The sequence below is a fragment of the Vibrio sp. ER1A genome, assembly GCF_000733315.1.
GTDB lineage: Bacteria > Pseudomonadota > Gammaproteobacteria > Enterobacterales > Vibrionaceae > Vibrio > Vibrio mediterranei.
The window spans coordinates 145119-202789 of sequence record NZ_JPJA01000084.1; the positions used below are offsets into that span (position 1 = coordinate 145119).

Annotated in this window: 45 protein-coding genes (1 of these 45 only partly in view); 17 read left to right on the forward strand and 28 right to left on the reverse strand. The window is 44.4% G+C overall.

From position 1 onward, the window contains the following. The first annotated feature begins 198 nt into the window (after nucleotides 1-198). Nucleotides 199-1863 (forward strand): asparagine synthase B, encoded by a 1665-nt coding sequence (gene asnB / locus HW45_RS05585; RefSeq protein WP_038225444.1) that lies wholly within the window; start codon nucleotides 199-201, stop codon nucleotides 1861-1863. 72 nt (nucleotides 1864-1935) lie between these two features. Here asnB and HW45_RS05590 read toward each other — a convergent pair whose 3' ends face one another. Beyond that, entirely contained in the window at nucleotides 1936-3120 is a 1185-nt protein-coding gene (locus tag HW45_RS05590) for an NnrS family protein (protein ID WP_038225446.1), read from the reverse strand. 256 nt (nucleotides 3121-3376) lie between these two features. Between HW45_RS05590 and HW45_RS05595 the strand changes: the two genes are divergently transcribed. Both HW45_RS05595 and HW45_RS05600 read left to right on the forward strand, forming a co-directional pair. Continuing rightward, nucleotides 3377-3688: a PTS fructose transporter subunit IIB gene (locus HW45_RS05595; protein ID WP_038225448.1), complete on the forward strand. Its 312-nt coding sequence runs from the start codon at nucleotides 3377-3379 to the stop codon at nucleotides 3686-3688. Between the two features lie 2 nt (nucleotides 3689-3690). Then, nucleotides 3691-4485, forward strand: a complete 795-nt coding sequence (locus HW45_RS05600) for a PTS sugar transporter subunit IIA (RefSeq protein WP_038225450.1) — start codon at nucleotides 3691-3693, stop codon at nucleotides 4483-4485. On the opposite strand, the gene HW45_RS05605 is transcribed toward HW45_RS05600, so the two are convergent. Then, nucleotides 4480-5310 carry a helix-turn-helix transcriptional regulator gene (locus HW45_RS05605; RefSeq protein WP_006071913.1) on the reverse strand — a complete coding sequence of 277 codons (831 nt, stop codon included), beginning with the start codon at nucleotides 5308-5310 and terminating at the stop codon, nucleotides 4480-4482. The genes HW45_RS05600 and HW45_RS05605 overlap by 6 nt on opposite strands. 431 nt (nucleotides 5311-5741) lie before the next feature. Between HW45_RS05605 and HW45_RS05610 the strand changes: the two genes are divergently transcribed. Then, nucleotides 5742-7634, forward strand: a complete 1893-nt coding sequence (locus tag HW45_RS05610; RefSeq protein ID WP_038225452.1) for a PTS fructose transporter subunit IIABC — start codon at nucleotides 5742-5744, stop codon at nucleotides 7632-7634. 229 nt (nucleotides 7635-7863) lie between these two features. Further along, on the forward strand, nucleotides 7864-8865 hold the full coding sequence (locus HW45_RS05615; RefSeq protein ID WP_006071916.1) for a substrate-binding domain-containing protein: 1002 nt from the start codon (nucleotides 7864-7866) through the stop codon (nucleotides 8863-8865). Between the two features lie 65 nt (nucleotides 8866-8930). Here HW45_RS05615 and HW45_RS05620 read toward each other — a convergent pair whose 3' ends face one another. Together HW45_RS05620 and HW45_RS05625 are read right to left on the reverse strand one after the other, a co-directional pair. Continuing rightward, a complete protein-coding gene (locus tag HW45_RS05620; RefSeq protein WP_152559635.1) occupies nucleotides 8931-10316 on the reverse strand; it encodes an MFS transporter in 1386 nt (461 codons plus the stop codon). A gap of 69 nt (nucleotides 10317-10385) precedes the next feature. Continuing rightward, nucleotides 10386-11456 (reverse strand): cellulase family glycosylhydrolase, encoded by a 1071-nt coding sequence (locus HW45_RS05625; protein ID WP_038225455.1) that lies wholly within the window; start codon nucleotides 11454-11456, stop codon nucleotides 10386-10388. A gap of 218 nt (nucleotides 11457-11674) precedes the next feature. Between HW45_RS05625 and HW45_RS05630 the strand changes: the two genes are divergently transcribed. After that, the gene (locus tag HW45_RS05630; RefSeq protein WP_006071920.1) at nucleotides 11675-12691 is read left to right on the forward strand and encodes a LacI family DNA-binding transcriptional regulator; all 1017 of its coding nucleotides are present in this window, start codon (nucleotides 11675-11677) and stop codon (nucleotides 12689-12691) included. A 52-nt stretch (nucleotides 12692-12743) separates the two neighbouring features. On the opposite strand, the gene galM is transcribed toward HW45_RS05630, so the two are convergent. The 7 genes from galM to mglB all read right to left on the reverse strand — a co-directional run bounded on the left by galM (nucleotide 12744) and on the right by mglB (nucleotide 21110). Then, the gene (gene galM / locus HW45_RS05635) at nucleotides 12744-13817 is read right to left on the reverse strand and encodes a galactose-1-epimerase (RefSeq protein WP_038225457.1); all 1074 of its coding nucleotides are present in this window, start codon (nucleotides 13815-13817) and stop codon (nucleotides 12744-12746) included. Continuing rightward, nucleotides 13814-14971: a galactokinase gene (gene galK / locus HW45_RS05640; protein ID WP_006071924.1), complete on the reverse strand. Its 1158-nt coding sequence runs from the start codon at nucleotides 14969-14971 to the stop codon at nucleotides 13814-13816. Before galK ends, galM begins: the two co-directional genes overlap by 4 nt. Before the next feature lie 78 nt (nucleotides 14972-15049). Then, entirely contained in the window at nucleotides 15050-16102 is a 1053-nt protein-coding gene (gene galT, locus HW45_RS05645; protein ID WP_038225459.1) for a galactose-1-phosphate uridylyltransferase, read from the reverse strand. A gap of 52 nt (nucleotides 16103-16154) precedes the next feature. Further along, the gene (galE, locus tag HW45_RS05650; protein WP_006071928.1) at nucleotides 16155-17174 is read right to left on the reverse strand and encodes a UDP-glucose 4-epimerase GalE; all 1020 of its coding nucleotides are present in this window, start codon (nucleotides 17172-17174) and stop codon (nucleotides 16155-16157) included. Nucleotides 17175-17473: 299 nt separating this feature from the next. Continuing rightward, a complete protein-coding gene (gene mglC, locus HW45_RS05655; protein WP_038225460.1) occupies nucleotides 17474-18481 on the reverse strand; it encodes a galactose/methyl galactoside ABC transporter permease MglC in 1008 nt (335 codons plus the stop codon). Between the two features lie 10 nt (nucleotides 18482-18491). After that, a complete protein-coding gene (mglA, locus tag HW45_RS05660; protein ID WP_006071932.1) occupies nucleotides 18492-20000 on the reverse strand; it encodes a galactose/methyl galactoside ABC transporter ATP-binding protein MglA in 1509 nt (502 codons plus the stop codon). A 135-nt stretch (nucleotides 20001-20135) separates the two neighbouring features. After that, complete coding sequence (gene mglB, locus HW45_RS05665; RefSeq protein WP_006071934.1) at nucleotides 20136-21110, reverse strand: galactose/glucose ABC transporter substrate-binding protein MglB; 975 nt, start codon at nucleotides 21108-21110, stop codon at nucleotides 20136-20138. Nucleotides 21111-21552: 442 nt separating this feature from the next. On the opposite strand from mglB, the gene HW45_RS05670 reads away from it, so the two are divergent. Then, on the forward strand, nucleotides 21553-22896 hold the full coding sequence (locus HW45_RS05670) for an MATE family efflux transporter (RefSeq protein WP_038225461.1): 1344 nt from the start codon (nucleotides 21553-21555) through the stop codon (nucleotides 22894-22896). 54 nt (nucleotides 22897-22950) lie between these two features. Here the strand turns inward: HW45_RS05670 and HW45_RS05675 are convergent, their stop codons facing one another. The 6 genes from HW45_RS05675 to HW45_RS05700 all read right to left on the reverse strand — a co-directional run bounded on the left by HW45_RS05675 (nucleotide 22951) and on the right by HW45_RS05700 (nucleotide 31498). Then, the gene (locus tag HW45_RS05675) at nucleotides 22951-24036 is read right to left on the reverse strand and encodes an ABC transporter ATP-binding protein (RefSeq protein WP_006071937.1); all 1086 of its coding nucleotides are present in this window, start codon (nucleotides 24034-24036) and stop codon (nucleotides 22951-22953) included. A gap of 80 nt (nucleotides 24037-24116) precedes the next feature. Beyond that, a complete protein-coding gene (locus HW45_RS05680) occupies nucleotides 24117-27221 on the reverse strand; it encodes a beta-galactosidase (protein WP_038225463.1) in 3105 nt (1034 codons plus the stop codon). A gap of 13 nt (nucleotides 27222-27234) precedes the next feature. Next, on the reverse strand, nucleotides 27235-28050 hold the full coding sequence (locus HW45_RS05685; protein ID WP_006071941.1) for a carbohydrate ABC transporter permease: 816 nt from the start codon (nucleotides 28048-28050) through the stop codon (nucleotides 27235-27237). Beyond that, nucleotides 28050-28967 carry a carbohydrate ABC transporter permease gene (locus tag HW45_RS05690; RefSeq protein ID WP_006071943.1) on the reverse strand — a complete coding sequence of 306 codons (918 nt, stop codon included), beginning with the start codon at nucleotides 28965-28967 and terminating at the stop codon, nucleotides 28050-28052. The genes HW45_RS05685 and HW45_RS05690 overlap by 1 nt, the downstream gene beginning before the upstream one ends. A 72-nt stretch (nucleotides 28968-29039) precedes the next feature. Next, nucleotides 29040-30299, reverse strand: a complete 1260-nt coding sequence (locus HW45_RS05695; RefSeq protein WP_038225465.1) for an ABC transporter substrate-binding protein — start codon at nucleotides 30297-30299, stop codon at nucleotides 29040-29042. A gap of 254 nt (nucleotides 30300-30553) precedes the next feature. Next, complete coding sequence (locus HW45_RS05700) at nucleotides 30554-31498, reverse strand: LysR family transcriptional regulator (protein ID WP_038225577.1); 945 nt, start codon at nucleotides 31496-31498, stop codon at nucleotides 30554-30556. Nucleotides 31499-31646: 148 nt separating this feature from the next. Here HW45_RS05700 and chrA point away from each other — a divergent pair, with 148 nt between their 5' ends. From chrA to HW45_RS05715, 3 genes are all read left to right on the forward strand, one after another. Continuing rightward, nucleotides 31647-32804 (forward strand): chromate efflux transporter, encoded by a 1158-nt coding sequence (gene chrA, locus HW45_RS05705; protein WP_038225579.1) that lies wholly within the window; start codon nucleotides 31647-31649, stop codon nucleotides 32802-32804. A gap of 170 nt (nucleotides 32805-32974) precedes the next feature. After that, entirely contained in the window at nucleotides 32975-34108 is a 1134-nt protein-coding gene (locus tag HW45_RS05710; RefSeq protein ID WP_038225466.1) for an HD domain-containing phosphohydrolase, read from the forward strand. 203 nt (nucleotides 34109-34311) lie between these two features. Beyond that, nucleotides 34312-35997, forward strand: coding sequence for an AMP-binding protein (locus tag HW45_RS05715; protein WP_038225467.1), 1686 nt, complete (start codon nucleotides 34312-34314; stop codon nucleotides 35995-35997). 41 nt (nucleotides 35998-36038) lie between these two features. On the opposite strand, the gene HW45_RS05720 is transcribed toward HW45_RS05715, so the two are convergent. After that, nucleotides 36039-36254 (reverse strand): DUF1127 domain-containing protein, encoded by a 216-nt coding sequence (locus HW45_RS05720; protein ID WP_006071961.1) that lies wholly within the window; start codon nucleotides 36252-36254, stop codon nucleotides 36039-36041. Nucleotides 36255-36345: 91 nt separating this feature from the next. Here HW45_RS05720 and HW45_RS05725 point away from each other — a divergent pair, with 91 nt between their 5' ends. After that, nucleotides 36346-37287, forward strand: coding sequence for a LysR substrate-binding domain-containing protein (locus HW45_RS05725; protein WP_006071963.1), 942 nt, complete (start codon nucleotides 36346-36348; stop codon nucleotides 37285-37287). A 54-nt stretch (nucleotides 37288-37341) separates the two neighbouring features. Here HW45_RS05725 and fusA read toward each other — a convergent pair whose 3' ends face one another. Both fusA and radA read right to left on the reverse strand, forming a co-directional pair. Next, on the reverse strand, nucleotides 37342-39423 hold the full coding sequence (gene fusA / locus HW45_RS05730; RefSeq protein ID WP_038225468.1) for an elongation factor G: 2082 nt from the start codon (nucleotides 39421-39423) through the stop codon (nucleotides 37342-37344). 293 nt (nucleotides 39424-39716) lie between these two features. After that, on the reverse strand, nucleotides 39717-41096 hold the full coding sequence (radA, locus tag HW45_RS05740) for a DNA repair protein RadA (RefSeq protein ID WP_006071967.1): 1380 nt from the start codon (nucleotides 41094-41096) through the stop codon (nucleotides 39717-39719). 262 nt (nucleotides 41097-41358) lie between these two features. On the opposite strand from radA, the gene HW45_RS05745 reads away from it, so the two are divergent. Next, nucleotides 41359-43704 (forward strand): PilZ domain-containing protein, encoded by a 2346-nt coding sequence (locus HW45_RS05745; protein ID WP_038225470.1) that lies wholly within the window; start codon nucleotides 41359-41361, stop codon nucleotides 43702-43704. A 51-nt stretch (nucleotides 43705-43755) separates the two neighbouring features. Here HW45_RS05745 and serB read toward each other — a convergent pair whose 3' ends face one another. Continuing rightward, complete coding sequence (gene serB / locus HW45_RS05750; RefSeq protein WP_038225471.1) at nucleotides 43756-44724, reverse strand: phosphoserine phosphatase; 969 nt, start codon at nucleotides 44722-44724, stop codon at nucleotides 43756-43758. A gap of 107 nt (nucleotides 44725-44831) precedes the next feature. Here serB and HW45_RS05755 point away from each other — a divergent pair, with 107 nt between their 5' ends. Further along, the gene (locus HW45_RS05755; RefSeq protein ID WP_038225472.1) at nucleotides 44832-45431 is read left to right on the forward strand and encodes a YtjB family periplasmic protein; all 600 of its coding nucleotides are present in this window, start codon (nucleotides 44832-44834) and stop codon (nucleotides 45429-45431) included. Nucleotides 45432-45527: 96 nt separating this feature from the next. Here the strand turns inward: HW45_RS05755 and deoD are convergent, their stop codons facing one another. The 7 genes from deoD to HW45_RS29535 all read right to left on the reverse strand — a co-directional run bounded on the left by deoD (nucleotide 45528) and on the right by HW45_RS29535 (nucleotide 52595). Continuing rightward, nucleotides 45528-46247 carry a purine-nucleoside phosphorylase gene (gene deoD / locus HW45_RS05760; RefSeq protein ID WP_006071974.1) on the reverse strand — a complete coding sequence of 240 codons (720 nt, stop codon included), beginning with the start codon at nucleotides 46245-46247 and terminating at the stop codon, nucleotides 45528-45530. 103 nt (nucleotides 46248-46350) lie between these two features. After that, on the reverse strand, nucleotides 46351-47571 hold the full coding sequence (locus HW45_RS29265) for a phosphopentomutase (protein ID WP_038225473.1): 1221 nt from the start codon (nucleotides 47569-47571) through the stop codon (nucleotides 46351-46353). Nucleotides 47572-47586: 15 nt separating this feature from the next. Beyond that, on the reverse strand, nucleotides 47587-48921 hold the full coding sequence (gene deoA / locus HW45_RS29270) for a thymidine phosphorylase (protein ID WP_038225474.1): 1335 nt from the start codon (nucleotides 48919-48921) through the stop codon (nucleotides 47587-47589). A gap of 85 nt (nucleotides 48922-49006) precedes the next feature. Next, nucleotides 49007-49783, reverse strand: coding sequence for a deoxyribose-phosphate aldolase (deoC, locus tag HW45_RS05775; RefSeq protein WP_038225475.1), 777 nt, complete (start codon nucleotides 49781-49783; stop codon nucleotides 49007-49009). Nucleotides 49784-50232: 449 nt separating this feature from the next. Next, nucleotides 50233-51498 carry a NupC/NupG family nucleoside CNT transporter gene (locus HW45_RS05780; protein ID WP_006071982.1) on the reverse strand — a complete coding sequence of 422 codons (1266 nt, stop codon included), beginning with the start codon at nucleotides 51496-51498 and terminating at the stop codon, nucleotides 50233-50235. A gap of 205 nt (nucleotides 51499-51703) precedes the next feature. Then, nucleotides 51704-52483, reverse strand: a complete 780-nt coding sequence (locus HW45_RS05785; RefSeq protein WP_038225476.1) for a TatD family hydrolase — start codon at nucleotides 52481-52483, stop codon at nucleotides 51704-51706. Continuing rightward, nucleotides 52473-52595, reverse strand: a complete 123-nt coding sequence (locus HW45_RS29535; protein ID WP_006071986.1) for a DUF5363 family protein — start codon at nucleotides 52593-52595, stop codon at nucleotides 52473-52475. The genes HW45_RS05785 and HW45_RS29535 overlap by 11 nt, the downstream gene beginning before the upstream one ends. Nucleotides 52596-52913: 318 nt before the next feature. On the opposite strand from HW45_RS29535, the gene HW45_RS05790 reads away from it, so the two are divergent. From HW45_RS05790 to HW45_RS05805, 4 genes are all read left to right on the forward strand, one after another. After that, nucleotides 52914-53909 carry a BMP family lipoprotein gene (locus HW45_RS05790; protein ID WP_231896575.1) on the forward strand — a complete coding sequence of 332 codons (996 nt, stop codon included), beginning with the start codon at nucleotides 52914-52916 and terminating at the stop codon, nucleotides 53907-53909. Between the two features lie 116 nt (nucleotides 53910-54025). After that, entirely contained in the window at nucleotides 54026-55606 is a 1581-nt protein-coding gene (locus HW45_RS05795) for an ABC transporter ATP-binding protein (protein ID WP_038225477.1), read from the forward strand. Further along, the gene (locus HW45_RS05800; RefSeq protein ID WP_006071990.1) at nucleotides 55603-56733 is read left to right on the forward strand and encodes an ABC transporter permease; all 1131 of its coding nucleotides are present in this window, start codon (nucleotides 55603-55605) and stop codon (nucleotides 56731-56733) included. The genes HW45_RS05795 and HW45_RS05800 overlap by 4 nt, the downstream gene beginning before the upstream one ends. 2 nt (nucleotides 56734-56735) lie before the next feature. Then, a protein-coding gene (locus tag HW45_RS05805; protein WP_038225478.1) for an ABC transporter permease crosses the window boundary here: on the forward strand, nucleotides 56736-57671 show its 5' portion. It continues 30 nt past the right edge of the window; the window shows 936 of its 966 coding nt (coding positions 1-936); the start codon lies at nucleotides 56736-56738; its stop codon lies beyond the right edge, outside the window.

Consider the following 57671-nt stretch of genomic DNA (forward strand, 5'->3'; position numbering starts at 1 on the left):
TCAATCCGGCTTTTTTTGTAGTTAATTGACCATCAAAGCACCAGTATCTAAATGCCATATACCAAAAAAGCAATTTAATTAAAAAATATTTAATCAAACCTCACTTTTATCATCTTTTTCGTTCATCACGGTTGCTTTTTTTTGAGCAGATGGCAAATTGAACTCAACAGCGTTAAATTTCATCTAAAAGGAAGTTGTATGTGTTCAGTATTTGGCATTTTAGACATAAAAAGTGATGCAGCCGCTCTACGTCCAGTCGCGTTAGAGATGTCTAAAAAGCTTCGTCATCGTGGACCAGATTGGTCTGGTATCTATGCTTCAGACAAAGCAATTCTTGCGCATGAGCGCCTAGCTATCGTTGGCCTAAATAGTGGTGCTCAACCACTTTACAGCCAAGATAAAAAACACATCCTTGCTGTTAATGGTGAAATCTACAACCACAAAGAAATTCGTGCACGCTATGAAGGCAAATATGAGTTCCAAACTGACTCAGATTGTGAAGTCATTCTAGCACTATACCAAGACATGGGTGCAGACCTACTAGAAGAGCTAAACGGCATTTTCGCTTTCGTCCTTTATGATGAAGAGAAAGATGAGTATCTTGTTGGCCGTGACCATATTGGTATCATTCCGCTTTACCAAGGCTACGACGAACACGGTAACTACTATGTTGCGTCAGAAATGAAAGCGCTAGTGCCTGTTTGTAAGACTATTAGCGAATTCCCTCCTGGCAGTTACTATGGCTCTAAAGATGCAGAGCCTCAGCGTTACTATATTCGTGACTGGAACGAATACGCTGCAGTGCAAGGCAACAGTACAAGCAAAGAAGAACTGACTGAAGCACTAGAAGCGGCGGTTAAACGTCAGCTAATGACAGATGTACCTTATGGCGTACTACTTTCAGGTGGCCTTGACTCTTCTATCACTTCTGCTGTCGCAAAACGTTTCGCAGCAATGCGTATTGAAGACGATGAAAAGTCAGCGGCATGGTGGCCTCAACTTCACTCATTTGCAGTTGGCCTCGAAGGCGCTCCAGATCTCAAAGCCGCTCGTGAAGTAGCAGACCAAATCGGCACCGTTCACCACGAGATGACCTATACCATTCAAGAAGGTTTGGATGCCATTCGCGATGTTATCTACCACATCGAAACGTATGATGTCACCACAATCCGTGCTTCAACGCCTATGTTCCTAATGGGACGTAAAATCAAAGCAATGGGTATTAAGATGGTTCTTTCTGGTGAAGGGGCAGACGAGATCTTTGGTGGCTACCTGTATTTCCACAAAGCGCCAAACGCAAAAGAGTTCCACGAAGAAACAGTTCGTAAGCTGCTTGCATTGAACATGTTTGACTGCGCACGTGCCAACAAATCACTTGCAGCATGGGGCGTTGAAGGCCGTGTACCTTTCTTAGATAAAGAGTTTATCGATGTAGCAATGCGCTTAAACCCTGAAGACAAAATGTGTGGCAACGGTAAGATGGAAAAACACATCCTGCGTGAGTGTTTTGAACACTACCTTCCAGAGTCAATCGCATGGCGTCAAAAAGAGCAGTTCTCTGACGGTGTTGGCTACAGCTGGATTGATACACTAAAAGAAGTGGCTGAAGCGAAAGTGACTGACCAACAAATGGAAACCGCAGCATTCCGCTTCCCATACAACACGCCAACAACAAAAGAAGGTTACGCATACCGTGAAATCTTCGAAGAGCTGTTCCCACTTGAATCTGCGGCCCAATGTGTTCCAGGTGGCCCGTCGGTAGCGTGCTCTTCTGCAAAAGCACTTGAATGGGATGAGTCTTTCCGGAACTGTGTTGATCCTTCAGGTCGAGCTGTTCAAGCAGTTCACAACGACTCTTACTAAATGTCACAGTCAACCTAAACCAAAAAAAACCAGCCTCACGGCTGGTTTTTTTATTTGAACACTAAATTGATGTTAGCCCGGGTGACCATCCACTCTTGGAGTGACTAACATTTTGCCAAAGTGGTATACATACATACCGAACGCAAAGGCCCAAAGCCCCGCACTAATATCAATCATCAGGAACATGTGCTGTGGCCACACGGCCACACCAATACTACGAATGACTGCTGCAACAATAATAGCGACAAATGCCCATGTCATATTAGGGCCCTTATAGATAGCACGACCAGTATGCCCCATCGTCACGCGACTGATCATAGATAAAACTACGCCACCTAACGCACCGACCGCAAACAAGTGCAGCATAGCGTGTGATGCAAAAGCATCGCTTAGCATTCCTCGGTACAACAGGCTTAATGGCAGACATAAATAAGTCAGCATTAATGACCAAACTAAAGGTTCAGAAAGCGTCAGCCAAGGCTTCCAACGCAACCAACGCACTAATTGAAACAGCCCTGCAATCAACATAAGCGGTTTACCCAGCACAGCAAATGATAACGGGAAGAAACTCAACACGAATAACCCCATCAGAGGCAGCGTCGCTAGCCACTCCAGCCAAATTAATGGCTGGGGTTTATCAAACTGGAATCGGCGCGCAGAGAAAAACGGAATCACTCTACCGCCCATTACTGAGATCAGGATAGTGAACCACCAGATCATCGCGCCCCATACCGCACTTGAACTAAATGGAGGCATTCCTTTAACGGTGGCATAACTGGCAAAGTTGGCAAAAATAGCTAACAAAAACAAAGGCACAAAAAACAAGTTCTTCCAGCCTTTTGACTGGTAAACCCTAAAACCTACTTCGTATGCGGCTAACAAGATGAACAGAGACTCAATAATAGACGTCAACCACAACGGTGCTGGTGTCCAAAACAAAACACGTGTTAGCCCCCACAGTGTAACGAGCAATAATAGGCGATAATGCTTAGTTCCGTTAACTCCGGTCCATGTCTGCACTGCTGTTAGGACAAAACCGACCACGATTGCCATCGCAAAACCGAATATCATTTCATGGGCATGCCACCATAACGCGGGGACTTGCAACGCTTCGGGCTGACCTTTTTGGAACATGATGACCCAGGCCACCACCGCAAAGATGGCATAAACGCTTCCGAGTAAGAAAAAAGGACGAAAACCAAGACGAAGCCAAGCTGGTATCTTCTCTTCAACCTTTTTATCAGTAATATTTAGCATAACGACTCACTTAAAATGACATACATTTGTGTAAGTGCACAAATCATACCAAGTAACAAAGGCCCCATATTTCGGGCACCACGAGTCCAAATTACTTAAAATAAAGTCAAATGGACATAGATAAAATACAAGTCATTATGACTCATATAGGTTCAATTTAAATCATCCAGAATTTGATCTCTTTGCTATACGAATCAATGACAAATTAGTACTCTAACGCTCACTTTATTCTGGTTGATAATATAGAGAATAGACAATGAAAATGGTTGCGGTCACGGCTTGCCCAACTGGTATTGCTCATACATATATGGCAGCTGACGCTATTCGAAAAGCGGCTCAAAAAGAAAATATAGGCATCAAAGTAGAGACTCAAGGTGCAATGGGTATTGAAGGACAACTGAGCACCCAAGATATCGCTAATGCCGATCTTGTCCTCATTGCTTCCGATATTGAAGTTGAGCACCGAGCTCGATTTACGGGTAGTAAAATACACTGCGTCACAATCGAAGAGGTTCTGACTGATGTTGATTCGGTTATACAGCGTTGCATGGGGCTTGTTAGAGGTTAACCTTGATAGAACGTAGAATCACCTTTGTCCTACCGGAAGACGGGTTTTCTGGATGGAAAATCAATCGATTAAAAACACTGAGTAACATGTTTCGCTCAGTGGTGATTCTGCGTAATTTAACCTGCTGGGATAGTGCTAATATAGAGCATCCACTGCGTATTCTTTCACTAGCAGGCAAACAAGATGACCTTTGCCAGCTGCACATTGAAGGCTCAGATGCTGAGCTTGCTTGTATGGTCTTGATGGACTTTATTGCTGAACACTTTATGTTGGTGAATACGGCTCATCGCTCCAATAAACACGCCAATCTATCGTTATTGAGAGGATTAAGCACCTTCCGGTTACCATTTGAAATCGACTACCATTTTGCTCGCGACAGCAGCAACGATAAAACCGCCATTCTTGAGCAAGTCGCTAATCTGACAGCCCAAGTTAACTCCGCAGAGATGACACAGAACTTACTGAAACGAGAACAGTATTCGTCAACTGCAACGGGTAAAATGATCGCATTACCACACATACTCACTAGTGACGTAGATAAAGCATCGCTGACCGTCATTAAGTGTGAGAACCCTGTCGATTGGCAAGCACCTAAACTAGGACCCGTTACTCTGGTTATCGCTCTAATACTCCCCTCTCCTCCGGAGCGCTCGCTATTAGTGAGTTTTACTCATCTCACCAAATCGCTATTGGATGAGGAGTTTTGTCACCTGCTGACCACCAGTAGAGAGCCAGAAGCAATAAAAGCGATATTGATTCATCAGCTGGTCAAAGGTCAACGGGCAAATGCCTTATAATACCTGCCGGTACTCGCTTGGCGTTTGCCCTGTTCTTGACTTAAATACTCTAAAAAAGTAATTCACATCTTGATAGCCACAGCGTGTTGCCACTTCCTGCAGCTTAAAGTCGTATTTTTTCAGCATAAACTTCGCGCGTTCCATTCTCACCCACGTGATGTAGTCCGCTAAAGTCATGTGCCCTTGCTGGCGGAACAGTCTCGATAGGTGATTAGGACTAATATGAAATCGCTTAGCAATACTACTGCGAGTAATAGTGCGGTGGAAATTCTCCTGAATGTAAATACAGATACCCTGATACAGGTCGCCACTTCGTAAATTATCTGATGGTTCTGACACCATAGACTGACTATAGGAAAGTAACGCCATGAGCAAGTGCTCATCCATTGGGGACTTTTTCGGCTCTCTTGCTATCGCATTAAGCGCCTCGAGAATATGGTCAATGGCATGACCCGTACGTGTTTGCACACTGTGCTTCTGGATATCGTAAAACCCTGTTTCACCCTGTCTCTTACTCACCAAGCTAAAGCCTAGTTGGCGCTTCCCAAACAGCAAACTTAATACTGAGCAGTCCCCTTGCCAATTTGGTTTGTTCCAACAGTTCGGAGGAATGTACAACGCATCACCCGATAATACCTTGATTGAGGATATACCCTGTTCAGGATCTTCAAGTTCATTCTCATACTCTCCACTAATTACTAACTCAAGCCTTGGAAAATTAACTTGATAGCTAAACGGAGGTGGCGTGAGCTGATCGGCAGCAAACCAAATTCGGTTGAAATGCTCCCTTTCAGCAATTAACGTTTCAATTAAATTGTGGAACATTGGCGAATTTCTCCAGCGACCAAATAGAAATACGAGCTATTTTCGTGAGCTACGTCATGCATTCCTGCGACATTCATGAGGTTACAAAGCTCTAGCCAAGTCTAACATAATGACAATTACGACAATAATAACAACTAGAAACAAATATATAAGCAATTGATAAATAAAAAATTTAACACAGTTCACTTACCAAAAACGGGTTATATAAAATATTGAGCCAGTTCACATTAAAATTCCATAGGTACAATAATCCAGTAAAAGCCTTTATGGTGCTCTAAAATTTCTTGCCAAAGCCACCGATAATTACCCTATCGAATGACTACATCACTTCTCAGCGAATCGGTCACCCCACTACTTGGGATGCCAATATGTTGTAAATGAGAAATCGTGTAGTCCAACCTCCACCTACAATGGTCAATAGGACAATCATTATGATTACGGATCTCATTAATGAAAAACTGATCTGCCTAAATCTAAAAGCAACGAGCAAGGACGAAGTATTCGCAGAAATGGCGCAGTTGCTCCATGCTCAAGGCAGAATTAGCGATAAAGCACAATTCCTAACCGATATCTATGCTCGTGAAGAAATTGGCAATACCGGATTTGAAGATGGTGTTGCGCTACCGCACGCGAAAAGTAAGGCGGTTGTTGAACCAGCCGTTGCGATTGGTGTGAGTCAATCTGGGATCGACTACGGCGCTGAAGATGGTCAACCGTCAAAACTCTTTTTCATGATCGCCTCTCCAGATGGCGGCTCTGATCATCATATTGAAGTGCTTGCTGAATTATCTTCCAAACTGATTGAAGATGGTTTTATTGAGAATTTCCTAAAGGCAGAAACAGAGCAGCAAGCGTTAGAGTTGCTGCTGGCTAAATCTGAAGCACCAGCTAATCAGCTGGAAGCAAACAAAGGCTTTCTTATCGGCGTAACAGGCTGCCCAACGGGCGTAGCACATACTTACCTTGCAGCAGAAGCATTAGAAAAAGGCGCAGCCGAGCTTGGTTATCAAATCAAGGTAGAAACTAATGGCTCAATCGGCGTGAAAAATTCACCAAGTGCTGATGAAATTGCTCGCGCTGATGCCATCATCGTCGCATCAGACAAGCAAGTGGATATGAATCGCTTCGCGGGTAAAAAGCTGATCGAAACTGGCGTTAAAGCCCCTATCAGCGATGCAAAAGCTGTTATCAACCAAGCGCTTGAGGCGCCTGAATTTGTTGCTGATGCCAAAGCAGCCAAATCGGAAGACAATTCTTCGAAGCGTTCTGACTTATACCGTTACTTGATGAACGGCGTATCACACATGATCCCGTTTGTTGTAACTGGTGGTCTCTTGATTGCTTTGGCTCTTGCGGTGGGTGGTCAACCTAGCGAAGCTGGCATGGCTATCCCTGAAGGCAGCATGTGGCAGAAAGTACTTGATGTCGGTGTCGTCGCGTTCACGCTAATGATTCCTGTTCTATCCGGTTATATTGCTTACGCTATTGCCGACCGCCCTGGACTTGCCCCTGGCTTGATTGGTGGCTGGATTGCAAACAACGGTTCATTCTATGGTGCTGAGGCAGGTACAGGCTTTATCGGCGCTATCGTTGCTGGTCTACTTGTCGGTTACTTCGTCAAATGGGTTGTCACTCGTAACTATCACAAGTTTATTCAACCACTTGTGCCGATTATGATTGCACCTATTACTGGCTCTCTCTTCATCTCAGCACTGTTCATCTTCGTAATCGGCGCGCCAATTGCAAGCCTTATGGACAGCTTGAATGCGATGCTTATCAGCATGAGTACAGGTAGCGTTATTCTTCTCGGTATCGTACTGGGTGGCATGGCTGGCTTTGATATGGGTGGTCCATTCAACAAAGTAGCGTTCCTATTCTCTGTTGGCATGATTGCAAGTGGTCAAACTCAATTCATGGGTGCTATGGCATGTGCTATCCCAGTTGCGCCACTCGGTATGGGACTAGCGACTGTGCTAGGCCGTAAGTTCAACCTGTTCGAAGAGTCTGAACTTGAAGCTGGTAAAGCTGCTGGCGCAATGGGTCTAGTTGGTATCTCTGAAGGTGCTATCCCATTTGCTGCACAAGACCCAATGTCAGTAATTCCTGCAAACGTCGTTGGTTCAATGGTTGCGGCAGTCATGGCGTTCTCATTCGGTATCACTAACAGCGTGGCACACGGTGGTCCAGTTGTGGCTCTACTTGGCGCAATGAACAAGCCTCTACTTGCTCTAGTTTGTATGGCAGCAGGTACGGTTGTGACAGCACTAGTTTGTATCAGCTTGAAGAAAATGCGTGCAGCAAAAGCAGAAATGGCTGTTGCATAACCCGAGCTCCTAAAGGTGCCCCCTGCGCCTATCTTTAAAGCCCCGACTCGGGGCTTTTTTTGTTCTAGAACGATATATAACTCCCTCAAAGTGCGAAACGTTTACATTGGCATCAAGTTCAATATCTACAAGGCGTTACACATCACAAAATGTCTAACTTTGTGAAACTTACATTGCGATATTTACACGATAGGAGTCTAATGAAGTCATATCGAATGAGAGGTTTCAAATGGCAACGATTAAAGACGTAGCAAAGGAAGCTGGCGTTTCAGTAGCAACGGTTTCCCGGGTAATCAACAAGTCCCCAAAAGCAAGCGCGGCATCGATAGAGTCCGTCACCAGCGCAATGAAAAAGTTAGGCTACCGCCCAAATGCAAACGCTAGAGCTTTAGTCAGTCAAAGTACCAATACTGTAGGTGTTTTGGTGAGTGATGTGTCTGACCCATTCTTTGGCACCATGGTGAAAGCCGTAGACAAAGTTGCACACCAACATGGAAAACATATCTTAGTGGGTAATGGCTATCACGATGCTGAAGAAGAGCGTAAAGCAATTGAACTGCTCATCAACAGCCGCTGTGATGCCTTGGTGATACATTCCAAAGCCTTGTCTGATGAAGAACTCATTCAATACGCTGAAGAAGTAAAAGGCTTGGTCTACATTAATCGCGACATCCCTCAACTCCCTGGTCGTTGTATCTCGCTAGATAACTATAAAGGAGCCTATATCGCGACCGAGCATCTCATTCGTAACGGACATACCAACATTGCTTGTGTAGCATCTTCACACAATATCGAAGACGTAGACCAGCGACTAGAAGGCTATCGAGATGCCCTTAAGGCCAATAATATAAAGCTGTCCGCCAGCTATATTGAATACGGCTCTCCAGACAGTGATGGCGGCGAAATCGCCATGACCAATCTACTAACGAAATCACTGCCAATTACTGCTGTGGTGGCTTACAACGATAATATGGCAGCGGGTTCTCTATCAGTGCTTGAAGAAAACCAATATGCCTTGCCAAATCAAATGTCCATTATCGGCTTTGATGATGGTTTGATTGCCAAATACCTTCACCCAAAACTCACCACGATCCGCTACCCAATTCAAATGATGGCCGAAAAAGCAGCGCAAATCGCTTTGGCATTATCAAAAAGTGAATCGGTTGAAACCGACCCAATGATTTACTCACCAACATTGGTACAGCGAGCATCTGTAGCTCGTAAGAACTAATTTGATTCCAATGCATAAACGAAAAAACACGGCTTTTGCCGTGTTTTTTATTGCTTATCAACTCGTTAGTTTGTTACTTGCTGTGCGTTAACCGTTTCAACATTAACACCTTCAGCAAACTCACCACGCTGTAATTTTTCACGAAGTATTGCATGCTGATCTTCCGTAAACGTGTATTTCGACATAATAAAGATTCGAATCAGCGCCCCCAGTGCAGGCAATAACGCAATACAGAAGAACATGCCATCAAGCGCTGTCTCAGTCTGCTCTGCATTAGGTACATACCCTATCGAAGCTAAAATAAGGCCTGTTAACCCACCAGCAACCGCTACAGATAATTTGCCAGTAAACGTTTGACCAGAGAAAGTAATCGCCGCTGTACGCTTACCACTGTGATAGTACGAATACTCTACGGTGTCAGCGATCATTGCTGAAATCAGGGGGTTAGTCATCATAAAGATAGCGGTAATCACGGCTAGCCATGACATCACAACCGTCGGGTTATCGTAACCGGTCATGTAGAAACCAACACGTGCAATAATTTCTAATACACATAGCGTGATAAAAATGTCACGTTTCTTAAAGCGCTTCGTTAACACTGGCGTCGCTAAGCAGGCAATCGCACTGACTAAAGTAATCGTACCGATCAGTGAGACTAGTCCAGCATCACCCATGTTGTAAGTGAAGAAGAAAATATACAGACCATTAACTAAGTTAAAGAACACATTCATAAAGAACGCAGCAAGAATAAAAAACAACGGTTTATTCTTGCGCACTGCTTGGAATGTCTGTTTAAGTGTAACCTTCTCACTCGCCGTAGAAATTCGTTCCTTGGTGTTATAGAAGCCATTCCACATGAACAGCAAACCCGCCACCATCAGGACAATAACTGCAGGTAAATAACCTTGGTCCGCGCGGCCGTCAGCAAAGTAAGCGCTCAGTTTAGGAAATAGCACCAGTGTTGCACCAATACCCGCATTAACACCTAGCATTGCGCATGTTGCTGCTTTTGCACGCTCTTGTGGTTCATCTGTCATAACAGAAGACATCGACCAAAATGGAACATCCGAAATAGTGTATAACGTGCCCCAAAGAATATAGGTGATACCGGCGTACATTACTTTTGTAGATGTATCGGCATCTATATTGTAGAACGACGCAATAGTCACCAATACGATAAGTATTGGCGTAAACAACATATAGGGTCTGAATTTACCAAAGCGAGACTCTAAGGTATCCATGTATCCGGCGATGATAGGGTCATTCACCGCATCCCACACTCGAGCAATTAGAAATATGGTACTCGCCGCGATGGGAGAAATGCCCAAAATATCAGTATAAAAGTAGAGGATAAAGGAACCCACGAGACCAAAGCTAAAGCATTGGCCTACGCCATATCCAAAATAGGACATCAGTTCCTTATTCGAGAGTTTGTTTTGTAGGGTATTCATAATGTGTACTCATCCAGAATTATTATAGTAAAGCCAGTTGCTTCTTTAAGCCACTGGCGAACACTAGCCTCAGTCCAATGTTGCTAGCGATTGAATTAGGTGAACTTCCTTTGGGTCATAGGGGGTGCCATCATCATTAAGCAGATCATGGAACCAGCGTTGCGCGTAGTTCTCATCACTACGCTTAATCTCAGGCCATGGTAAGTGTGTTTGCGTTTTGCCCTTAACTAGCCCCCATTGATAGCAACCGATTTGTTCCGCCTGAAACACTGGCAGCTGTTCAAGAAGATGTGACTCAGCGTGACGCGCTAACCATTCGGTACACATCATTGGTCGGTTATGTTGTTTAACGATTTCGACAGCTTGTTTGAACTGTTCAAGAGGCAAATAGGCGTGGAAAGTGATGATGTCAGATAGCTCCATCGCTTTCCGATCTGTTGGGTGCTCATAGAGAGGCAAAGATAGATCAAGAATACTCGGAGCGTGCCAAGCACCAACAGTCAAAGGTTGTACGGGTTGTTCTTCACGCGCCCACTGGAATGCTTTTTCCATCAATTCATGACTATAACGCTCCATCTCTTCATCGAAAGCAAGCTCACCAGAGGTGGTAAAAATCATTCGGTTAGTTGGCTCGTTATATAAATCCCAAATAACGATGCGTTCATCGGTATTGTAAGTTGAGATAATGTCACGAATATACGCTTCAACCTCTCCCCATTGAGACTTGTCCATAACAACATTACGGCCTGGACTTGCTGCTGCTTGGCTATTGTGAAGCTCTGGTACAGGTAACTTCTGCTCTCCAAGATATGGATGGTCACCAGAGAAACCGCAGTCATCCATTGGAGTCATCATTACTTTGATTTTGTTTCGCTCACAAATATCAAGGAAACGGTCAATCCTTTGATGTAAACCTTCACGATCGACTTGCCACACAATAAACGGCAGATTGGTCCTTAGCGTGTTATACCCCACGCTTGCCGCCCACTCGATCTCTTGCTCCATGACCTCAGGGTCAAAAGTGTTTGCCTGCCACATTTCCGTCCAGTTCACAGCCGTACGAGGTAAATAATTAAAGCCACGCAACCAACCATGGGTTTCTTGCCATTGCCACGCTTTCTCTTCAGACCATCTTTGCATCTTACTCACCTTGAATTAATAAGATTAATAACTTAACTAATAATATTAGCTAATATATTTATTAATAATTTCAATTAAAGACTAAAGAAATAAATACGTGTTATGCGTCACATCTACTAAAGGATCATTAAAGCATTCTGTGATCGCGATCTTTCAAAGGTGCATTTAAGTAGGCAATTCGCTAATATATAGCTAATAAAAATATTGGCAGAGACAGAATGACGAAAAGTAAAAAGATCACTATGAGTGACATTGCTGCAGCAGCGGGCGTATCACAACCTACCGTGTCGTTAGTTCTCAATGGCTCTCAAACGGTAAAAATCTCAGAAGCAACGAAGCGCAAAGTTCTCGATACTGCGAAAGAATTGGGCTATCAAAGCAAGAAGGTCGCTCATGCGTTAGGAAGGTCGAAGAAAATTGCTATGGTCGTCAATGGGCTAACCAGTTACGATCCTTTCATAGACGCTGTCAATACGGCGAGAGAAGAAGCGTGGAACAACGACTATCTACTGATTACCTTTAGCTACAATCACGATGAAATACTCGCCAATAAAATAGAAACAGAGATCAATAACGGTGATTATGCGGGGCTTATTTATGCATCGAGCATGACACGTGAGCTTTCAACGCAAAGAGTACAAACTCACCTACCGACGGTTTTACTCAATTGCACCATGAGCGATCAACAAAACACGCCATCCATCCTACCAGCAGATATGATCGGAGCTTATAAAGCCATCAAGCACCTAACGAATCAAGGCTACAGACGAATTGCTATGTTAGCTGGAGAGAGTTGGATGTATGCATCGACACAACGTATTGATGGCTACAGACAAGCGCTTATTGATGCGGATATTATTCCTAACGAGGATTACGTCTTAGAGGCCAACTGGTCCCTCAAAGAAGCTTACGAGCAAACAAATCGTTTACTGGATTTGGCTATTCCGCCCGAAGCTATATTTTGTAGTAGTGATTATATGGCGATGGGCTGTTACCAAGCGATTGCTGAACGTCAATTAAAAATCCCTAAAGACATTGCAGTTGTTGGTTATGACAACCAACAAATTGCCTCAGAGAGCTTCCCAGCACTTTCTTCTATTGAACTGCCTTACGCTGACATGGGTAGGCTGGCTGTAGATAATATCCTTGCACAAATCCAAGAACAGCCGTTACTGTCGCAAATACGAAAAGTCGAAGGCGAACTGATTGTTCGTGCTTCTTCCACCAAGGCATAAAAAAAGTGAGCAGCTGCTCACTTTTTACTAGACGAGTTACTTCACCAATACACTAAAACTTGAAACGGTAAGTGGTTTGATGTTGGTAGTTCTCTCCCGCTTCAAGTACACCATTACTGCTCCCCCATTCTGGGCGATTTGGCCCATCAGGGAAGAACTGGGTCTCGAGAGCTAAACCATCAAGTTTATCGTAAGTGCGGCTTAAGCCAGGTGTGCCATCAAGGAAATTACCCGAATAGAATTGTACTGCAGGCTTGGTGGTCAGGACTTCCATCAAAACATCTTGCTCAGGGGATTCCAATGTCGCCACCACAGCGCAACCATCGGTGAGCTTGGCGTCAAACACAAACGCATGATCGTAACCACCTGCTGTGATTTGATCCTGCTCCGACAGAAAATCTCGACCCACTTGCTTTAGCAGTGTGAAGTCAAAGCTGGTTCCCTCTACCGGTTTTAGCTCACCAAGAGGGATCAAATCCTCTCTAGTAGGTAGATAGGCATCAGCAAACATTTGCAGTTTATGATCCGTGCTCTTCGCCTTACTAGATTCGCCAGCTAGGTTGAAATACGCATGATTGGTCAAGTTCATCGGCGTTGTCTTATCGCAAGACGCCTGATAAGTAATCTTCAACGCATTATCGTCAGTTAGCTGGTATTCAACTTGAACCTTAGCCGTACCAGGGAAACCTTGATCACCATCTTCCGACTGTAACGACATAACAAGAGTTGATTCAGTGTGCGAGTCGATACTCCAACGACGCTTATCAAAACCCTCTACACCCCCATGCAAAGCGTTTTCGCCATTATTACAAGTGACTTGATACGACGTGCCACCTATCTCGAATTGCCCTTTATCAATTCGATTGGCGTATCTCCCCACCACTGAACCAAAATAAGCCCCTTGCCTCATGTGCTCAACCATATTTGGCGAACGCAACAACACTTCACGTTGTTCCCCTGGCAAAGGGAGCGAGCAACTCAGCCACGTTGCTCCGATATCCATAAAAGAAGCCGTCATACCAAGTGCATTTTTAAGGTGGATCACCTTTGCAGGCAGTCCATCAAATGACGCTGATTGGTTCATCGCGTCTTCAATCGTACTAAAATGCTCGCTTGTGGTGATCATTGTGAGACAACTCCTGCGCCATCTTTTGCTTGGCAGACATAAATCGACTCTTTCAAACCTGTAGCCGCTTCATATTGCTCTGCAATAGCCGTCGTAACTGCTTCTACAAGCGTTGGTGGGATAAGAGAAACCACACAACCACCGAAACCACCGCCAGTCATACGCACACCACCTTGGTCGCCGATTACCGCTTTAACAATATCAACAATGGTGTCTATCTCTTTCACTGTGATTTCAAAGTCATCGCGCATCGATGCATGAGACTGTGCCATTAGCTCACCCATACGCTTCATATCACCAGTACTTAGTGCTTTTGCCGCCTCAACCGTACGATCGTTTTCAGTAATAACGTGACGAGCACGTTTAGCCACCATCTCATCCAACTCAGAGACACGATCATTAAATTGCTCAATAGTGACATCACGCAACGCTTTCACACCAAAAATGCGAGCTGCTTCTTCACATTGCTCACGACGAGTGTTGTATTCACTGTCGACTAAGCCACGCTTTTTGTTGGAGTTAATAATCACAACTGCCATATCTTCTGGCATTGAGACTGCTTGAGTCTCTAAGCTACGACAGTCAATCAACAATGCGTGATTTTCTTTACCTTCAGCAGAAATAAGTTGATCCATGATGCCGCAATTACAGCCCACAAATTCATTCTCAGCTTGCTGGCCGTTAAGTGCGACTTCAGCTTGCGTGATCTCTAAGTTATAAAGCGTTTTAAATGTTTGACCGATAACCACTTCTAGTGCCGCAGAAGAGCTCAGACCTGCGCCTTGCGGTACATTGCCAGACACAGAAATGTCCGCGCCACCAATTTGATAACCACGAGCCATTAAGAACTTAACCACACCGCGGATGTAGTTCGCCCACATCTTGTCTTGTTGGAAAGTAATCTCTTGAGTGATATCAAATTCGTCAGTGGCATCCTGGTAATCCACTGACACAACGCGGACGAGATTATCGTCACGCTTAGCGGCCGCTACTACCGTTTGATAGTTAATGGCACACGGTAGGACAAAACCGTCATTATAGTCGGTATGCTCACCAATCAGGTTTACACGACCAGGAGCTTGGATAACGTGTGTCGGCTTGTAGCCAAGTACGTTTTCAAAAGAGTTCGCTACGTTTTGGATTAGGTCTTTCATGTTTTCGTCTCTCAATACCTGATATTGGTTTGCGTACCAACTAAAGCGTTCGGTACGCTGCAACATCAAATTCTTAAATTATTGTTGTTTGTAATGAACGTCGCTCAATGCTCTTAGACGCTCTGCTGCTTGCTCAGCGGTTAAATCACGCTGCGATTCGGCCAGCATTTCATATCCCACCATAAACTTACGAATGGTTGCAGAGCGCAATAATGGTGGATAGAAAATAGCATGCAGCTGCCAATGCTCTGTGCTCTCACCTTCATCAAAGAATGGCGCGTAGTGCCAACCCATGGAATAAGGGAATGAACACTCAAATAAGTTGTCGTAACGAGACGTCAGCTTCTTAATTGCTACCGCTAAATCGTCTTTTTGTTCTTCACTAAGTTCACTCATGCGACGAATGTGTGTCTTAGGAAGCAACATAGTTTCGAATGGCCACGCCGCCCAGTATGGGACCACTGCAAGCCAGTGCTCTGTTTCTACTACCGTACGGGCACCGTCTTGCATCTCCGCAGTGACATAGTCCACCAGCAGGTTTGAGCCTTGTTGCTGATAGTATTCGCGCATTAAGCGATCTTTTCGTTCAATTTCATTAGGAAGAAAACTGTTCGCCCAAATTTGGCCATGAGGGTGCGGCTGTGAGCAGCCCATTGCTTCACCCTTGTTTTCAAATGCTTGAACCCAAAGGTATTCTTTTCCCAATTCTTCAATTTGCTCATTCCAAGTATCAACGACACAACGAAGCTCTTGGGGGCTAAGCTCAGGAAGCGTTTTACTGTGGTCTGGCGAAAAGCAGATAACGCGACTTAAACCGCGTACGCCTTGGGTTTTAAACAACGGATTGTCTGATTCAGGAGCATCCGGAGAATCTGGCATCAAAGCCGCAAAGTCGTTACCGAACACGTAAGTGCCTTGGTAATCTGGGTTTACATCACCAGAAATGCGCTCGTTGGTCGGACACAAAAAGCATTTCTCATCGTAAGTTGGTAATTGAACGTGAGAGACCTCTTCATTCTGACCACTCCAAGGGCGCTTAGCACGGTGTGGCGATACTAGGATCCATTGGCCTGTGAGAGGGTTATAACGGCGATGTGGGTGATCTACTGGGTTAAATTCAATGCTCGACATAATGCTTACTCAATAGTTAAATTCTAAAAATCAATTGGGATAACAAGGCGGTCTATTCGCTGTCATAACCATTAGGATTGTTTGACTGCCAATGCCATGAATCAGCGGTCATGTCTTGCAATGTACGTGTTGCTTTCCAGTTTAAATCGGCTTCTGCCTTGGCCGTACTTGCCCAGCACTCTGCGATATCACCAGGACGGCGAGGCTGCAAATCATAAGGAATTGGCTTACCACAAGCTTTCGCAAAAGCATCCACCATCTCTAGTACACTGCTGCCTTTGCCTGTGCCAAGGTTATAGATATGCAATCCAGACTTAAGACCAACGGCTTTTAACGCAGCGATGTGACCATCCGCTAAATCCATGACATGAATATAATCGCGAACGCCAGTACCGTCTGGTGTTGGGTAATCATTACCAAACACCGCTAACTTTTCACGGCGACCAACAGCTACTTGAGCAATAAATGGCATCAAGTTGTTCGGAATACCTTTTGGATCCTCGCCCATAGTGCCCGACGGATGTGCGCCAACTGGGTTGAAATAGCGCAGTAAGGTAATACTCCACTCTTCATCCGATGTGAATACATCGCTTAAGCAACGCTCAACCATAAACTTGCTGGTACCATACGGATTAGTCGTATTGCCAACAGGAGATGTTTCAGTGATAGGTACTACTTCTGGATCACCATAGACCGTGGCAGAAGAACTGAAGATAATACTCTTCACGCCTGCTTTTCTCATTGAACGTGCAAGTACTAATGTGCCATTCACATTGTTGTCATAGTACTCGATAGGTTTGGCAACAGACTCACCCACAGCCTTGAGACCAGCAAAATGGATCACCGACTGAATTTCATTTTCTTCAAAAATACGGTCAAGTAGTGCTTCATCGCGAATATCACCTTGATAAAATGTCGGTGCTTGACCCGTTAATGCTTCAATGCGTGATAGCACGGCTTGATTCGCATTACACAAGTTATCGATGATGATAGGCTCGATACCACTTTCCAGCATTTGAACGCAGGTATGACTGCCGATATAGCCCATTCCACCCGTCACTAGTACTTTCACATTACACTCCTACGTTAAACTCTGATTATTGAGCGAGTTGTTACGCGAATACGCTCGTTATTTTCAAACTGAGGAAATTGTAGCAATAGCCAGCAAGATCGATCTGTGATCAAGCGCAAAAAGTGTAAACGTTTACACAAATTTCAATAAAAAACAGCTACCGATAGCATAAAAGTGGATATGAACACCTTTAGTCAAGGACCCTAAACCCATAGACCAAAGTTAAACGATTACACAAATTTAACCAATAGCTGTGAAAAGGAAACAAAAAGGCGCCCGAAATGGACGCCTATTGGAAGTTACTTCTTGTTCGCGTACTTCATTGAGTCAAGTGCGACTGCGAAGATAATGATGGAACCTTTAATGATGTACTGCCAGTACGGGCTTACGCCAATATAAGTCATACCATAGTTGATAACGGTGAAGATAAGAACACCGGTAACGACCCCGGCAATACTACCGACACCACCCGCGAAGGACACACCACCCACCACACAGGCCGCAATAGCATCAAGCTCGTAGAGGAAACCTAAGTTGTTGGTGGCACTACCGATACGGCCTGCTTCTAACATACCGCCGAAAGCGTAGAATACACCAGACAACGCGTACACTTTCAACAGTGTCATTGGTACGTTAACGCCCGATACTTTCGCCGCTTCCGGGTTACCACCCACTGCAAAGATGTTTTTACCAAAGACCGTCTTATTCCATAAAATCCACATAAAGATGATGGCGATAATGGCGTAGAAGGTTATGTAGGAAAACCTAAAATCTCCCATCCTTATAAAGCCTTGCGTGAACACAGAAAAGCGCTCATCGAAGCCAGCAATCGGTGATGCACCTACCGAGTCGTAATAAAGAGAGTTGATACCATAAACGATGATCATCGTACCCAGTGTGGCGATAAATGGTGTTACTTTAAGATAAGCAACGATGATACCGTTCACTAAACCGATGATTGCACCGAGAGCACAAACAACAAGGATAACTGCAACAATTGGCACTTCACCAATACTTGGGAAAACCTTATTTACGTTGTCAACGGATTGCAGTAACGTCGCGGAGACCACCGCTGCTAAACCAACCTGACGGCCCGCAGAAAGGTCAGTACCCTGAGTCACAATCAAGCCAGCCACACCCAGAGCGATAATGACACGCACCGAGGACTGAGTCAGGATGTTACTGAAGTTACGTAAACTTAAGAAAGACGGCTCTTGAATCACGATGACCGCTAACAAGATAAAAAGAACCGCATAAATAGCCCCTTCTTTGAGGTGCTTTAGTGCAAATGTTTTTACTGAGTCCATAATATTTTTCCTAGAGGTAACGAGAGGCCAGCTCTAAAATTTCATTCTGAGTAGTATTCTTCGTCTCGACGACACCAGCAGCACGACCATTACTCATCACAAGAATTCGGTCGGTGATACCCAATAGTTCCGGCATTTCTGAAGAGATAATGATGATGCCTTTGTTCTTCTTCGCTAACTCTAAAATAAGTTGATAGATTTCGAACTTCGCACCAACGTCGATACCACGAGTTGGTTCATCAAGCATGAGAATTTCAGGTTGCGTTAACAACCAACGACCAATGATGACCTTTTGTTGGTTACCACCAGACAGTGATCCAATCGCCGTTTCATGACCCGGCGTCTTCACGCTCATTGAATCAATCACCCATTGAGTGTCACTTTTCATTTTCTTATTGCTTAGTAAACCAGACTTGGTTTTGTATTCCTCAACGTTCGCCACTAAGGAGTTAAAGGTAATATCAAGATTGCCGTAGATACCGGTCGAGCGACGCTCTTCGGTAACCAAAGCAAAACCATTGTTGATCGCCTCATGCGCATCTCGATTTCGCATCTCTTTGCCGTTAAGCAAAATGGTGCCTTCGCTGCGCTCTCGAACACCAAAAATGGTTTCTACGATGTCAGTTCGTTTTGAACCCACCAAACCTGCAACCCCTAGGATTTCGCCGGCTTTAAGTTCAAATGAAACATCTTGAATAGAAGGTTGGTTAAGTGCGGTGAGATTTTTGACCTCAAGAATCGTTTCTTTAGGTACATTACTTTTTTCTGGGAAACGCTGCGTCAGTTCACGACCTACCATCATGGCGATAATAGAGTCCATAGTGAGACCTTCAAGAGGGCGCGTATCGACCCATTGACCATCACGGAGAATGGTGATGTCATCACAAATGGCAAAGATCTCTTCCATTTTGTGTGAGATATAAACAACGCCGCACCCTTTATCTTTCAATTTCTTGATGATAGTAAACAGGTGGTTTACCTCTTTCTCAGTCAGAGAGGAGGTTGGCTCGTCCATGATGACGATTTTTGCATCGTAAGAGAACGCTTTAGCGATTTCCAACATCTGCATTTGTGATACCGATAAGGTATTCACTTTCACTTTAGGATCGATATTGATGTCGAGTTCTTTAAAGATCTCTTTGGTATCATGGTACATTTTGTCGTGATCGACAAAGAGGCCTTTCTTTGGATAGCGGCCAAGCCAAATATTATCCATAACGGTACATTGCAGTACCTGGTTCAATTCTTGGTGAACCATTGAAACCCCAGATTCCAATGCTTCTTTTGATGATTGAAAATCGACATGCTTTCCTAGGAAAACAATATCGCCTTCATCTTTTTCGTATATTCCGAATAGGCATTTTAGTAACGTCGACTTACCCGCCCCATTCTCACCCATTAACGCATGAATAGAGTGTGGTCGAACTTTAAGATTTACCTTGTCTAATGCCTTAACCCCTGGGAAAGACTTACTCACCCCTGTCATTTCTAACAGAAATTCATGCTGTTGATTTTCCATGGCATCACTTATTAATTATCTGGTATTAGGTAGAAATCAGACAAAACAATCCCATACCAATAATTTTAATGATTGGTATCGATATGCTTGGTAGGGATTAAGGGAGAAGTTATCACTTCTCCCTTATTTGCGAGATTATTCTAGAGTTGACTTATCAACGCCAACATAAGGAACACGTACAACTTTGTTGTTCAGTTCCCACTGAGTGCCTTCAGTTGCCGCTTTGCCATTTGCTAGGTTACGAGCCAATTCAAATGTTGCTTTTGCTTGAGAGTCTGCATCGTTAAGTACAGTACCCGCCATTTCACCAGACTTGATAAGCGCTAGTGCTTCCGCTAGAGCATCAACACCGAACACAGGGATATCAGCACCCGCACCTTTCAGAGCTTCTACTGCGCCCATTGCCATACCGTCGTTGTTAGCAATAACCACTTCAATCTTGTTACCGTTAGGGCCTGACAACCATGCGTCCATCTTATCTTTCGCCATCGCTGTATCCCACATGCCTGTATCCATGTGTAGCTCTTCAGTCTTGATGCCGTTGTCATTGATAGTTTTTACAGAGTACGTAGTACGTGCTTCTGCATCTGGGTGACCTGGTTCGCCTTTAAGAAGAACATAAGATAGAACGCCGTCGCCGTTCTTATCCCAAGATGGATTCGCTTTCCATTGCTGAGCAATTAAGTCACCTTGGATGATGCCTGACTCTTTAGAGTCAGTACCTACATAGTAAGCCTTATCATAGCTTGCTAGTGCTTTAGCACTTGGTTCTTTGTTATAGAAAACAATTGGCACGTCATCCATTTTCGCTTTCTGGATGATAGTTGGTGCCGCTGCAGGGTCAACTAGGTTGATAGCAAGCGCTTGAACGCCACGAGCAAGCATTACATCAACTTGGTCATTTTGCATAGACTGGCTGTTCTGAGAATCGTTCATCAGGATGCGAGTATCGCTGTCTTGGCCTGCTTCTTTCTCGATAGCTTGGCGAACTACAGACATGAAGTTATCGTCGTACTTGTAGATAGTAAAACCTACTGTTGTGCTTGCAACTGCTTGAGTTCCGAAGCCCATACCAGCACATAGCGCAGCTAGAAGAGTTAACTTTTTCATTGAACAAGTCCTATTTGTTAATTTTATAGTGTTTGTGTAGGGGATAAAAACGTTATTGTTTGACTAAATTGCATTCAAAGTGAAAACGTTTAACCCAGAGTATAGTGATAAAATGAACAATTAATGTGAGGAAGTTAAAAAAATTTACAAACGTAACAACATCTGTAACGAGTTGTTTAATTTGTTTGAAATGGTTAACACATCATGTAAAAACAAGCTCTCTGAACGTTTCATAGTGTAACATCGAGATCTTGGTCTCCTTTTTTACCGAATTTTGCTGCTGTAATTCTTACGCATTCTCGATCTTCTATGAGAACGTTTACAATAGTTCGAAATATGTCAAACTATCCCCTACCTTTACTAGTGGTATTGCGTTTACTCTATTTGAGAGTACACTTGCCGCCCCTTTAATCAGCTCCTCTATTTAATTAGGCGTAATCGAATGTCTGAAAATGCTTCAGCGCTCAGCAAACGAATGAATATCGTAGCGTTGACTTGGCCAATCTTTATTGAAGTTTTGCTAAGAACCGCACTTAATACCACGGATGTGTTTATGCTCAGTGGGTACTCCGACTTAGCGGTATCCGCTGTTGGTGTTATTACCCAAATTACTTTCTTCTTGATTGTTGTTTCCATGATGGTAAGCAGTGGTACAGGAATACTTATCGCTCAATACAACGGCGCATCCAAATTCAGCGAGTCTGCACAAACTGGTGTTGCCAGTATCCTGTTAGCGGTAGTGGTCGGTGGCGTTCTCAGTCTGTCACTGTTTTTAGGGGCGGAACATTTTATCGCGCTATTTGGTCTTGAAGATCAAGTAGCAGCCTTTGGTTACGAATACCTGATCATCAGCGGCTCCATGACGTTCAATGTCACCATAGGCATAGTACTGACTACAATATTGCGTAGTCATGGTTACTCACGATCCCCTATGGTTATCAACCTCATCGCTGGGGTGATTAATATCGCCGGTAACTATGTAGCGCTGTACCAACCATTTGGGTTGCCAGTCTTTGGCGTTAGTGGCGTTGCGACTGCGACAGTAGTCAGCCAAGTGATCGGTACCTTATTAATGATCTGGGTCGTTCGTAAAAAACGCATTGAGCTGCCATTTAACCAATGGCGCGAGATCCCTAAAGCACTGTACAAAAAGATTATGAAGATCGGTGCCATGAACGCCGGAGAAATTCTCTCTTACAACATGGCGCAAATGACCATCGTATATTTCGTGGTGCAGATGGGAACCTCCTCCCTTGCCGCTTACACTTACGCACAGAACATCACTCGCGTGTCGTTTGCTTTTGCATTAGCTCTTGGGCAAGCCGGACAAATTCAGGCCAGCTACTTTATCGGTAAAGGCTGGATCGATGACATCTTAGGCCGAGTTCAAAAATACTATTTAGTGGGTCTAATCGCATCGACTGGTATTGTTGTACTGCTGTTTCTGTTCCGTTATCCATTGATTGATCTGTTCACACAAGATAGCGAAATTGTTGTTTTAGTGGCACTGCTTATTGGCGGATCAATATTTGTCGAGTCTGGACGCGTATCCAACTTAATATTCATCGCCGCACTCAAAGGTGCTGGCGATATCAAGTTCCCTGTAAAAATGGGGATCTTGAGCATGTGGGGTATTGCGGTTCTGTTTGCCTATCTGCTTGGCATTCATTGGGGCTATGGCGTAATAGGCGCTTGGATTGCTATTGGTATGGATGAGTGGGTTCGCGGTATCGTAATGATTCGACGCTGGCGCTCTAAAGTATGGACACGCTTCGCCTTGACGTAGCGGATAAAAAGTAGCGGATAGAAAAATGGGCTAGCGATTGCTAGCCCATTTTAGTTAGATGTTCGAAATACAAAGTGAATCTAAGAAGATATGGCAATCTTCTACATTGAAACTCAGATCCAACTCATCACCACGAACAACTTCAAAGTCACCTGAAACGTGCACTCGATAGTTATCAAAGCCCGCTACCATACCAAACAGGTATGTGCTGTTCCCCAAGCGCTCTACTGCTTGTGTTGAGAAATGAAGCTTCTGCTCGCCAGAGTTATCCAAAGCAATATGCTCAGGACGCAGACCAAAGCTCACCTTATCGCCTTCTTTTACTTTAGACGTATCCACCTTGACCTTAATAGACTGCTCATCTGGTAATGAAATGGTAATGCTATCATCACCAACACTGGTAACGTGTGCAGGTAGCATGTTCATCTTTGGCGAACCGATAAAACCAGCCACAAACTCGTTAGCTGGACTGTTGTAAAGCTCAAGCGGAGAACCCACTTGCTCTACTTGACCATCACGTAATACGACAATCTTATCAGCTAGGGTCATCGCCTCTACCTGATCGTGGGTAACGTAGATCATCGTGGTATCAAGCTCGCGGTGCAAACTGGCAATTTGCAAGCGCATGTCTACACGCAGTTCGGCATCAAGGTTTGATAGAGGCTCGTCAAACAAGAATACTTTTGGATCACGAACAATCGCACGCCCAATCGCCACACGCTGACGCTGACCACCTGACATATCTTTAGGTTTGCGATCCATTAGATGATCAAGTTGTAGGGCTTTTGCTGCGCGGTCTACTCGCGTTTTGATTTCGTCTTTAGGGAAGCCATTCATCTTCATCCCAAAGCCCATGTTCTCCTCAACCGTTAAATGCGGATATAGCGCGTACGATTGGAATACCATCGCAATTCCACGCTCAGCCGGGTCAACATGGTTCACCACTTTGTTATCAATTTCTAAAACACCATCGGTGATCTCTTCTAGACCAGCAATTAGACGTAGTAGCGTTGATTTACCACAGCCCGATGGACCGACAAAAACAACGAATTCGCCTTTTTTGATATCAAGATCTACACCGTGAATAACGGTTGCATCACCATAGCGCTTCACTACATTGGAAAGTTTAATATCTGCCATGTTCTATCCTTTATTCTTTTTGTTCGCTTGCTAAGCGTCTCCTCAGCAAGCGAAGTTCAATCTCTATGAATGATGAAACGCTATGCGTGCGCCGACATACGCAGCGTCAACTGATAGCGATATTGTTCAGCAAGCAACTTGAATTCTTCATGAACGCTTGGTGTCCATGAGTCATCACCGCCCACGCCCATATGGAAGCCATCAACGCGCACAAACAGTTTTCCGCTGTCTACCAATTCATTGGTATGTTTCGCTGCTTTCATCACATCAGTACTATAGCGACTGACGGAGAGGTGGTGCTCACCAGTAATCGATAACGCGCCAATTTGGCTCTGTTTAACATCACTGCGTAGGCCACAATCAGTTGGGAATATATAGGGCGTATGCATCTCTTCAATAGACGCTTGATAACGTCCCATATGCGCCGCCAGTTTTCTATCGCTGTAGTTTTCAAAAGGACCACGTCCATACCAGCTAACTGAATCGATTGTGTTAGCAAGTGCTAACTCCATACCGACTCGAGGCAGTGATGGCAGACCTTTAGCCGCGTTGACCGTTACATCTACGTTGACTTCACCATCATTGAAGACTTGATAAGTCCATAGTGTTTCAAACACTAACCGCCCTTCAAACGTATGAGCGTAGCGAGATTCTACTTGGTGGTATTTGCCACGAGCAAAGTGGTCAAAGCCAATACACTCGGCCGTCAACGATGGCAGACCTGCCGCATCCCAACGAGCTAGCCATGTTGTTGGATCCACTCGGTCAGCTTCACTGGTGCCGATGTCATTATCCAATGGCGCACGGTAGAAGTTATCTTTTGGAGCTTGCAGTAACGACTCTTGTCCTGCCACTAACCAAGACGTTAGATACCCTGTTGTGCTATCAAACGTAATAGATTGCTCACCCGCGGTCAGCGTCAAAGTATCACCTTTCACTACTGCATCAGGCAAACCAGAATCGTTACTTAGTCGCGGTGCTAGACCAAACTTCGCAGGCAGGGTTATTTGCTCAGCTGACACAAGATGACCAGCTTCAGACCATGTGGTTGCTGAGGTTTTTACAATCTCAACATTAAGATGGTAATCACTACCTAACTTAGTTTCTGGTAATGCTTCAGCTAACTGAATATCAAGATGACCTTCTGGAGAGATAATTAACTCCGTAGAGCCTTGAGCAATGGCAAAACCATCTTCTGTAATAGTCCAGTTTAATACCTCATCGCTTGGCGATGTAAATAGGTACTCACTTTCTACTCGAATCACTACAGGCTCAGTAGAGCGAAGAGTAACTTGATGGAATTGCTGCGCCTTTTTCGCTTCAAACAAAGTAGGATGCACGGTGCGGTCAGGGAAAATGAGACCATTGATACAGAACTGTCGGTCATTGATGTCATCACCAAAATCACCGCCATATGCCCAGTACTGAGTACCGTTTTCGTCGGTCTTAGTCAAACCTTGGTCTACCCAGTCCCAAATAAAGCCGCCTTGTAAGCGTGGATACTCACGGAACACATCCCAGTATTTGTCGAAGCTACCTAAACTGTTCCCCATCGCATGTGCGTATTCGCAAAGGATAAGCGGACGCTCTTCGCCCGGCATTCCAAGCCACTTTTTGATGGCAAGTTTTGGAGTGACCGTTGGATCGATATGATGACGCTGATCGCTGTCCACACGAGCATACATCGGCACGATAATATCGGTTGCTGCCGTATTGGAACCGCCACCTTCATATTGTACCGGACGTGATGGATCGCGAAGTTTAGTCCATTGGTACATTGCATGATGGTTGTTACCAATACCTGACTCATTGCCTAAAGACCAAATGATAATGGATGGGTGGTTTTTATCGCGCTCAACCAAACGAGTCATTCTACGCATATACGCGTTCATCCATGTGACATCATCTGACAGACGACACATTGGGAACTGACCGTGCGTTTCGATGTTGGCCTCATCAACTAGGTATAAGCCGTATTCGTCACATAACTCATACCAAAGTGGATCATTCGGATAGTGTGCGGTGCGCACTGCATTGAAGTTGTATTGTTTCAGCAGTTTGATGTCTTCAATCATGCCTTCACGAGTCATAGTGTGACCCATTTCTGGATGATGTTCGTGACGGTTAACCCCGCGTACCAACAGTGCCTTACCGTTCACCTTCAATTGACCGTCAGTGATCTCAACGCTGCGGAAGCCAACGTTGTATGCTTCACAATCCACCAACTGACCATCTTCGTCATTAAGAGAAACCACTAGACGGTAAAGATTCGGCTCTTCAGCACTCCATTTTTTCGGGTTTTCAATAGCAACCTGATGCTCAGCGACTTCTTGCCACGGACCTTTCTCATCGATGATGCGCTGACCACATAGTGCAGACTTGCGCCCAAAGATGCTATTGCCCAATTCATCAAACAGCTCAATATTGACGCTAAATGGTGAGGCTTTCTCAGTAAGCTTAGTGGTGACGTTTAGCACTGCATCGCGGTAGCACGCATCAAGCTCAGTGTTAACCTGTACATCAGCAATGGCTGTTTTTGGCTTAGTGCGCAGAGTAACGTTACGGAAAATTCCACTCAGCCACCACATATCTTGATCTTCGAGATACGAACCGTCAGACCAACGAAGAACCATCACTGATAATTGGTTTTCACCTTCAACGACAAAGTCAGTCAGGTCGAACTCAGCCGCTAGACGACTGTCTTGAGAATAACCAACCCATACTCCATTACACCAGATATGAAATGCCGAGTTCACACCATCGAAAGTCACGGTTTGGCGCTCATCAGCTTTGATGCTGTCGAGTGTGAATGACACACGATACAACCCTGTTGGGTTATCCTGCGGCACGATTGGTGGGGTATCAGCAAACGGATACTTAACATTGGTATAGATAGGTTTATCAAACCCCTGCAGTTGCCAGTTACTTGGCACTTGAATCGCGTCCCATTGACTGTCGTCAAATGCAGTTTCAACACACGATGCTTCAACCTGCTCCGGTTGAGAGAACAACTTAAATTTCCATTCACCGTTTAGCGAGCGTATATTCTCAGACGGTTGGTTCTCTTTTGCAGCAACTTCACTGTGAAACGCATTAAGCGGCGCATGTGCGTCCAGAACGTTATGATGCGTTACATGCTGGTTTTCCCACTCTCTAGCGGAAATTACTTGATCGAAAGTTCTCATTCTAAACATCTCACTATTTCACAGAGCCAGTCATACCGGCCACAAATTGCTTCTGCATCAAAAAGAATACGGCTAGGGTTGGAATGGTTGCCACCACAGTCCCCACCATAATGATGCCAAAATCAGGAAAGTAGGCTGACGACAAAGAGGACAGCACTAAGTTAATTGTTTTTAGTTCGGCAGATTGCAATACAATCAACGGCCATAAAAAGGCATTCCACGACGTCATAAAGACGATAATAAAGGCAGCCGCGTACGTGGTTTTCATCACGGGCATATAGACAAACAGGTAGATTTTCCAATCTTTCACACCATCAACTCGCGCCGCATCAATTAGCTCTGATGGGAACGCTTTAGTACATTGGCGGAAATAGAACACAATGAATACTGAAGCAATGGTCGGCAGCATCACTGCAAGGTGAGTATCCAACAGACCTGCCTTCGCCATTAGCGTGAACAGTGGAATCATCAGCGCGGCAAATGGAATCATCATTGTCAACAGCATGGCACTGTATACACGATCACGCACCTTGCTCTTGTACACTTCAAAACCATAACCAGCCATAGATGAGATAAGCAGCGTAAACAGCGTACTAATAATGGCGATCTTCGAGGTATTGTAGAAAATAAGCCAAAGGTCAATTTGCTCATTCAATTTAGCTAAGTTGATAAGCAATTGGTCACCAAAAGTGAATTTACCCGTATTAACCTGAGTCGTAGTGTTAGTACTGGATACAATCATCCAATAAAATGGAAATAATGATACTAACGAGAATATTGATAGAAATGCGTACATTAATCCACGCATCGCTTTATTTTTATTATTCATTATTTATCCCTCGCAATTCTAAATTGAAGCATTGCTAGAATAGCGGCAAAGAATACGATGACGTACGATACCGTTGCTGCATAACCAAAGTTTGGAACAAACTTAAATGACAAGTCATAGATATACATAGATAACGTCAAGGTTTCATTCGCAGGACCACCAGCGGTAATATTCACCACCTCATCAAATAACTGCAATGTACCAATGGTCGACATCACCGTAGTAAATAGGATAACCGGCTTGAGTAAGGGAACCGTAATAAAGAAGAACTGTTTAATAGGACTCACACCTTCAATACGCGCAGCTTCATAAATTGACTTATCAATGTTCTGCATTGCAGACAAGAAGAAGATCATGTTATAGCCTGTCCAGCGCCACGTAATCGCAATAATGATGGTTACTTTGGCCCAAAATGGGTCAGCCATCCATGGAATTGGGTCGCTTACAATGCCTGTCCACATAAGGAACGAGTTCACAATGCCTTCATACGCAAACATACTCTTAAATAGAATCGAGTAAGCTACCAAGGAAGTAACACATGGTAGGAAAATCGCTAAGCGGAATAAGCTTCTGAACTTAAGATTTGGTGAGTTTAAACAAGACGATAATGCTAACGAAAGCAAGATCATAATAGGCACTTGAATAATCAAGAAAATAAACGTATTCGAGAGCGCTTTTAAAAATACAGGATCGTTAAATAAACGAGTTACGTTGCCAAAACCAACGAACTCCATAATAACACCACGTCCAGAGTGCATAGCCATCCAAAGTGAATTCACTATTGGATAGATCATAAATAAGGACACTAATATGACGGCAGGTAATACGAAACCCCAGCCATTAATATCATAAAAACGCTGAAAGCTATTTTTATTGTTTTTGGAGTTAGACTTAATCGTCTTGACTAATTCACTCATAATGACACCAACAAAGAGAAGAAAAGGCCCCCACCCTGACTCGCAGCAGAGATGGGGGCAAAGGAAAAACGATTATTGAATTTGATATTTCAGTTGTTGCTCAACACTTTCTAAGACTTTATCGATTGGTGCACCTTGCATGATTGAAGGCATCTGCGCTGCAATTGCAGCATCGACTTCATAGGTGTACATGCCATAGTTAACCGCTGGAATTTCAGCAGCCCATTTGTTGAAGTCTGAGTAAATCTTTTGGTTATTGAAGTAGCTATCTTCATATTGGTAGGCTTGTGTGTTACCAGCAGGTAAGTAAGAACCTACGGCACCTTGCTTCTTAAGAATTTCGTTGTAGAACTCTTTGTCAGAGCCAAAAGTTTGATTTAAGAAGTCGATAGCTGTATCTGCTTCTTTCGATGCACTCAATACATACCAGCTTGAACCACCAAGGTTAGAACTATTCACTGCCCCTTCTACATTCAGGCGTGGTGTTGACGCAACCGCCCATTTACCTTCTTGACCTTCGCCTGCTTTAACTGATGCTGTAATCCAAACACCAGTCGTAATAGAAGCAACAGCGCCGCTATTTACCGAACCAACCCACTCAGACCAGCCAATGGTAGGACGCGCAATTTCTGTAGTATGAAGATCACGGAAAATCTTAATGCCTTCTTCAAGCGCTTTGTTGTTAGCAATGTTTAGGCTACCGTCTTGATTGAAGTACCAACTGCCTGCACCTTGAATCATGACGCGCAGTAGACCAAGGTCAGATGGGTTATTACCTAACATGGAAACGCCGGTCTTCTCTTTCACTTGTTTACCAATTTCAATGAAGCGGTCCCAAGTAATATTTTCCATGTCCTTAGCGCTGAAACCTGCTTTTTCAAGAATATCAGTACGGTAGTAAAGGCCTGATACACCCGTATCAAATGGTAGGCCATATACTTCATCGCCGACGGTCATTACATTCACTTTGTACGGAGCAAACTGAGTATAATCAACGGCATTTGTCATAGGAGCAAATGAACCAGGATATGACTGTAAGTATTTCTGAGCATTGTAATCTTCAATCAATACCACATCAGGCAATGCCGACGTGATTCCAGACGCTAGCATAGTGTGTAGCTTCTGTTCGATATCCGCTTTCGCAAAATCAACGACTTTAATGTTTACATCTTCATGCTTCGCTTCGTATTTCTCAGCGGCTTCTTGCATGATGGCCACATTAAAGTTTGGATCCCATGCCCATACCGTGATGTCTTTCGCGAATGCTGTTTGACTGAAACAAGCTAGACCTACTGCAGAGGCCACTAATCCTTTAACCATTTGCTTCTTCATAACTGTTATTCTCATTTTTTGTAGGGGTTTTTGCTTCCATTTGGAAACGTTTACACAGAGAAACTAGCATTTATTTTTTGTAATTAAAGGGGGAGAGATGGGATTTTTGATCTATTACCGCTAGAAATTGCTTAGGTTGTGGGTCTGATCACTTTCTTAACAGAATTATTAGCAGTTAGCCTCCATATGCAACTAACTGCCAAATTTGGATACGTTAACAATTGTTACAGAGCAAATTTGTGTAATCCTTACCACTAAAGTGTGGTTTCATGCAGCGACGATAAAATGGCTTCATATATGGTGTCTTTTAGCCAATGAATTTTATCATTCATGTGCGACTGCTTTTTCCAAATCATCGAGATATCAAAATCAGCCACGGGAACAGGTGGCGGAGCAGATGTAAGGTTAGTTTGAATCAGGTTAATCTTGGCCATTTTTTCAGGCACGATCGCAAACATCTCACGACCAGTAACTAAACGCCCTATCGTCAGAAAATTTCGCGAAACGGCAGTGACCTCACGCGATAATCCAATCGACTCTAGGTGCTTATCGACTTTACTTGTAAAGTTGCCCTCCGGGCTGACTAAGCAATGTGGCAGAGAGGCGAAGGTCTCAGTATCCAATTCTCCAACCTTCACCAAACTACTGTCATAAATACAGACGTGTTTTTCAGTGTAGAGCTTTTGTGCACTAAACTGCTGCTCTAAATCGGGAATACTACCGATGATGATGTCTAAGTTTTCCTGCTCACTGACTGAACGATAATTGTGTCGATTAACATTGATAAAACTGACTTTAGCGCTTGGGGCTTGTGACACTATGGCGTCATAAATAGTTGGAGCAAAGATAAACTCGGCGTAATCAGTTAATCCTATTTTGCAGATTCCGCGATAATTTTTTGCTAAGAATTGTTCTGTGGGTAACACGTTAAATTGCACCAGATTTAATATCTGTTCTACCGTTGGATACAGCTCTGCAGCTCGCTCTGTCGGTACCATTTGATGACCTTTACGTTCAAAAAGTCGGTCCCCACACAAAGTTCGTAACTTAGATAAACTGTGACTCATTGCTGACTGACTGACAAAGCTCTTCTCTGCCGCTACAGACACACTGCGTGTTTGGTAAAGGTGAAAGAATACGACCAACAAATTTAAATCAATACGTTTCCAATCAATCTTCTCTCGTCCAGTTTCACTCATAGTATCTATCAAATCCATTAATTTGAATCATTATAGATGAATCAGTAGCATCGGCGCTAATCGAAATTGTTATTTTCATAAGATAGGTGCGCAGGTGTCTACGTTAAGCAAAGAAACCACAAACAACTACTCAAACAGCAATGAGTCATTGTTTGCTATATTTAAGATCTTTTTCGCTCTAGGGTGGGTCAGCTTTGGTGGTCCCGCAGCTCATATAGGTTATTTCCGCAATACCTTTGTTGAGAAACTCAATTGGCTAAGCGATGAAGAGTACGCTCAAATTGTCGCTTTAAGCCAATTTCTACCAGGCCCAGGTTCAAGCCAAGTCGGTTTTGCTGTCGGTTATCAACGCGCAGGCATTGGCGGCGGTATCATGGCATTTCTTGGCTTCACACTGCCATCGGTAATCCTTATGCTAGCCCTTGCAGCCTTGAGTAGTCAGCTCACTGAATCCAGTTACTTTCAGAGTGTGGTGCACGGCCTAAAACTCCTCGCTGTGTTAGTCGTCGCTGACGCCACGTGGGGTATGTATAAGAATTTCTGCAAGTCTAAACTCACGGTTTCTATTTGTATCGCTACTGCCATTACACTGCTTTTGTTCCAAAGTATTGCTGCGCAAATTCTGGTTTTAGTTGTAGCTGCTCTTTTAGGCGTTCGATATCTCGCAAACACAGAAACCGTAAATACCTCCAGTAAACTGTCTTTCTCCGTATTGCCATTAGCCAGCTTTGTCGTACTTCTTGTTGCTTTACCATTTATCGGTCAATGGTCGTCATCGGTAGCACTTTTCTCCGATTTCTACCAAGCGGGTAGTTTGGTATTTGGTGGCGGTCACGTGGTTCTTCCTCTGCTACAAAATATTGTGGGTGATCAATTAACGCAAGACGCGTTCTTAACCGGTTATGCCGCAGCACAGGCAGTGCCAGGACCAATGTTCACTTTCGCTACTTACATCGGTTATGAGCTAATGCCTTCGGCACCAGTATGGGGCGCAATTGTTGCAACACTTGGTGTCTTTGTTCCTGGCTTTTTACTCCTTGTCGGCGTGTTAAAAAACTGGCAGCAGCTCGCTAAAATACCGACGGTTTCTGGTGCATTGGTGGGTGTAAATGCCGCTGTAGTTGGTTTGTTGTTGTCTGCCCTCTACCAACCAGTCTTTGTTAGCGCGGTCTATGGTGCAATGGATCTTGCTTGGGTGTTTTTAGGTGCACTCCTTATGAAGCAGTTTAAACTGCCTATCGTTTGGATGGTGGTGTTCTTTGCTTTTGCAGGGTTACTATCACCAGCCGTGGTAAGTTTAATCTAAATCAATTATCACTCTGATTTTAGGTAATATTTCTCGTCAGAGTTCCGGCTTAGTCATACACTAATTATTGAGGGGAATTCCCCTCATTGCAGTTTCAATTCAATAAAAGGGTTTTATATCGACAAGCAGTGATTAGGTGCTAAAACGCCTACACAAATAGGGGGTGAGTTATGAGAAAGGACTGCTCTATTGGGAGCCATCATCGGAGTTCGAGCCGAGGCTCTATCCATGATGAATTAAAACGTGCCCATCATGCCATTAGCCTTCATGCTCCCGAGATCGTTAGAATCTCTGTCGCGCTCTTTGATTCTCAGCATGCTAGGTTGAGTACATTTGCACATAGTACATTACAAGGAGAGCCCCTGCTTCGATACAGTGCTCCTATTAGCGCTAACTCCGCGCTTGGGCAACTGGCCTGCAAGCATAAACATCGCGTCATTAATGACCTTTCATTAGCCATTAGCAATTCATCGCAACACTCACGTTGGTTGTTACAGCAGCCTTATGCGGCCTCATTAACCTTACCCGTCCTCAACGATGGTCACTTTACTGGTTTACTATTTTTAGATGCAAATCAACCTCAGTTTTTCGACAATACTACGGTTGAACAATTAACCTCTTGTACCAATGAGCTCGCTAAAGCGGTCAACGAACAGCGCAGCTACGTCAATGCCATGGCTGATATGGGCTATACCGTTCGTAGTACCAATTTCGAACACCTAGATGAAAGCCTCGATCATGCTTACCGAGTCGGTCAGTACGCAAGACTCATTGCGCTGCAAGTGGCTGAGCTGTATCAACTCGATGATGAAACCATCGACTATATAGTGCACTTTGCGGAGTTACACGACTTAGGCAAATACTCTTCATTGAGTTCGACACAGAGTTCTCCATGGCAAGAAATGTGGCATAGCAACATCGTGATGCAAGGACAAATTCAGCAAGGGCTTAACTTAGTAAACCAGCTAGCAAAACAGATTCACAACCGACAGCCAACCAGCATGAAACTGTTAACAGATATCATCCAATATCATCATGAATATTTAGATGGATCAGGCGCGCCAAACGGACTAAGTCATACAGAAATTCCTATTGCCGCTCGTATTGTTACCGTTGCTAACATTTTTGATGCCCTGACCAGTCACCGTCATTACAGTGAATCTTGGTCTTTGATCCATGCATTATTGGAACTGGAAAAGATGGTCGCACTCGGCAAGATCGATAGCAACTGCGTGCACGCATTGCGCTGCCAGCAAGACGCAATCAAGCTTGTGATGTATTCCACCCACATTCCTTGGCATTAAAATCTAATTGGACAATCCAAACCTCATATTCCACTTAACGCACATTATTGGAGCTTTTGCTCCAATAATGTGCTTGAGCCCACAATAATCCGTCATTAGCATCTTGCGGTACTTACCCATTGTGACTAGTATTGTAATGTTAACAACACATTAACATTACAATAACTATAAATTATCGTTCTACACGAAAACGGAGTTCAGGAATGATACTGCCTAATGAAAGCACTCTCTCAAGTTGTACCCTACCGCCGCCCAACGAGATGATCCTAAAGTGGGCGCAAGAAAGACCGAATGAAGTTTACTTAAAACAAATTATCAATCGTGAGTTCGTCGAATTTACTTATGCTGATGTAGCAGATAAAGCATTACGTCTTGTTTCTGCTCTTCGTAGTCTTGGCATACAGCCAGGCGAAAAGGTCGCGCTCATTTCCAAAAACTGCGCAGAGTGGTTTATTTGCGACTTGGCGATGATGCTTGGCGACTACATCAGTGTACCAATTTTCCCAACCGCTGGTGCCGATACCATCGAATACTGTCTAACGCACAGTGAAAGTAAGGTATTGATTGCAGGTAAACTTGATGATGCTAAAGCCACCACCTCTGTCATTGAATCTCTTGGTGACCTAATCACGATTTCTCTACCTTACGATACCGCGCCAGATTGCCAGCACACGTTTAATCAATTGATCGCTGATAACAAACCAAGTGAAGAGCGCCCTGTTCATTACGACGACAAACTAATGTCGTTGGTTTATACCTCCGGTACCTCGGGGCTACCAAAGGGTGCCATGTTGACTTATGGCGCATTTAGCTGGTCGGTACAAAGACTTATCGACCATATTGGCATTGAACCCAACGATCGTCTGTTCTCTTATTTACCGCTAGCTCATATTACTGAGCGAGTGTACATCTTTGGTTCATCAGTAGTAGGAGGCGTGCAGACTGCATTCCCAGAGTCACTAGACACCTTTATCGAAGATGTGAAGATGCAGCGTCCAACACTGTTTATTTCAGTGCCGCGACTATGGACTCTGTTCCAGCAGCGTATTCAAGATAAGCTGCCACAGAAGAAACTCAACATTCTACTTAAGATACCGTTTGTCAATTCATTGATTAAGAAGAAGTTGGCAGACGGCTTAGGACTTGACCAAGCACGAGTACTTGGTTGTGGTTCCGCTCCAGTGCCTCCTGCTCTATTAGATTGGTATCACAGCGTCGGGCTGAATATTACTGAAGCCTGGGGCATGACCGAATCTTTCGCTTACAGTACCATTAACTACCCATTTAGGGCCGACAAAATAGGTACTGTTGGTAACGCAGGCCCAGGTATTGAGCTTAAGATTGCTGAGGATGATGAAATCATGGTTCGAGGACAAGGTCTCTTCTCGGGCTACTACAAAAATGACATTGCGACTCAAGAAGCATTTGATAGCGAAGGATGGTTACATACTGGCGATATCGGCGCTATTGATGGCGAAGGTTATCTAACCATTCAGGGTCGTAAGAAAGACACCTTCAAAACGGCTAAAGGTAAGTTTGTCGCACCTGTACCTATTGAGAAAAAGCTGGCGGAATACAGCCGTGTCGAAATGATGTGTTTAATCGGTTTAGGCTTACCAGCTCCAATCTTACTCGTTGTGCCTCACGACTTCCCTAACTTTGACAAAGCACGCTACGCACGTACCGCTGAGCGTGTCGTTAAGCGCATGAATCAAGAACTTGAGTCTCATGAGCAAATCAAAGGTGTATTAATGGTTAAGGAACCATGGAGTATTGAGAACGGGTTACTGACACCAACACTGAAAATCAAACGCCATTTGCTTGAACAGAAGTATCATGAAGTCGGCCATAGCTGGCCTAAAGATAAGCTGGTCGTTTGGGAAGAGTAACACCCATGCATACTAGATAAAGGCGACGTTAGTCGCCTTTTTTATTTGTATTGCCAAAATGGTCTTCGACTTTCTCGATTGGCCTGTTCTCTAGTCACTCCAATGTCTTCTAACAAATGATCTGGCATTTCCGATAACACTTTTCTAGTACGTTGATTCTGACGCCATTGCCTGACGTAAGTTAAGATTAACTTAGTCAACGAACCTTTCACCGCTCTATCTTGTACATATTGATCGGAGTTGATTGTTTTATCCATTGCCTATCCCCCTATGTTTTGTATAATTTTTATGCAAAACATCAATATGTGACAAACGATCTATTTTGACTTTGAGTTAAGGAAAACTTAAGTGAAAGAAAAACTGCCTCCCCTTCAAGGACTTTACTATTTCTATAAAGCGGCTGAACTAGGCAGCTTTAAGGTGGCCGCCAATCGTCTGTTTGTTTCAGCGGCTGCGGTAAGTCAACAAATTCGACAGTTGGAAGAGAGCCTAGGTTGTCATTTGTTTTATCGGCAGCACAGGAAAGTGTTATTAACGCCAGAGGGCCAACAACTATATAGAGAACTTGCTAAGGGCTTTGAACATATATTCACCGGAGTTCAGAGTGTCAACCAAGATCCTAACCCCAATCGTTTGTCCATCTCGACATTGCCATCATTTGCTCAGCACTGGTTGGTGCCGAGAATACAAAGCTTTCGTCAGCAAAACCCTGATATTGCGCTTTTGATCGAGCCTAATAACCAATTGGTCTCTTTTCAGGATCAATCCGTTGATATTTGTCTACGTTATGGTGAAGGTATCTATGAGGGCGTGCAAAGCCACTTACTCATGGAAGATATTATCTACCCTGTGTGCCACCCGCTGTACCAACAGCAACACCAGATTTATGATGTTCAAGATTTGCATCGAGCCGACCTGATTGAAGATACTTGGCCGGATATGGATTGGAACTTGTGGCTACAACATGTCGGTGCACCTGTAGGCAATCGAACGCTACAATATAACGGCTCGCACTTCGTTGTCGAAGGCGCACTGTCTGTTCAAGGCGTTGGGCTTATCAAACACAGCCTAGCCTATCGCTATATCAAAGAAGGAACCCTAGTGCGAATCGGCAATTACGCACTCAAGCCTAAGTTTGCCTATTACCTGTGTGCTCCAGAGCATTACTTCAATCGACCTAAACTCAAAATCTTTATTCAATGGCTACAGCAAGAAGTCGCCGACTTTAAGCAGTGCGATATGTCTCATTTAGATATTATCGACACCGATTACGTACTCAGGCCGCTATAAAGGCAATAAAAAACCCGCCATAAGGCGGGTTTTTTATTCAAAGGAAAAGACGAATTACTTCTTCTCTTCTTTCGCTTTAGCAATAACTTCTTCAGCAACGTTTGCTGGACATGCATTGTAGTGTGAGAACTCCATAGAGAACTGACCACGACCAGAAGTGATTGTACGTAGGTGACCGATGTAGCCGAACATCTCAGATAGAGGTACGTCAGCTTTAATACGAACACCAGTAGCACCAGCTTGTTGGTCTTTGATCATGCCACGACGACGGTTAAGGTCACCGATTACATCACCAACGTTATCTTCTGGAGAGAATACGTCAACGTGCATGATTGGCTCTAGAAGTTGAGCACCAGCTTTTGGCATAGATTGACGGAATGCACCTTTCGCTGCGATTTCGAATGCGATTGCAGACGAGTCAACTGCGTGGAAGCCACCGTCGAATAGTTCAACTTCAACGTCTAGCGTTGGGAAGCCAGCAAGAACACCGTTTTCCATCATAGATGCAAAACCTTTCTCAACTGCAGGCCAGAATTCTTTAGGTACGTTACCACCAACAACTGTTGAAGAGAACGTGAAGCCAGAGTTTGGCTCACCTGGTTTGATACGGTAGTCAATCTTACCGAACTGACCTGAACCACCAGACTGTTTCTTGTGCGTGTAGCTATCTTCAACTGCTTGAGTGATAGTTTCACGGTAAGCAACCTGTGGTTGACCTACTTCAAGCTCAACACCGTAAGTACGCTTAAGGATGTCTACTTTGATGTCTAGGTGAAGTTCACCCATACCTTTCAGGATAGTTTCACCTGAATCTTCGTCAGTCTCAACCTGGAACGATGGATCTTCTGCAACCATCTTACCGATCGCGATACCCATTTTCTCTGTAGAACCTTTGTCCTTAGGAGAAACAGCAATAGAGATTACTGGTTCAGGGAAGATCATTGGCTCAAGAGTACACTCGTGCTTAGGATCACATAAAGTGTGACCAGTCTGAACGTTCTTCATACCAACAACAGCGATGATGTCACCAGCTTGCGCAGTAGTTAGTTCGTTACGCTCGTCTGCTTGCATCTCAACCATACGGCCGATACGCTCAGTTTTACCAGTTGCAGAGTTAAGGATTGTGTCACCCTTGTTCATTACACCTGAGTAGATACGGATAAACGTTAGAGCACCGAAACGGTCGTCCATGATCTTAAATGCTAGAGCACGTAGTGGCTCATCAGCAGATACAGTTGCAACTTCGCCAGTTGGTTCACCAGTTTCTGGATCAGTTAGAGGCTGAGGTTCTACTTCAGTTGGAGCTGGTAGGTAGTCAACAACCGCGTCAAGAACTAGCTGAACACCCTTGTTCTTAAATGCAGAACCACAGAATGTTGGGAAGAATGCTAGGTCACGAGTACCTTTACGGATACAACGCTTGATGTCTTCGATTGAAGGCTCTTCACCTTCCATGTACGCTTCCATTAGGTCATCGTCTTGCTCAACAGCAGTTTCGATAAGCTCTTCACGGTAAGCTTCAACGTCGTCAACCATGTCAGCTGGAACGTCTTTAACTTCGTAGTTTTCTGGAAGACCAGAGTCATCCCATACGTATGCTTTACGGCTTAGTAGGTCTACAACACCAACGAAGTCGTCTTCACGACCGATTGGAAGAACCATTATTAGTGGGTTTGCAGCAAGAACGTTCTTAACTTGATCAACTACGTTGAAGAAGTCTGCACCCATACGGTCAAGTTTGTTAACGAAGATGATACGAGATACTTCTGATTCGTTCGCATAGCGCCAGTTAGTTTCTGACTGAGGCTCAACACCACCAGAACCACAGAATACACCGATACCACCATCTAGTACTTTCAGAGAACGATATACTTCAACTGTAAAGTCAACGTGTCCAGGAGTATCGATAACGTTTAGACGGTGATCGTTCCAGAAACAGCTAACTGCCGCTGATTGGATAGTAATACCACGCTCAGCTTCCTGCTCCATGAAGTCAGTAGTTGATTCACCATCATGAACTTCACCAGTCTTATGGATTTGGCCAGTCAGTTTTAGGATACGCTCAGTTGTTGTGGTTTTACCCGCATCAACGTGCGCGAAAATACCAATATTTCTGTATTTTGATAAATCAGTCATCGTTTTACTCTGTTAATAGGATATAAAATGCGCGCAGAGTATATCACAATCTGTCAAGACGGATAGCTTTGCGTGCATTCGTATTAAAAAAAAGTTATGCCTTCGCGGCGTATTAAGGTGCCAAATAGAGCAAAACTGCCTCTAAACGCTTGTTACACCTAGCTTCATCCGTGTTGGCTACTGTTGTTAGTTCGCAGTTAATTTTAGCTGCTCTTCGTGATTTTTCGATGTCATTTCGTAAAATCATACATTTTGTTGGCGACATTCTACCTAATTTTTCACAAAAACCATCATTAAAGTTCATCGAAAGCAGAAATCGCTTCAGATAGCTTCTTAACTCCGTGGATTTGCATACCTTCAATACCGCCTTTTGGCATATTTGCCGCAGGTACAATGGCTTTTTTGAAACCGTGCTTAAACGCTTCCATTAATCGCTCTTGACCACTTGGAACCGGACGAATTTCACCCGCCAGCCCAACTTCACCAAACACGACGACATCTTTAGGTAGTGGACGGTCTCTAAAGCTTGAAAGCAAGGCCATCACCAAGGCAAGGTCAGCACTGGTTTCGGTCACTTTGACACCACCAACCACATTCACAAATACATCTTGATCAGCCATTTGCAGACCGCCATGTTTATGCAAAACAGCAAGCAATAAAGACAAGCGATTTTGCTCTAAGCCAACTGCAACTCGGCGTGGGTTTGCTAGCTGGCTATAATCTACCAGTGCTTGAATCTCAACCAATAGTGGACGCGTACCTTCCCACACAACCATAACCGAGCTGCCTGATGTTTCTTCTTCACCACGAGAGAGGAAAATCGCCGAAGGGTTACTCACTTCCTTCAAACCTTGTCCCGTCATGGCGAATACGCCTAGCTCATTAACCGCACCAAAACGGTTTTTGTGGCTACGTAATGTTCTAAATCGGCTGTCCGTTCCACCGTCGAGCAACACCGAACAGTCAATAATATGTTCAAGAACCTTAGGACCTGCCAACGTTCCATCTTTAGTCACGTGACCAACAATGAAGATAGCAACGTTATTCTGTTTAGCATATCGAGTTAATGCGGTTGCCGACTCTCTTACCTGAGCCACACTGCCTGGCGACGATTGAACATCAGCCACATGCATAACTTGGATGGAGTCGATAACCATCAGCTTCGGTTGTTCCTTCTCTGCCACTTGGCAAATACGATCAACGTTGGTTTCAGACAGCATTTTTAGGTGCTCTTTTGGCAAGCCTAAACGAGACGCTCGCATGGCAACCTGCTGCAAGGATTCTTCACCCGTTACGTAAAGGGTTGGCATTTGCGACGATAACCAGCACATTGCTTGTAAAAGCAATGTCGATTTACCTGCCCCTGGGTTACCACCAATGAGGATAGCTGCCCCAGGGACCACCCCACCACCAAGTACACGATCAAGTTCTTTAAAACCACTGGTAAATCGAGGGACCTCTTGTAAGTCAATCTCAGATAAGGTTTGGACGCTAGATTCAGTGGAACTACCTGCATAACCGGTCAAGCGTTCATTACGTGCGACTTGAGGTGATGCCGCTAAACGAACCTCACTAATGGTATTCCAACTACCACATGCGTTACATTGCCCCTGCCAACGAGGGAAGTCGGCCCCACAGTCATTACATACATAAGCTCTTTTCGCTTTTGCCATTTTTAACTCAACCCGTCACGATAATTACTCAAACAAATGCAATCCATTGCACCCTTTATTGAGAAATGTATTAATTTTCGAAAATGTTCGGCGATAAAATTTGTCAAGAATCGACAAGAATCTAAAAATAGATCCGATAATTACCTTATATTTATCAGTAGATAACATTAAGGTTTTCGGCATGGTAGCCGATATAATAGCTTCACGCTGTGCTATTTCTTGATGACACTCATCATCTCAAAGGGACACTTTAACAAAACTCATGCAGCAACCTGAAATACTTTCCATCGCAGAACGCTTGATTTCGGCGTATCACGCTGATGACTTTGATTATGTACTTAGTCAAGTGACCGAGGGTGAATCTCCCTCGACAAAACTCCTGGTAAAAATGGAACTCAATCGCCTTATGGCCCCTTGCCATAAGCGTATTGACCTTCGTGGTCGAGTCACCAACAATTGCCACGAGTATCAACTTAATGGGCTCGCTCACTGGCTTGATGACCGTGCATTTGATAGTTACCACAAACTGACCAAGAAATTTGGCGGCTACACCGAAGGCGTATGGGAATCGTTAGTTAATAAGAAAACCTTGAGCAATCTTGGTGATGAGCAACGCGCCGCGCATGAGGGCGAGTTGACCGATCCACAAAGTCCTTATCTGGCGGACGCCATTAACTTAGGTTACGACCTGAAGCGTAAAGAGAATCGCCTTAAACTCGAATCTCAAGTGTCTATTCAATTGGAAAATGGAGACGTAGTCACTGGGCTTAGTGTCGATCTCTCCAGTTCAGGTGCCAAATTCAAAGTGCCAGGTACCTTTGATTACGACTTGGGCCAAGTGATTAGTGTCAGCTTTGACGAACTTGCCCAAACCAGTCAAGTTAAGGAAATCACCAAACCCATCGAATACCGTGTACTCGGTGTCGATGGTCTACACGGTGTCTCCCCGGTTAAGTATCTAAGAACACTAAGATTGTCGCGCACTAATGCGGTGGAAATGGTGGTTGAAAAGCTACTGAATACTGAATCAAAAAAAATCCGCCACGATAACCAAGATAGGATTACCCGAGCTCGTACTCGAGGTTTCGAACACAGTTATCTTAAACACGCCTGTAACCTACCGCTGTTTTTTAGCGGTAATGAATTGAAGGTGGCACTGCTAACAGAAAATAACCAAGACATTTGGCACTACTGGCATGATGAGCGTAATCAACAGTCGCTGGGGGCTTTGTTTTCTCGAGAGAGAATGGATTTACTGGTCAAAGCAGGCATCAAAGGCTGTAGCAACGTACTTTATACCTTTACCCACGAACATCAGGGGATGAAACTGTTTTATTCCATGATGATGCCAGAGGCGGATCGTCAAGAGCGTCAATTGTTCTGGCATATTGGCGGACGTCGAGATAGTTGGAAAGCGTTTCGTCTCTCCGTATTTGAGCTGTCCGAAGAAGACGTCACCACGATTTCACACAACTACAGCGATCTCGTGAATGGTAATGAAAAATTGACTCACTTCGGTATTCTGCAGGAGATCAGTGATGCTAATTCAGCCGCTGACTACCTATTTACAGAAAAACCTCGTCTTCCGGCTAACAGTCTAAATCGCTTTAGACACCCAAGAAAAGTGGAAAGCCAGCCAAGAGGGTTGTATTTCGATGCGCAATCCAGACGAAAAGAACCGCGATATCAATTCAGCACGCCGCTGTTTGTTCAATGTGATGAAAACACTGTTATTCGTGGAAAAACGCTCGACTTGTCTAAACGTGGTGCAAGCATAGAGTTATTGGAACCGTTGCCTGTCAAAACAGGGGCATTAATCTCGATAGATTACTTGGAGCTGAAACGCTATAACGACAGATTGCCATTGAACCGAGTCCCCTATGAGGTGGTTCGGTTATCCCAGGATCGCAAAACCGTACATTTATCGATTGTCGAATCCGGCAAAACCATCAAGACCATCGCCTTTTTCAATGGCATGATTGATAACAACCAAGATAAGCTGATCGCTAAACAAGAGCTGCTTCCAAGTCCCGCTTTACTGGAATCATTGCATAACGTCTTATTGGCTAAAATGGTCTCAACACCTATCTATATCGATAAACGAGGGACGTCAATAAAGAGTCGCACTGTTGGCGTCAATTTCCCTCTGCCAGGCTATATGCAGTTCTTGGAGCGAATTGGCCACAATCAAAAATTTGCCTTAGAACCTATTTTTAAAGGACGCAGCAATACGTTAATTGCAGAACCGATGAAGAAGAAGCCCGGAGCAAAGCCGGTCTATCACGAACTGTATATTGGAGTATTGAAACTAGGGCAACGTATTCAGTCGATTCATACCAAATTACGCGAAGACTTTGAGTCCACCCAAAGCCGGATTAAGTTCATTAAAGATGCGCTAAGTATGGGCGAACTCTACGTGTTAAGAATTTCCTCTGGTCCGGTGTATGATGCTTTGACAACCTTGATGAAGAAAGACATCAATGAACTGCTTTCGTTGAGTTTGAGCCACGCTCGCAACTTAGAAAATGAGATGACATCAATTTGCGGCTATTGCGAGCTTATCGACATTACAGAAGAAGTATTAATTCGCTTAGAGCTAAATCATTAAGCTTCATCCATAAAACAAAGGGCGCTCAATGCGCCCTTTGTTATCTTTCACTTACCAGTTGATTCGTTTTTGTCTTGCGAGTAACCCTGACAGCACACACACAACCCCACCTAAACCGGCATGGTTAATGGCTACCTGCGCCTGAGCTTCAACTTTTGGTTTTGCGTGATACGCAATACCTAAACCAGCCGCCGCCATCATCACCAAATCATTAGCGCCATCGCCCACGGCAATGGTGTTATGCGGCTCCACATCATACTCTTCAGCTAACTCTAGCAAGATGTCTGCTTTAGTTTGTGCTGAGACGACATCCCCAAGCACTTCGCCAGTCAGTTTGCCATTTTCAATCGCCAACGTATTTGATTGAGCAAAATCCAAATTTAATTTCTGCTTTAAGAAATCAGAAAAATAGGTAAATCCACCAGACGCAATCGCCGTTTTCCAGCCATAAGACTGAAGAGTTTTTAGCATTTCTTCTAACTCTGGCATTAATGGCAACTGTGAACGAACGCTCTCAAGAATCGCTTCATCTGCATCTTTTAATGTTGCAACACGTTGGCGCAAACTCGCCTCAAAATCCAACTCTCCTTGCATCGCTCGCTCTGTTACTTCTGCAACCTGCTCGCCTACTCCAGCAAGTTTGGCGATCTCGTCAATACACTCAATCTGAATGGCGGTCGAGTCCATATCCAAGACAATCACACCCGGCTTATTGAGGTCGGGAACATCATACAGCGCTGCGCAATCCACTTTGAGCTCATTCAGAATCACTTTATGGTCGGCGGTTAACTGGCCATCCATCAGTGCCACTTCATATTGCCCAACCTGCCAAATGTCGAGAATTCGGCTGGTTTCACCGATATAGAAATCCATATCATTGAAAATATCAGGAGACAAATAATGAGAATACATAATCCAACTGGCTTTATTTTTCTCCAGTTGATGAGACGTGAGTGTCTCAGGGAAACGTTCCTTCAATGGAATACGTTTGGTAATCGCTAACGGCTTTACAGCGTCCATGGCTAATCCTTCCTTTAAAAAGCTCCTAAAACGTTAACCTATTGCAATTTGGTTGTGCAAGTATCAATATGAACCAATCAGTAATTTCATAGTACTTTTAAACTTATATGGACGGTTCGCTGTTTTCGTTTCGCAACTTTTTGAGGTTAGTAGCGCTTTGCTTAATCGCTGCTATGGTGTTCTTCATCACGACTAATAGCTTTGTTATCAGTAAAGGTAACGAGCGCATTCAAGCGAATCAGTTAGAAGTGCTTTCTAAAGTTCTGATTTCTCAGGCCTCACTCTCTGCTAGACAGATGCTGATTGATCAAGACCAAGAGCGTTTAGGCGCTCTGACCAACCAGTTAGCACAAGAACGTCTGGTGCTAGATGCAACCGTTTATGATTCTGAAGGGGTAAAAATCGCCGCTAGTACAGACGCAAAAACGGCGCGAGAAGTCCTAGGGCTCGATACCCCACTCTCAACTGCCAGCATTGGCCGCCAACAGCTAGTCGAGCCGATCATCAACGATCATACCATCATAGGTTTTGTTCGAATCACCTTTGAAACTGGCAAGGTAACCGCAATTTCCGATCATCACTACCGCAAGAGTGATCGCTTTATGTATATGATGATCATGATGAGTTTTATCTCTGGTGTGCTACTGATGGTCATCCTTAGAAAACAACCGAAAACCAAAGGCGAGAATTTACTGCTCAAGCAATAGAATGTTCGTGTGCCTTTTGAAAGCATAAGCCATTCCCAGATACAATAAAGCCTCGCACAAGCGAGGCTTTTTTATATACGTTATTAAGCGTCTTGCTTATTCTGCGTCACCTAGCAAAACAGAATCTAGAGCAATCTCCATCATTTCATTAAATGTGGTTGCACGCTCATCAGAGGTCGTTTGCTCACCAGTCTTGATATGGTCAGATACGGTACAGATAGCCAGTGCTTTTGCACCGTATTCTGCTGCAACACCGTAGATGCCTGCCGCTTCCATCTCAACACCAACAATGCCATATTTGTCCATTACATCGAACATTTCAGGATCAGGAGTGTAGAACAGCTCAGCAGAGAATAGGTTACCCACCTTTACGTTGATACCGCGAGCTTTTGCCGCTTCTTCAGCATTCTTCACCATGTTGTAGTCAGCAATCGCCGCAAAGTCATGGTTCTTAAAGCGAATACGATTCACTTTAGAATCAGTACATGCGCCCATACCAATAACAACGTCGCGCACTTTGATGTCTTCGTTAACCGCACCGCAACTACCTACACGGATAATCTTCTTAACACCAAAATCTTTGATCAGTTCAGTAACGTAAATAGAGCATGATGGAATACCCATACCGTGACCCATTACAGAGATACGACGACCTTTGTAAGTGCCTGTATAGCCATACATATTACGTACGTCACACACTTGTACTGCATCATCCAAAAACGTATCAGCAATGTATTTTGCGCGAAGTGGATCGCCCGGCATCAATACTACGTCTGCAAAATCACCCATTTCCGCATTAATGTGAGGAGTAGCCATGACTGTTTCCCTTTATTCTCAGTGCTTGTTCCTAGGACTTAGTGCCTAGAGATATGTTAAATGTACAACGCTCAAGTGAGACTTGAGCGTTGTTCGTTAATGATTATAGGAAGTTCTTTCCGTAATCCATTGAGGATGTACCAAAGTAGCTTGCAAGGCTTTGACCAATATCAGCAAAGCTATCACGAAGACCTAAAGAACCTGCTGGAACCTTGTGACCATAAACGATAACAGGAATGTGTTCACGTGTATGGTCAGTACCTGGCCAAGTTGGATCACAACCATGGTCAGCCGTCAGAATAAGAACATCGTCTTCTTCCATCAGTTCGATTACTTCGTGAATACGAGAATCGAAGTACTCAAGCGCAGCTGCATAACCCGCCACATCACGACGGTGACCATACGCTGAATCAAAATCAACAAAGTTAGTGAAAACGATCGTGTTGTCGCCCGCTTCTTTGATTTGCTCTTTGGTTGCTTCAAATAGCGCTGGAATGCCTGTGGCTTTCACTTTCTTAGTGATACCGCAGTTCGCGTAAATATCAGCAATCTTACCGATAGATACCACTTGTCCCTGCTTCTCTTCAACAAGCTTCGACAACACGGTTGGCGCTGGCGGTTCAACAGAAAGGTCACGACGGTTACCCGTGCGCTCAAATTGCCCTTTACCTGGACCAATAAATGGACGCGCGATAACACGACCAATATTGTAATCCTCAAGCTCTTCACGAGCGATTTGGCAAAGCTCAAGCAGACGATCTAAACCATAAGTTTCTTCATGACATGCAATCTGGAAAACTGAATCCGCTGACGTATAGAAGATAGGTTTGCCCGTCTTCATATGCTCTTCGCCCAGGTCATCAAGTACTTGAGTCCCTGATGCGTGACAGTTACCTAAAAAGCCATCTAAACCTGCACGTTCTAGAATGCGGTCAGTCAGCTCTTTCGGGAAACTATTTTGCTTATCCGTGAAGTAGCCCCAATCAAACAAAACAGGAACACCAGCAATTTCCCAGTGACCAGACGGAGTATCTTTACCTGACGATAACTCTGCTGCGTGACCATAAGCACCGACAATTTCGACGTCATCACGAAGGCCCTGTGCCAAAGCACCTGTAGACTCTTTATGCGCCATGGCTAGGCCGAGCTTGCTCAAATTCGGTAGCTTTAGCTCACCGCTGCGCTGATCGTTATCAGCCAAACCTTTTGCACACTGTTCTGCAATATGACCCAGTGTATCTGAGCCTACATCACCAAATTGCTCAGCATCGGCTGCTGCGCCAATACCAAATGAATCTAATACTAAAATAAATGCGCGTTTCATAATTTCTCCTCACGCTTATGCGAGATCTTCCGCTCGAATTTGGCGGTACACACAAGGCGTTTCTACGTAAGCTTGCTCACCGATTGTCATTGCGGCTTTCAATGCATTTGCTGCTTCTTGCCATTGCGCTTCATTACGCGCATGGATAACAGCTAGTGGCTTGTCTGCACTTGCCGTCTCGCCTAATCGAATAAATTGATCAAAGCCTACCGCGTAGTCGATGCTATCTGTTGCCACGCGGCGACCACCGCCCATGCCAACTACAGCCATACCAATCGCTCGAGTATCCATCGCTGAAACAATACCTTCATTGTCAGCGTATACTGGCTTGATAATTTCTGCTTTCTCTAAATAATTATCGTAGTTTTCAACGAAGTCTGCAGGGCCGCCTAAACCTTTGACCATTTTACCAAAGCACTCAGCAGCCTTACCGTTATCAAGTACTTCATTCAGCTTAGCTTCTGCTTGCTCAGTGTCTTCAGCTAACTTCGCTAACACCAACATTTCGCTACAAAGTGCCATCGTCACTTCATACAAACGTGGATTGCGGTATTCACCCGTCAAGAATTGTACAGCCTCACGAACCTCAACTGCATTACCTGCAGAAGAAGCAAGCACTTGATTCATATCGGTAAGGATAGCCGTAGTCTTAGTGCCAGCACCGTTAGCTACGGCAACGATAGAGTTGGCTAACTCTTCTGATGCTTCATAAGTTGGCATGAAAGCACCAGAACCGACTTTTACATCCATCACTAGTGATTCAAGACCTGCCGCCAGTTTCTTCGATAAGATAGACGCAGTAATCAGAGAGATATTGTCAACCGTTGCAGTGATATCACGAGTCGCATAAACACGCTTATCAGCCGGCGCAAGATCGCCAGTTTGACCGATAATCGCTACACCAGCGTCTTTAGTCACTTCACCAAACACGTCATTGGTTGGCGTAATGTCATAGCCAGGAATAGATTCTAGTTTGTCCAGCGTGCCACCTGTATGACCCAGACCGCGGCCAGAAATCATCGGTACAAAGCCACCACATGCAGCAATCATAGGACCAAGCATCAGTGATGTTACATCACCAACACCACCTGTTGAGTGTTTATCAACAATCGGGCCACCAAAGTTCATGTGGCCCCAATCGATAACCATGCCAGAATCACGCATTGCGCACGTGAGAGCAATACGCTCTGGCATAGTCATTTCATTAAAAAAGATGGTCATTGCAAAGGCAGCAATCTGGCCTTCAGATACGGTGTCCTTGGCAACACCTTGGATAAAGAAGTTAATTTCTTCAGCAGTTAGCTCTTGGCCATCACGTTTTTTACGAATAATTTCTTGTGGTAAATACATTAGTACCTCCCCAGTCTAAGCTTGGGTTGTAGGGATAGAGGGAATAGTGGTGGCTGGAAATCAGCCACCAACAAAAAGATTCAGATTAATATGCAGATGGATCTGCAGTTTCGTCTGTTACTTCTAATGTATTCAGGAGATTAGTTAGAAGGCTAGAGGCACCAAAGCGGTAGTGCATGTTGTCTGCCCAATCTGCACCTAGAATGTCATCAGCCATTGCTAGATAAGCAGCAGCATCTTCCGCTGTACGAACGCCACCTGCTGGCTTGAAGCCAACTTTCTCTGCAACGCCCATATCGCGAATCACTTCTAACATCATGCGCGCGTACTCAGGAGTAGCGTTAACTGGCACTTTACCTGTTGATGTTTTGATAAAATCCGCGCCTGCTTTGATACAGATTTCTGAAGCTTTCTTGATAAGCGCTTCTTCTTTAAGCTCACCAGTTTCGATGATCACTTTTAGAAGGATATCACCACACGCTTCTTTACATTGCTTAACAAGTTCGAAGCCTACTTCTTCGTTGCCTGCCATCAGTACGCGGTATGGGAATACAACGTCCACTTCGTCTGCACCGTATGCAACAGCTGCTTTAGTCTCAGCTACCGCAATTTCAATGTCATCGTTACCGTGAGGGAAGTTAGTCACAGTTGCGATACGTACTTCTGGTGTACCTTGTTCGCGTAGCGTTTTCTTTGCAATAGGAATAAAGCGAGGATAAATACAGATCGCCGCCGTGTTACCCACTGGCGATTTTGCGTCATGACATAGTGCGATCACTTTTTCATTAGTGTCGTCATCATTTAGCGTGGTTAGATCCATAAGTTTTAGTGCACGTAGAGCTGCTGCTTTTAAATCGCTCATTTCTATCTCCGGTCAATATATTCAATTAATTACCTGACAAACTCGTCAGCAATAAATGAACGGACTTGGTTCCTTGAAGACTCGGTTCAGCTATTAGGTTAAAGCTGAATACCAATTGCTATCCTTGTCACCGCACAGTACCTGCTCGTTAAAATCACCTGATTCCTATCTTGGTGAGAACTGGCTCTGGCTACATAAAGCTTCGCGAAAACACGAAAGAATTACTTAGTAGCCTATACAGTATAGGACTCTCGTTCAAAACGGTAGAGCTGATTAAAACGCAAACGGTTTGCTTCTCAAAAAACTTCCATTCAGTCGTTGAATCGCTTATCCAGTAACGATTCATTAGGAATTATCTGGCTCCTAAAACCAAAAAAGCCCCGCAGCAATTTCTTGCTACGGGGCGATTTAATACGGCGTCTATATACTAATAACCTTTACGCGAGCAATTACATGCCAGCTAGGCTTAGACAGAAACCAGCAATCGTTGCTGCCATCAAGTTAGATAGCGTACCTGCGATTACTGCTTTCACACCCATGCGTGCGATATCACCACGACGCTTAGGCGCAAGGCTACCCAGACCACCTAGAAGGATTGCGATAGAAGAAAGGTTCGCAAAACCACATAGAGCGAATGAGATGATTGCCTTAGTTTTCTCAGAAAGAACAACTGGTGCTGCGTCACCTAGGTATGGTGCGAAGTTCGCGTATGCTACGAATTCGTTCGCAACAGTCTTCATACCGATGAACTCACCAGCGATTGTCGCTTCAGACCATGGCACACCTAGTAGGAATGCTAGTGGTGAGAAGATCCAACCTAGAATCATTTCTAGACGCAGTTCTGGCATACCGATCCAGCCACCGATGCCGCCAAGCATACCGTTAACTAGGGCGATAAGGCCGATGAATGCGATTAGCATTGCACCTACGTTAAGAGCTAGTTGAAGACCTGCTGATGCACCGCCCGCTGCTGCGTCGATAACGTTAGCTGGCTTGTCTTCACCTTCAGCTTGCATGCTGTGAAGCTGCTCAACAGGCTCATCAGTTTCAGGCTTGATGATCTTAGCGAATAGAAGACCACCTGGAGCTGCCATGAATGATGCCGCTACTAGGTATTCAATTGGCACGCCCATTGATGCGTAGCCCGCTAGTACACCACCAGCGATAGAAGCTAGACCACCACACATTACGGCGAATAGCTCAGATTGAGTCATCTTAGGCACGAAAGGACGTACAACAAGTGGAGCCTCAGTTTGACCTACGAAGATGTTTGCCGCAGCAGACATAGATTCCGCACGAGATGTACCTAGTGCTTTTTGCAGACCGCCACCAAGAATCTTGATAACCCACTGCATCACACCTAGGTAGTAAAGTACCGAGATAAGCGCAGAGAAGAAGATCAGTGTAGGTAGTACACGGAATGCGAAGATGAAACCGCCGCCGCCGAATACTTCGAACATCTTGTCAGAAACAAGACCACCGAATAGGAATGACGTACCGTCGTTACCGTAGTTAATCACGCTAGATACAGCGTCAGAGAAGCTACGTAGGATCTCTTGACCCCAAGGTACATAAAGAACAAACGCACCAAGTGCAAATTGGATAGCAAAAGCGCCAGCCACAGTTCTGATATTAATAGCTTTGCGGTTATCCGATAGAAGTACTGCGATAAGAATCAGTACAACCATACCAACCAGGCTCATAAACAGGCTCATAGTTTATGACTTCCTTATATTTAATAATTTGGCGTGTAACAAAATTTGAAGCTCAAAAGCGGGGGCGATTATACAAACCCACAGAAAAGAAAGTAGTACCCCCCTCACACTTTCGTCTTGAACACATAAAAGATACACGTCATTTTGCGATCATGATCACAATTCATCTCTGCAAACGTTTTCGAATTCACAATTAACAGCACATTTAGTCACAAAAATTAAACGTCAATTTGCTATTTTTTAGTAGCTGTGAAGTAACCGTTTGCTCATTTTCACTTCTCAGCATGTTTAACGATGATAGAACCATGTTTACCATTTTGGGCTCATTAGGCTGACCTTGATATCCATAAAGAGGCATATCAGGCGCATCCGTCTCTAGTAACAAACTTTCTAGTGGAAGATTAGTGATAGTAGAGCGTGTTTTTTGCGCTCTTTCGTAGGTAATGACACCACCGACACCTATTTTTAAACCGAGATTGACGTAATCCATCGCTTGTTGGTAGCTGCCACTGAATCCATGAATAACGCCACTATATAGAGGAGGGTTCTGTTTCAATAAGGCAATAAGATCTTGGTGTGCTTTCCTGCAATGAAGAATAATGGGTAGTTGGTACTGGTTGGCAATACGAATTTGCTCACTAAGAAGTGATTTTTGTAGAAGCTCGTTTTCTCTACCTTGATAGAAGTCGAGACCACACTCTCCTAATGCGACAAACTTTTGGTTGTTTTTCAACTCAGCAACACGTTGCTCTAGGCGAGCAATAGAGCCATCATCCACTTCCTCAAGAAACAAAGGATGAAACCCTAAAGCGAAATACACCATTGCATGCTCACTGGCTAACTTATTTATGGCCAGCCAATTTTGCTCATTAATACCAGGTACAACGATAGCGGCAACTTGAGCCTTTGCTGCCTCTAATAGTACTTGGTTTATGTCTTTTTTCTTTGCCAATAGATCGAGGTGGCAATGGCTATCAATCACCATCTTTTGGCTCTTTTCGGTAAGGCACGCAACTACGTTTATTCTCTGGTGTGAGTCCTAATGAGGCACACCAATCATCGTATTTTTTAAGCCACTTTTTGAGCAGTTCAACCATGGTAAATTTACCTAAATAAATGTAATCGATTGCAATCGATATTATCTCAAATCCTTATGTTACAAAGGATAGCGCAATAGTTAGAGTTTTATCACTAAGTTGTGACTTACCCCTCAATGCTGTGATAGAAGCGGTTTTTTTTCATATACGCAAACGATAAAATGTTGCCTATTGTTTGTAAACCACACAAATTGTCTCTATCGTCATTTCTGTGTCGTTTACATGCGACCATTTTCTAGGCACCTAAAAACTGGAATGAGCCTAGCCTATCGAATCGTCAATGATGCTCTATCATTCGACACTACAAGGGAATTGATCGTGAAAAAAACTATTCTAAAAATGTCTGCGCTCGCAGTAGCAGTAGCTTCATTTGGTGCATTCGCAGCGAAACCAGCAGTGGTATACGATACAGCCGGTAAATTTGACAAATCATTCAACGAAGCTGTTTTCCAGAACGGTGTAAAAGTATTTAATGCGGACAAAGGCATTAAAGTTCGTGAATTTGAACCTCAAAACGAAGCGCAACGTGAACAAGGCCTTCGTCGCCTTGCAAGCCGTGGCTTCACTCCTATTGTTGCTGTTGGCTTCAACATGGCATCAGCCGTAGAAAAAGTTGCCACTGAATTCCCTGATATTCAATTTACCATCATCGATATGGTCGTTGATAAGCCAAACGTTCAATCTATTGTCTTTAAAGAACACGAAGGTTCTTTCCTTGTAGGTGCGTTGGCAGCAAAAGCTTCTCAAACTGGCAAAGTAGGTTTTGTTGGTGGTATGGATATCCCATTGATTCGTAAGTTCGAATGTGGCTACCGTCAAGGTGCACAATACGCGAACCCAGAAATCGAAACATTCCAAAACATGACAGGTTCTACTCCTGCAGCCTTCGCTGACCCTGCGAAAGGTTCAGAGCTTGCTAAATCTCAATTCTCTAAAGGCGTTGACGTTATCTACGCAGCAGCTGGCGGTACTGGCATGGGTGTATACCAAGCAGCTAAAGATGCTGGTAAGTACGCAATCGGTGTTGACTCAAACCAAAACCACCTTCAACCAGGCACTATGCTGACGTCTATGGTTAAGAAAGTCGGTGTTGCTGCATACAACACTTGGGACGACGCTGAAAACGGTACTTGGGAAGCAGGCATCAAAGTACTTGGCCTAAAAGAAGGCGCAGTTGAGTGGGCTTACGACGAGTACAACAAAGACCTAATCACACCTGAAATGAAGTCATACCTAGATACGCTTCAAGCGGACATCATCGCTGGCAAGATCGAAGTTCACGACTACATGTCTGACAACACATGTAACTTCTAAGCGTCCTAGCTCAGAATGAAAGACTTAGCTTATTTTAGCTTATTATCAAGAAGCTAAGTAAACATAACAACGCCGCTGCCTAAAAACAGCGGCGTATAATTATAAGGCAGTATCTAGTGACAAATGGACAATCTATTGCCATTGAACTTAACCAGATAGATAAACGCTTTGGAGCCGTTCACGCTAACCGAGCTATCGATCTTAGAGTTCCTCAGGGCACGATTCACGGCATCATTGGTGAAAATGGTGCTGGCAAGTCCACTCTTATGAGTATTATTTACGGATTTTATCATGCTGATGCTGGTGAAATGACAGTGAACGGCGCTCCTTACAAGCCCGCTAACTCTCAGGAAGCAATCAAAGCAGGAATTGGCATGGTCCACCAACACTTTATGTTAGTGGAAACATTTACCGTATTAGAGAACATTGTTCTTGGTGCCGAAGATGGATGGCAGCTAAATGAAAGTTTAGGTAAAGCGCGCAAAAAGCTGAAAGCGCTAGCACAGGATTACGGGCTCGAAGTTCCCCTTGATGCCGTTGTTGGCGAGCTACCTGTTGGTCTCCAGCAACGTGTCGAAATCTTAAAAGCACTGTATCGTGGCGCAAAAATCCTGATTCTTGATGAGCCAACTGGTGTGCTCACTCCACAAGAAGCCGATCACCTTTTCCGCATTTTAGACAAACTTCGTGCTCAAGGCACTACCATAATGATCATCACGCATAAGCTGCGTGAAGTCCTAGCGATTACCGACAATATTTCGGTAATGCGCCAAGGCACAATGGTCGAGCACGTGGTGACGGCGAAAACGAACAAAGAGCAACTGGCAGAACTGATGGTGGGACGCAAGGTTCGCCTAAAAGTGGATAAATCTGAAGCGAATCCGAAGAAAGAGCTTATCAAAGTTGATCAGTTACAGTTTTTTGATGACGCAGGTGTTGAGCGTGTCAAAAGTATCAGCTTTGGTGTCAGACAGGGTGAAGTCGTTGGTATTGCTGGTGTTTCTGGTAATGGTCAATCAGAAATACTTGGTCTGCTATCTGGGATTATTAAGCCTTATTCCGGCAGCATTGACATTAACGGTAGCCATATCGACAAACATCACCCTCTCGATCCTCAACAGGTACGTGCTATTGGTGTAGGTCATATTCCTGAAGACCGTCATAAGCAGGGTCTTATCAACAAATTTGAAGCTCAAGAAGCGTATATCCTGGGCTACCACCACTTACCACAATACAACAAAGGCTTACTGCAAGATAAGCAAGCCATTAAAGAGTGTTGTCAGAAGAGCATGGATAAGTGGGATGTTCGTCCTAACGACACCACATTAAAAACCGCAAACTTTTCCGGTGGTAACCAACAGAAGCTAGTCATCGCGCGCGAAATGGAACAGAACCCAGATGTGCTTTTGGTCGGCCAACCAACTCGTGGGGTAGATATCGGTGCTATCGAATACATCCACCAGCAAATCATTGCTGCACGTGACGAAGACAAAGCTGTCTTGCTGGTCTCGGTTGAGCTAGATGAAATCCTAAGCCTATCTGATCGCATTTTAGTGGTCTTTGATGGCTCTATCGTGGGTGAAGTCTCCATTGAAGATGCCGATGAGAAAACGCTGGGATTAATGATGGCCAATATCATGCCTGAGCATCTTAAAGCATCCAGGGAACACGCAGAGCCACAAGGAGAAAGCGCATGAGCCAAGCAAAAGTACCCGCTTGGGTAACCGTGGCACTGCTGCCAGCCATCAACGTATTAGTCGCGTTTTTGGTGTCGGCTCTGCTGTTTATTTATATTGATATTAACCCAATTGACGCGGCAAAAGTCATGTGGACGGGAGCCTTTGGCTACGCAGAAGGCTTTGGGTACACCATGTATTACGCGACAGGCTTTATCTTTACCGGTCTTGCTGTAGCCGTTGCCTTCCATGCTGGCTTATTCAATATCGGGGGTGAAGGGCAAGCGTATATCGGTGGTTTGGGCGTTGGCTTGGTCTGTTTGACTCTAGGTGAATACGCACCGTGGTATATTGTCTTCCCAGTTGCCATCATTGCTGGCGGTTTATTTGGTGCTGCGTGGGCGTTCATTCCCGCTTACCTTCAAGCAAAACGCGGTTCCCATATCGTAATCACGACCATCATGTTCAACTTCATCGCCTCTTCGTTAATGGCATATCTACTGGTTGATATCTTGAAGCCTGAAAACACGATGGCAACAGAAAGCCGTGTGTTCGCAGTCTCAAGCTGGTTACCAAAGATGCATGAAATGCTCGCTGTGGTCGGTATTGAAATGGCACCAAGCCCAATGAACTTAAGTTTCATTTTTGCGCTCTTGTGTTGTGTATTTGTTTGGCTATTTATGTGGCACTCACGTTGGGGTTACGAAATCCGCTCTGTCGGCTCAAATCCATCAGCTGCAAGCTATGCAGGTATTAAATATGTAAAAATCATTGTCCTTACCATGCTTATCTCAGGCATGTTAGCGGGCTTCTTTGGTTTGAATGTATTACAAGGCGAACTGCATCAAATCAAACTCAACTTCGTTGAAGGTTTTGGCTTTACTGGTATTGCGGTTGCTTTAATGGGGCGTAACCACCCTATCGGTGTTCTATTAGCAAGTTTGTTGTTCGGCTTCCTGTATCAAGGTGGTGCTGAGCTAAGTTTCGAATACGGCGTTGACCGAAATATCGTTGTGGTATTGCAAGGTTTGGTGATTCTATTCTCAGGAGCACTAGAGCACATGTTCCGTCCTTCACTAGAACGTACTTACCTCAAACTTTTTGGTAGCAAAAACAATGAGCAACAAGCAGAGAAAGGAGTCGCTTGATTATGTTTGAAACGATTATTCTCATGCTTGATGCCACCTTACGTGTGGCAACGCCACTGATTCTTGCCTCTTTAGCTGGTATGTTCTGTGAACGTTCAGGGATAGTGAACATTGCACTAGAAGGTAAACTATTGGCCGCTGCATTTGCCGGTGCTGCTACAGCCCATGTCACCGGTTCAGCGTGGCTAGGTTTGTTTGCTGGTATAGGTATCTCGGTGCTTCTCGCCTTGCTTCACGGCTTCGCTTGTATAACCCACAGAGGTGACCAAGTCGTCAGTGGTATGGCAATCAATATTCTTGCCGCAGGCTTAACCATTACGTTAGGTCGCCACTGGTTCCAACAAGGTGGTCAAACTCCAGCCCTATCTGGTGACGCTCGTTTCGCACCGATTACCTTCCCTGGTGCTGATGCCGTTGCGGACGTGCCTATTTTGGGCGATATCTACTCTGAGCTGATTAGTGGACACTCCATTTTGGTATACCTTGTGGTGTTTATCGTTCCTGCTTGTTGGTATCTACTGTTCCGAACTCGTTTCGGCTTGCGCTTACGTGCTGTAGGTGAGTCACCATCAGCAGTGGATACTGCTGGTATCTCTGTAGTACGTATGCGTTACGCTGCTGTTGCAATCTGTGGGGTATTAGTGGGTATTGGCGGCGTCTACTTGTCGGTAGCGCAAACGGCTCAGTTCATTCCAAACATGAGTGCAGGTAAAGGTTATATGGCATTGGCTGCGCTTATTTTTGGTAAGTGGCGTCCATTTACCGCAATGGGTGCATGTTTGCTCTTTGGTTTCTTGGATGCACTAGCTATTCGTATGCAAGGCGTAACCATTGGTGACTTCCCTATTCCAGTACAAGCGATTGAAGCCGTGCCTTACGTGTTAACCGTATTCCTACTCGCAGGCTTTATTGGTAAGGCGGTAGCACCAAAAGCTATC

Coding starts and splice junctions, on each gene's coding strand:
- asnB (WP_038225444.1), top strand. CDS start 199: ATGTGTTCAGTATTTGGCATTTTAGACATAAAAAGTGATGCAGCCGCT.
- HW45_RS05590 (WP_038225446.1), bottom strand. CDS start 3,120: ATGCTAAATATTACTGATAAAAAGGTTGAAGAGAAGATACCAGCTTGG.
- HW45_RS05595 (WP_038225448.1), top strand. CDS start 3,377: ATGAAAATGGTTGCGGTCACGGCTTGCCCAACTGGTATTGCTCATACA.
- HW45_RS05605 (WP_006071913.1), bottom strand. CDS start 5,310: ATGTTCCACAATTTAATTGAAACGTTAATTGCTGAAAGGGAGCATTTC.
- HW45_RS05610 (WP_038225452.1), top strand. CDS start 5,742: ATGATTACGGATCTCATTAATGAAAAACTGATCTGCCTAAATCTAAAA.
- HW45_RS05615 (WP_006071916.1), top strand. CDS start 7,864: ATGGCAACGATTAAAGACGTAGCAAAGGAAGCTGGCGTTTCAGTAGCA.
- HW45_RS05620 (WP_152559635.1), bottom strand. CDS start 10,316: ATGAATACCCTACAAAACAAACTCTCGAATAAGGAACTGATGTCCTAT.
- HW45_RS05625 (WP_038225455.1), bottom strand. CDS start 11,456: ATGCAAAGATGGTCTGAAGAGAAAGCGTGGCAATGGCAAGAAACCCAT.
- HW45_RS05630 (WP_006071920.1), top strand. CDS start 11,675: ATGACGAAAAGTAAAAAGATCACTATGAGTGACATTGCTGCAGCAGCG.
- galM (WP_038225457.1), bottom strand. CDS start 13,817: ATGATCACCACAAGCGAGCATTTTAGTACGATTGAAGACGCGATGAAC.
- galK (WP_006071924.1), bottom strand. CDS start 14,971: ATGAAAGACCTAATCCAAAACGTAGCGAACTCTTTTGAAAACGTACTT.
- galT (WP_038225459.1), bottom strand. CDS start 16,102: ATGTCGAGCATTGAATTTAACCCAGTAGATCACCCACATCGCCGTTAT.
- mglC (WP_038225460.1), bottom strand. CDS start 18,481: ATGGACTCAGTAAAAACATTTGCACTAAAGCACCTCAAAGAAGGGGCT.
- mglA (WP_006071932.1), bottom strand. CDS start 20,000: ATGGAAAATCAACAGCATGAATTTCTGTTAGAAATGACAGGGGTGAGT.
- mglB (WP_006071934.1), bottom strand. CDS start 21,110: ATGAAAAAGTTAACTCTTCTAGCTGCGCTATGTGCTGGTATGGGCTTC.
- HW45_RS05670 (WP_038225461.1), top strand. CDS start 21,553: ATGTCTGAAAATGCTTCAGCGCTCAGCAAACGAATGAATATCGTAGCG.
- HW45_RS05675 (WP_006071937.1), bottom strand. CDS start 24,036: ATGGCAGATATTAAACTTTCCAATGTAGTGAAGCGCTATGGTGATGCA.
- HW45_RS05680 (WP_038225463.1), bottom strand. CDS start 27,221: ATGAGAACTTTCGATCAAGTAATTTCCGCTAGAGAGTGGGAAAACCAG.
- HW45_RS05685 (WP_006071941.1), bottom strand. CDS start 28,050: ATGAATAATAAAAATAAAGCGATGCGTGGATTAATGTACGCATTTCTA.
- HW45_RS05690 (WP_006071943.1), bottom strand. CDS start 28,967: ATGAGTGAATTAGTCAAGACGATTAAGTCTAACTCCAAAAACAATAAA.
- HW45_RS05695 (WP_038225465.1), bottom strand. CDS start 30,299: ATGAAGAAGCAAATGGTTAAAGGATTAGTGGCCTCTGCAGTAGGTCTA.
- HW45_RS05700 (WP_038225577.1), bottom strand. CDS start 31,498: ATGAGTGAAACTGGACGAGAGAAGATTGATTGGAAACGTATTGATTTA.
- HW45_RS05710 (WP_038225466.1), top strand. CDS start 32,975: ATGAGAAAGGACTGCTCTATTGGGAGCCATCATCGGAGTTCGAGCCGA.
- HW45_RS05715 (WP_038225467.1), top strand. CDS start 34,312: ATGATACTGCCTAATGAAAGCACTCTCTCAAGTTGTACCCTACCGCCG.
- HW45_RS05720 (WP_006071961.1), bottom strand. CDS start 36,254: ATGGATAAAACAATCAACTCCGATCAATATGTACAAGATAGAGCGGTG.
- fusA (WP_038225468.1), bottom strand. CDS start 39,423: ATGACTGATTTATCAAAATACAGAAATATTGGTATTTTCGCGCACGTT.
- radA (WP_006071967.1), bottom strand. CDS start 41,096: ATGGCAAAAGCGAAAAGAGCTTATGTATGTAATGACTGTGGGGCCGAC.
- HW45_RS05745 (WP_038225470.1), top strand. CDS start 41,359: ATGCAGCAACCTGAAATACTTTCCATCGCAGAACGCTTGATTTCGGCG.
- serB (WP_038225471.1), bottom strand. CDS start 44,724: ATGGACGCTGTAAAGCCGTTAGCGATTACCAAACGTATTCCATTGAAG.
- HW45_RS05755 (WP_038225472.1), top strand. CDS start 44,832: ATGGACGGTTCGCTGTTTTCGTTTCGCAACTTTTTGAGGTTAGTAGCG.
- deoD (WP_006071974.1), bottom strand. CDS start 46,247: ATGGCTACTCCTCACATTAATGCGGAAATGGGTGATTTTGCAGACGTA.
- HW45_RS29265 (WP_038225473.1), bottom strand. CDS start 47,571: ATGAAACGCGCATTTATTTTAGTATTAGATTCATTTGGTATTGGCGCA.
- deoA (WP_038225474.1), bottom strand. CDS start 48,921: ATGTATTTACCACAAGAAATTATTCGTAAAAAACGTGATGGCCAAGAG.
- deoC (WP_038225475.1), bottom strand. CDS start 49,783: ATGAGCGATTTAAAAGCAGCAGCTCTACGTGCACTAAAACTTATGGAT.
- HW45_RS05780 (WP_006071982.1), bottom strand. CDS start 51,498: ATGAGCCTGTTTATGAGCCTGGTTGGTATGGTTGTACTGATTCTTATC.
- HW45_RS05785 (WP_038225476.1), bottom strand. CDS start 52,483: ATGGTGATTGATAGCCATTGCCACCTCGATCTATTGGCAAAGAAAAAA.
- HW45_RS29535 (WP_006071986.1), bottom strand. CDS start 52,595: ATGGTTGAACTGCTCAAAAAGTGGCTTAAAAAATACGATGATTGGTGT.
- HW45_RS05800 (WP_006071990.1), top strand. CDS start 55,603: ATGAGCCAAGCAAAAGTACCCGCTTGGGTAACCGTGGCACTGCTGCCA.